We start from the raw sequence: 57079 nt of genomic DNA, 5'->3' as shown, positions 1-57079 counted from the left end.
CGCAAGGCTTCATCCCTTTGCAGTACCGCATTATTGCTATGGCTTTGTTCAGCCATGCCTACCCAGGTATTGAGCATCCTGTCATCGATAATCCCGGCATCCACTGCAGGGCGCAAGGCCGGCTCCAGTTGCGTGTGCGCATTCAGCGTGCCGCAGATAATGAAAGTCACCGCAGCATCGCTGACTTTTTGTTGATTAAACGCAGCCGCCTGCAAACGCTGCTTGGCTTCATCGCTGACAACCGCCAGGAATTTCCAGTTCTGGAAGTTATAGGCAGAAGGGGCCAGTGTCGCCAGGCGCACCAGTTCGCTGATCTCGGCATGGCTGAGCTTGCGGCTGGAATCATAATTATTGGCAGAGACGCGGGACTCGATAATTTCCTGTATGGATGCGTGCATTTTGTTTTCCTTGATAAAGGTGAAGGTGAAGGCGATAAAAATTTCAGGCCTGGCTACGCATGCTCTTTTGCACGACGATGACGCTGGCCAGAACGATCAATAAACCGGCCAGCGACATCCCCCGCATGCTTTGATCCAGCACGACCCAGCCCAGGATGACGGCGGTGATAGGGCTTAACAAACCCAGTGAAGACACAGCAACCGGTGACAAGCGCGCTATGCCGCGGAACCACAGGCTGTAAGCCAGCAAGGCTCCAACGATGGACAGATAGGCATAAGCCAGTATTTGCGTCAGGTTCAGTGCAGGCAGCGGTGCATCCACCAGCAGGCTCAAAGGCAGCAAGATCAAACCGCCCAGCAAGAGCTGCCAGCCAGTGAAAGCCAATACCGGCAAACTGCTTTGCCAGCGTCGTGACAGATAAGTGCCGCCCGCCATGCAAATTGCCCCTGCCGCTGCGGCAGCCAGACCCACAGCATCCATGACTGCAGTCGCTGACAACAGCAAAGCCGCCATGCCCAGCACCGCAAAAACACTGGACGTGATCGCCAGCGCGGCTGGTCTGCGCCTGTCCAGCAACCAGGCCATGGCCATGATCAGCAAAGGCTGTATAGAACCAATTACCGCTGCCATGCCACCAGGCAGGCGATAAGCCGCAATGAACAGCAGCGCCTGGAAGAAACCTATATTTAGCGCAGCCAGTACCAGCAAACGCCCCCATTCACGCGACAAGGGCAGGCGTTTGCAAAACAGCACCAGCAAAATCCCGCTGGGCAGGCAGCGCAGCAAGGCGGCAGTAAATGGCCGGTCTGGCGGCAAGAATTGCGTAGTGACAATATAAGTCGAGCCCCAGATAGCAGGTGCCAGGGCTGTCAGTAAAGTATCCAGCCAAAAGCCGAGACGGGAAGATGTGTTTGCAGTTTTCATGATAATGTCTTGAGTTCAAGATAAATCATGGTAGCACAAACTATCTTGATATCAAGATAAATTCCCTGTGCCTTGTGTGGTCTTTCAAGGCGTGGGCAAGCAGCCGCAGCGGCCAAATGCCTGAAGCGCCAGAGGCAGCGCATATAATGGCAAGCTCAACAAAGAATAAATAATGAGGGAGTAAGCAAGATGGGCGAAAAGACGATGGATGCAGTCGACAAGATCATGGAGCAATGGCGCAATGCCAGACCAGACCTTGATTGCAGCCCCATGGAAAACATAGGCCGCCTGCGCCGTTGCAGCGACCTGCTTGGCCGCGAGCTAGAGGCGACCTTCAGCAACTTCGGCATGAGCTCCTGGGAATTCGACATGCTGGCCACGCTGCGCCGCTCCAGCGCCACTTTTTGCATGAGCCCAACCGACCTGTTCTCCAAACTCATGGTCACCTCCGGCACCATGACCCATCGCCTGCAAAAACTCGAAGCCAGTGGCTGGATACTACGCCTGCAAAACCCCGACGACGCCCGCAGCATGCTGGTGCAATTGACAGATACAGGTAAAGATTTGGTAGACCGCGCAGTGGCAGCTCATGTGGAAAATGAGAGGCGCATCATGTCTGGTTTAAACGCTGCGGATTTGAAGCGTTTGAATGAGGGGTTGAGGGCGATGCTGGCGGTGTTGGAGAAAGCAGAATAACAAAGTGACGTTTTCCTGATTTCACAAACATTCCTGGAACTCATTTGGACAAGCTGTTACAGTCTTTTTAAATGGTATTTAATTCATTTGTCTAAATACCAAATTTTTATACTTACAACATGCATGATGATGAAATTAGAACAGACCTTTGCAGCGGTTAAACTGGCCCTTGTGCTACTTCACCCTGACTTGCCAGAGCGATTGAACAGGGCCGCAAGCGCAGAAAAACTTGATAAGTTTGAACAAGAAACACAAATACAATTGCCCGATTCCATACGCAAATTTTATGGACTGGCAGATGGATGCAGCCAAGAGGATGGAATTTTTGGCGGATGGGTGTGGCTTGAGCTGGATTTGATTGAAAATTATTTGCAAGAACTGCAAACATCTCTTGAATCTTCCTGCCTGGGAGAAGAGGCTAAATCACTTGTGCCATTATTTCAATACAACGGTACGGACTTTCTTTGTTTTTGCCAAAATGAAGAAGGCGGCAAACTCTATTATATTCCTGGTGATGAACCTGCCATAACCCCGGTTGCCGACAGTGTTAAGGATTTTCTGGAACAATTCCTCGCTCGCCTGATTGCCCATGCATTCATCCTGAATCAATATGAAACGCGCTTAGGCACTCGCTTTTCAGTGCGTCCACCAACAAGAGAATATTGGCCGCCGGACTTTGATTCAATGGAATAATTGTGTTGACGAATAAACTCATATTCACTTGCACCAATGCCGACTGAAGCAGCCAGTAGGTACGATTAGCGCAAGCGTAATCGTACGCATGTTGTGCATCAAAATAAGAATGTAAATTCAGATGAGTAGCTCATATCGCTACACGCAAGCTCCAAAAAATGCATTTGTCTTAGCTTGATGTGATGTTTTATTGAATTGTCAGTAGCGATTACATGCGTCCGATTACGCAGGGCTAATCGGACCTACGCGGGTTGGATTCTTGCAATAAAATTTTCTGCAGCTTATAGGCATTGAAAACAAGATACCAGCCTAGAAAAATGGACGATAAATTAACCGCACTACGTATCCAATAAATATTGTCGCCAAGCTTGATGTACATATATATCTGTACCAACAAATATAAGGCCACTAGCACGCAGCAAAAGTTGAATAGTCGAAGAAATGCAGTTTGTCTTGTTTTGATCGCGTACGCCAGGTAAGCAGCAATGATACCTGTAGCCACGACCGCTAGCATTGCTGCGCCGTAGGGAAAAAATGGCAGTGGTGGGCGCGAACCTATGAGTGAGTTTGCCAACAAGCTTATCAGCATGTAAGCAAAGAGAAGTGCGGTAATCAATTTCTGTTTTTTCATAGCGACTGTTTTATGCATGTGTGCTTGCATTAAGTATAGACCTATTGTGCCTCTAGTAGATAAGCCAGCCAGTAGGTTCGATTAGCGCAAGCGCAATCGTACGCATGTTGTGCATCAAAATAAGAATGTAAATTCAGATGAGTAGCTCACATCGCTACACGCAAGCTCCAAAAAATGCATTTGTCTTAGCTTGATGTGATGTTTTATTGAATTGTCAGTTGCGATTCCATGCGTCCGATTACGCAGGGCTAATCGGACCTACCTGGCATGCTTATGTTTATGTTCCGCAGACCACAAGTTCTTTACTGCAGCCTCGAACTATTGCCTCAATAAGCCTTGCTACCGATAGCTTTGGCGCGTTGTCCGCTAAATTGTCCTTTTCCAAAACCTGACAAATTCCAGTGGCCAGATACTGCGCCTGTCGCAAGGTTGATCTTGCCATCGAAGCTGGCTGAACCGGCCAGGCCTTTTCCTGTCATTTGTACGACACCCTCGGTTGATACTTTGCCTGTAATGGTAAAGCTGCTGCGGGCGGTGCGCGAGTCGGCAGAACCGAGGATATTGCCTTTATGATCAACGTGGATATAAAACGTACCGGTATCGGCGCCTTGATAATTGCCGTAATAATCGCCAAGAATGCCTTGATTGCCGGATTCACTGGCCCCACTTTGTGCCGATTCTCTGGCTAGCAATGTTGCCTCTGAGCGCAGTTGCGCAAGACTGATAGCACTTTTGGCAGATGCATCTGTTTCGACACTGGCAGTGATGTCAGTCCTTGATTGCTCTGTTGCCTGAGGCACAGGCAATTTATCGGCTGATGCAGGACTTGCGGCTGCTGGTTTCTTTACTGGATGCGGAGTTTCTTTTGCTGACGTAAGCGGCGGCTTTTGGTGTGCAGGCCTTTCCTGTTCAGCCTTTGGTATCAATGGATACTTTGGCGTCGGCACAGACGTCAGGAAAGTCACATCCGTTCCTGGCGTGGCATTGTCTGTCTGGCTGGCATGGTGCAGAGAGAGCAGCAGGAGTAGCAGGATGTGCATCGCCAGGATGCCAATCAGCGGCCATATACGGATAGCTGTGCCGCCATGTAATGATTGCTGTATTGATGCCATTCACATATTCCTGACTTAACATGTCCTGCATTGAGTACACCAGGGGCATGATATTACAAATCAGTTTAATACGTTTCTGTCATTTTTGAGGCATGTGATGCGTCCGATTAAGTAGCGGCTAATCTGGGGCTACCAGCTGACATGCGTACGATTACGCTGCGCTAATCGTACCTACAGCGCTTGCATGCGTGACACCGTAATACCCCAAAAACATCCCTGCCGTCAGTTCTATCAAGACCTTTTGCTGCGGCTCTTCCAGCAACACTTGCCCCATTGCCACCTGTGGCCAGAAGGCCAGGGACTTGAGCTGGCCTTGCAGCATGTCGCCCATGAGGTAGGGATCGCCAGCCTTTAACTTGCCATCAGCCTGAGCGGCCCTGATCCAGGCGACGATGCCTTCTTCGCGTTTGTTCATGCGCTCTACCATGTCGCGGGCACGGTCCGGGGTGTGGATGGTGGCGGCCACGGCGACGCGGACGAGGTCGATGAAATTGCTGTCGCTCATCAGGCGCATCTTGTTACCCAGGAAAGTTTCCAGCTGTTCGCGCAGGCTTTTATCGGCCTGGTAACGAAAATCATCCTGAGAAACAGCGCTTTGCCACAATTTTAACAATATTGCGGTGAATAAATCGTCTTTACTAGGGAAGTGGTTGTACACCGTGCGTTTTGAGACGACGGCCGTGGCAGCGATCTTGTCCATGCTGGTGGCTTCGAAACCATTGAGGCGAAATTCATGGATGGCGGCCTGCAGTATGGCTTCGCGCTTGCGGTCGGTCTGGCGTACGGGTTCTGACATTTGTTTTTTTATTAATGTTGATGGTTGTTGCAGCTGGCTTGGCTGCGGATAAAAGAATTTTACACTAAGTAGTTTACTTTTTCAGATTTAGAAACTACACTGTGTAGTGTAATAATTCAATGTGCCAGTGTATGTTCGCCTTGTGCTTCATTTTAGGCCCGACTTATACCCAATTTTGTGCTTTGTATGCTTATCTTCATGACAGGAGTGTTGATTACCATGGCTTATGTTTCCTACCCCAGCAATGCCCAGCAGTTGCCCGCTGTAGTCCCTCAGCCTGCCAGCGAAGGTTTCGTCAACCAGTCACCTGTGCGTGAACCCGGTCTTTTGGGAAACCTGAAAATCATGTGGAAATTTTTCTTCGACAAGCCCAAAGACACCGTGCCTGGTGGCAGCATCCCTGTGTTTGAACTGACCAGAGAACAGTTACTGGCCGCACCAGACTATAGCCTGTATCGCCTCGGTCATTCGACCATGCTGATGAAATTGCAGGGTGAATTCTGGCTGACTGACCCGGTGTTTTCTGAGCGTGCATCGCCTTTCCAGTGGATGGGCCCAAAACGTTTTCACCAGCCACCCATCAGCATTGCTGACCTGCCACCTATCAAAGGTGTGATTCTGTCGCATGACCATTATGACCATCTCGACTATGCAGCCATCATGCAACTGGCGCAAAAGACTGAGCATTTTTTGACACCACTGGGCGTGGGTGACAGGCTCATCAAATGGGGTATAGAAGCAAGCAAAGTGCAGCAGCTGGCCTGGTGGCAAAGCACCTGGGTGAATGGCACGCAGTTTGTTGCGACACCTGCCCAGCATTTTTCTGGTCGTGGCTTGCATGACCGTGACCAGACCCTGTGGGCATCCTGGAGCATACTCACGCCTGAGCTGAAAATATTCTTCAGCGGCGACACTGGTTACTTCAAAGGCTTTAAAGAGATAGGCGATAAATACGGTCCCTTCGATCTGACCATGGTAGAAACCGGTGCCTATAACAAGATGTGGCCGGATGTCCATATGCAGCCCGAACAATCACTGCAGGCGCATATAGACTTGCGTGGCAAGGTCATGCTGCCCATCCATAATGGGACGTTTGATTTATCCATGCATAGCTGGTATGAGCCTTTTGAGCGCATAGTCGCGCTGGCAAAACAACATGATGTCAGGATCAGCACGCCGCAAATGGGTGAGGAAGTCGATATCGCCGAGCCGCAAACCGGCAAGCGCTGGTGGCTGTTCCCGCTGGCGCAAACGAGCAAGCCTGTGTCTTTGCAGTCTGCCCTCGCGGAATGAGCTCAGACCAGCGTATGAGCTGCGATATTTCTTTGCTTGTTCGATAATCTGGACTTGGTAAACCAGTTCAAGCATTGATCACTGAGAAGCTCGTCGACAAGGCCCTGTCGACGAGCTTGCCAGCTGATTGCCAACTTTAGAAACTATGTTCCAGCGCCGGGAAAGATTTGTCTTTTACTGCCGCCACATAAGCCAGGACCGCAGCATCTATGCTGGTCTGGCCTTCCATGAAGTTTTTCACGAAGCGGGCTTTACGGCCCGGAAATACGCCCAGCAAATCATGCATGACGAGTACCTGGCCTGAGCAATCAACACCTGCGCCTATGCCTATGGTGGGGATGTGCAGAGAATCCGTGACTTCCTTGCCCAGGCTGGCAGGAATGGCTTCCAGTACCAGCAGGGTGGCACCGGCTTCCTGCACTGCCAGGGCTTCGGCTTTCAAGAGGTTGGCTGATGCATCAGTCTTGCCCTGTACCTTGTAGCCGCCCAGTTGATGCACGGATTGCGGTGTCAGGCCCAGGTGGGCGCAGACGGGTATCGCGCGTTCAGTCAAAAACTTGATGGTGGGCAGCAACCAGGTGCCACCTTCTAGCTTGACCATTTGCGCACCAGCCTGCACCAGTTGTACCGCGTTGTTGAATGCAGCTTCTGGCGTGGCATAGCTGCCAAAAGGCATGTCAGCAACGACCAGGGCTTTTTGATTGCCACGGGCGACGGCGGCGGTGTGATAGGCCACGTCTTGCAGTGTCACCGGCAGGGTGGAGTCATGACCCTGGCATACCATGCCCAGGGAATCACCGATGAGTAAAATCTCTACGCCGCAACGGTCCATGAGGGAAGCGAAACTGGCATCGTAGGCGGTGAGCATGGTGATTTTTTCACCTTTCTCACGCATTGCGATTAAGCCAGGAATGCTTACTGCTTTACGGTCTTGCAAATATTCAGCCATTCTTTTTCTCCAAAGGTGATGCTGTCATTGGTTTTTTGTTTGACAGCGATTTTGTCTCCACCTACAGCCTCAAATTTATTTTTTGTATTCTTTATTGTGCTTGCTTCTTGAATTCTATTGCTGTTGATCGACCAAGCCGGGTGTCGTCCCGGCGGCCGAAATACTTTCTTTGCTTCGCCAAAGAAAGTATTCAAAGAAAGGCGACCGCAGACTCGCCCTTCGGGTGCTTACGCTGCGCTTCAGCATAATTTGTGCGTCCCAAAAAATGGGAAAACTTCGAAACTCGCTACGCTCAAACAACGAAGTTTTCTGATCCATTTTCTGTGACGCACAAATTACGTCGTCCCAAGCGGTTGAAATTCAAAAACAACTGCAAATTCAAAAGCAACTTCAAAATCAACACACAACTTATTTGGTGTTTCTCAGGTGTTGGCGATTCTATTCTTTTAACTTCTGAAAATAAAATAAACTGCTCCAACCAGACACAGTCCCGCCCATACATAGTCGAGCTTAAAAGGTTGCCCCATGTAAAGCATCGCAAAGGGAACGAAGACGATCAGGGTCAGGGCTTCCTGTAATATCTTTAGCTGGGCCAGGCTGTAGGCAGTGTAGCCTATTCTGTTGGCGGGCACTTGCAGCAGGTATTCAAACAGGGCGATACCCCAACTGATAAAGGCGGCTACCCACCAGGCTTTGCTGGACAGGCTTTTCAGATGGCCGTACCAGGCTACCGTCATGAAGACATTGGACAGTATCAGCAAGCCTGTGGTTTGCAGAATAATAGGGATTTGCATGGGGCCTCGCTTATCGCCTTGTCAGGCGCTCAGGTAGTGGGTAATTCTTGTATGCGTTGCTCAGCCACCGCAGCGATATAGTCTTGCGCACTGCCTTTGCCGGGGATGCTGATGTCGGTTGCAAGTTGCAGCAGGGGTAGCAGCACGAAGGCGCGTTCTGTCATGCGTGGATGGGGGACTTGCAAGTCAGCAGTATTGATTTCTTCATCGCCATACATGAGCAAATCCAGGTCCAGGGTGCGCGGGGCATTGCGGTAGGGGCGTTCGCGGCCATGTGCGAGTTCTATGGCTTGCAGGTGTTGCAGCAAATCAGCAGCGCTGAGGCTGCTGGCCAGTTCTGCTACGGCATTGACATAGTCATGGCCAGTCGAATCGATGGGCGCACTGCCGAACAGGGCAGACTGCGCCACCAGGGTGGTATCCGGCAATTGCGCCAGCGCAGCAATTGCCTTGCTGACGGTGACCCTGGCATCACCCAGGTTGGCACCTATGCCTATGAAAACCCGCACGTTCATTCTTCGGCTGCGGCGGCTGCCTTGCGTGGGGCGCGGCGGCGGGGTTTGCGTTTTTTAGGGCCAGCTTCTACTGTCTTGGGTTTGGTGTTGATAAGGCGGTCACGTTCTACGCTGTCGCCTTCCATGAAGTCTGTCCACCATTCACCGATTTCTTCATCGATCTCACCAGAGGCGCAACGCAGCAGCAAGAAGTCGTAACCAGCGCGCAGGCGCGGGTGTTCCAGCACTTTGTAGGGGGTCTTGCCTGCGCGTTTTTCAAAGCGTGGTTGCATGGCCCAGATGTCGCGCATGTCGGAACCTATCTTGCGCTGTATCGCCAGGGCATCAGTCTGGGTATTCAAGACATCATCGGCCGCCAGGTGCAGGGCAGGGATGGGGAATTCGCCAGCGGCTTTATAGGCTTCCCATTTTTCCACGACCTGGTGCCACAGCAGGGATGCAAACAAAAAGCCTGGTGAAACTGTCTTGCCCTGTTGTACGCGTTCATCAGTATTGGCCAGCGCCAGGGTGACGAATTTTTCGCCCAGGGGTTGCTCCAGCACGACATCCAGCAAAGGCATCAGGCCATGGTGCAGGCCTTCTTTGCGTAGTTGCTGCAGGCAGGCCATGGCATGGCCGCTGGTCAGCAGCTTCAGGGTTTCATCAAAAACGCGGGCGGCGGGCACATTGTTGATCAGCGGTGCCATCACAGCGATGGGCGCGCGGGTGGATGCATCGATCGTGAAGTTCAGTTTTGCCGCAAAGCGCACCACGCGCAGCATGCGTACCGGGTCTTCGCGGTAGCGGGCTTCTGGCACGCCGATGATGCGCAGGGTTTTCTTTTTGATGTCTTTCATGCCGCCGTGATAATCGAGCACGACCTGGGATGCCGGGTCGTAGTACATGGCATTCACGGTGAAGTCGCGACGGGCGGCATCTTCATATTGTTCGCCAAAGGTATTGTCACGCAGCACGCGGCCATGTTCATCCTTGGGGGCACCATCGGTGGCAGCACCACGGAAGGTGGTCACCTCAAGCAGGTCCTGCCCAAACATCACATGCACGATCTGGAAACGGCGGCCTATGATAAAAGCGCGGCGGAACAGACGTTTGACCTGTTCAGGCGTGGCATTGGTGGCAATGTCAAAGTCCTTGGGTTTGACGCCTGTCAGCAAGTCACGCACGGCCCCACCAACGACAAAGGCCTTGAAGCCATTCTCTTGCAGGGTCTGGGTGATGCGTATGGCATTCGCGGACACCAGTTGCGGGTCTATGCCGTGGTCTTTATGACTCAGCACAGTGGGCTTTTGGTTGGCGCTGGCGTCATCGCTCTTGTTTTTTACGCCCAGTATTTTGCGAATAAATTTCTTGATCATTGCTTGTCAAACAGGTGAAGTTGAGGCCAACCTTTTGCCAGTGCATGGGCACTTAACTTGGCATTGGGATTGGTTGCGACAGGATGGCTGACGCGTTCCAGCAGCGGTATATCGTTTTGCGAATCGCTGTAAAAATAACTATGGGTGAAGTCGCTGAGCTGCAGCTTCTGTTTTACCAGCCAGTCTTGCAGATGCACGACCTTGCCCGCGCCTGAACTGGGCACGCCCAGCAGCTTGCCGGTGATATTGCCATTGGCATCGAGCTCAGGTTCTGCCGCCATCAAATGTTCTACGCCCAGCGCAATGGCGATGGGGGCAGTCACAAAACGATTGGTGGCGGTGATGATGGCGATCAGGTCACCCTGATCCTGATGCTTCTTGATCAAATCATGAGCAGCAGGCAGCAATGTCGGTGTAATGACTTCCTGCATGAACTGCTGATGCAATTCATCCAGTTTTGCACGCGGGAATTGCGCCAGGGTGCCTAGTGCAAATTCCAGGTATTCCACCGGGTCCAGCGTGCCAGCCTGGTATTGCGCAAAAAAATCGGCATTGCGGCGGGCAAATGCATCGGCATCAACCGCGCCGATGCGGCACAGGAACTGGCCCCATTCATAATCAGAATCAATGGGGATCAGGGTGTGGTCCAGATCAAATAGGGCGATATTGCGCATGCTAGTCTGTCGTAGTATCTAGGCCGGGCATTTGCTGCAACATTAGTTCACGCAGCAAAGGCAAGGTAATGGGACGCTTGGTGACCAGGGAATAATGGTCGAGCTGGTCGAGAATATTGCTCAGCGAACTCATGTCGCGGCGGTAGTGGGTAATCAGATAGGGTAACACGCCAGGCGACAGTTGTATGCCCCGTGCATGGGCGGCACGCTCCAGCGCATCGATCTTGTCTTCATCGGTCAGGCCATGGACCTGGTAAATCAGGCCCCAGCCAAAACGGGTGCGCAAATCGTCGCGCACGTTCAAAATCATGGGTGGGCGATTGCCTGCACCGATCAAAAAACCACCACGGGCGCGTGCCTCATTGAACAGATTAAAGGCGGCGATCTGGTTCAGCGGCGGCAACTGGTCGCAATCGTCAAGCAGGTAGAGGCTGACGCCTTCGGTAAAGTCAAAGGCGCTTTCCGGCGCATCCGCCGGGATATAACGGGCCGTGTCATCATCTGCCAGCGCGTGCAGCAAATGCGTTTTGCCAGCACCGGGTTCACCCCAGATATACACTGAGCGCTCACCATACTGGCTGGTGATGCGCTGGGCAAACATGCCCAGCAATTGCGCCAGTTCGGCATTTTGCCCCACCACGAAGGTAGCGAGGGACGGCAGTTTTTGCGCGTCCAGGTCGAGTATTAATTGCCTCATGTCTGACTATAAAAATGGCTTTTCAGATAAGACACACGCAAATGCTTGACGGCGACCGAGATCACGGCAGAGGCTGGCAAGGCAATCAGGATGCCAATAAAGCCAAACAATTGTCCGAATGCCATCAAGGCAAAAATCACGGTTAGCGGATGCAAGCCTATGCGCTCGCCCACCAGGCGTGGTGTCAGGTAAAACGATTCCAGCATTTGTCCTATGCCATAAATAATGGCGACCGACAACAGGCCGCTAAAGCCATCAAATTGCAGGATAGCACCAATCAGCGCCAGCACCAGCCCCAGGCCATAACCCAGGTAAGGAATGAACACCAAAAAACCAGTGATGATGCCGACTGGTAAAGCCAGGTCAAAGCGGGCGATGCTAAGTGCCACCGAGTAATACACGGCCAGGACGATCATCACCAGGATTTGCCCGCGCAGATATTGCGCCAGAATATCATCGACTTCTGCCACTGCATTGGCCGTCACATGGACAAAGCGACGCGGGATGAAATGGCTGAGGCGACGTATCAGGGCATGCCAATCCATTAACAAATAAAACAGCACGATAGGGATCAGCAATAAATTTGCCACCATGCCCAGCACTGCCGTGCCACCGACACGTATCGAATTCAAGACCGCCTTGCCTATCACTTCACCACTGCTGGCCATTTGTTCGGTCAGCAAGGTCTTGATGCCGGTACTATCAAGACGCACCTTGATGCCAAACTCATTGAGCATGGGGGCCAGCATTTCATCGAGCTTGTCAAAGAAACGCGGGATCTGATCTTGCAATTGTGGCACTTCTTTTTGCAAAATAGGTATCATGATCAAGACCATGGCCAGCACGGCAGCAATCAAAATCACGATGACCAGGGTCGCTGCCACCGAACGCGGCAAGCCAAACCTGCGTATGCGCAAGGCACACAGCTTGTCTACCCAGGGTGTCAATACATAAGACAGGATGCTGGCGACGACAAAGGGCATTAGCACAGGGCCGAGCAAACCCAGCAGACCCAGCAGGGCAAATGCCAGGGCCAGCCACAGCATGGATTGTTTTTGCTCCGACGTAAAAGTAAATGGCATTTTTAAGCTTGGTTAGTAGTCATTTGTCATCGAATTTACCGTCTGTCCCAAAAAAACAGGGTTTTCGCGGTCAATTTGTTAAAATAGCGCTTTTGCCGGACTTTTCTGGCAATTTCTCTATTTTACCGCCTCCTGCCCCTATTGCCGAATATCATGAGCACTTCTACCCCTGTTTCTCTCTCTTACGCCGACGCTGGTGTCGATATGGTTGCCGGCGACGCGCTGGTTGATGCCATCAAACCCTTTGCCAAACGCACCATGCGCGAAGGTGTCATGGCTGGCATAGGCGGTTTTGGCGCCATGTTTGAAGTCAGCAAAAAATACAAGGAACCTGTCCTGGTTTCCGGCACTGACGGCGTGGGCACCAAGCTGAAACTGGCTTTCCACCTCAACAAACATGACACCGTCGGCATCGACCTGGTGGCCATGAGTGTCAATGACATCCTGGTACAAGGCGCAGAGCCTTTGTTCTTCCTCGACTATTTTGCCTGCGGCAAGCTGGATGTTGCTACGGCAACTGATGTCATCAAGGGCGTAGCCTTTGGTTGCGAACAAGCTGGTTGTGCCCTGATCGGTGGCGAAACTGCCGAGATGCCATCCATGTATCCTGACGGTGAATACGACCTGGCCGGCTTTGCCGTTGGCGCCGTAGAAAAATCCAAGATCATCGATGGCAGCAAGATACAACCCGGCGACGTCATCCTCGGCCTGGCATCTTCCGGCATCCACTCCAATGGCTTCTCGCTGGTGCGCAAGATCATCGAAGTTGCCCAGCCAGACCTGAACGCCGATTTCCATGGCCGCAGCCTGGGTGATGCCCTGATGGCACCAACCCGCATCTACGTCAAACCTTTGCTGGCCCTGATGGAATCCCTGGAAGTCAAAGGCATGGCCCACATCACCGGTGGTGGCCTGGTAGAAAACGTCCCGCGCGTACTCGGCGACAAACTGACTGCCGTCCTGCATAAAGACGCATGGACACTGCCACCCTTGTTCACCTGGCTGCAACAGCACGGCGGCGTTGCCGACGCAGAAATGCACCGCGTCTTCAACTGTGGCATAGGCATGGTCGTCATCGTTGCGGCTGAACTGGCTGATGCAGCCCTGGCACAACTGACTGCGGCTGGTGAATCGGTCTACAAGATCGGTGAAATCCGTGCGCGTGAAGGTGATGAGCATCAGACTATTGTGGTGTGATGTTATATGCCTGATACCAGTTGAGTTGGTCCAACTGGTTTGAATATTCTAAAAACCCGGTCAGGTTTGACTGGGTTTTTTTATTTTATGCACTCAATATGAATATTGGGCTTTGTCCTTCATTACCTGCATGATTCGTGAGCAAGCAACGCCACTAGGCTCCAGCCTGCGCTGGAGCGACGTCAACCTGATTCGACTTGACTTGCTCGACATTCAGCCCGGTGGGAAAAATTGCCTGCCGTAATAGGCGATATATGTGTATCGATCGTTAAGTCATTCCTGGGCAAGTAGTCCACTGCTCCGGGTCTCTCTAGGCAAGGCTTTATCTGCACTACACTCGGCGTCTAAATAAGTTATATGTTTATTGCAGGCAGGGTGTTGGGTGAAAGCTTCCCTTGTGAGGTACACATCCAGCATGTGCATTTTCTTAATATGCAGTTGTCTCAGCGTTGTCATGCTATGGGGGCAATCATAGTCAAATCACGCATATCCTTGCTAATTAAAACAGCTTCACCCACGATTTTTTGACTGTTAGAATCTGCAGGCAGCCCAGGCATGCATTTAGCAATGCGTTAACGGCAAATTAATGGAGCTTTGCTGTCCGGGCTTGCACCGGTTTCTTTTTGCTTGACTGGTTTGAGCGCGCTTCAGGTAATAGCGCCCCAGGCAGCCACGTTTTATAAATGCGTTCAAAGCTGCCGCTGGCCTTCATGTCGTCAAGGTTTTTTTCCTGCGGAGTGCGACGCGAGTCATGTCTGCACTGCACCTCAAATCGTCTTGTTCGGACTCATCCTATTGATGAAATGAGTTCTAAAAAACGAGCCTCTAAAAATCGAGCCTATATAACGCCCGCGTGGCCGTATCAGTTTTCCTGTATCTGCCTGCTCAAGCGCATGCCCTATCCAGCCTGCGGATCTGGCCGGTGCGTAAAGTATCGTGCTGGCCATGCAAATATCATGAACAAGGCGGCCAGGGCAAATCCATATTGGGCGCTGCGCCAGTGAGCTTGCTGGCAACTTCGCCTATGCGCAAGATGGTAGTGAGCAGCGCCGGAGCGGGCAATAGCTCATGCGATAGTGTGGCTAGTTGCTTAAGCAAAAAGCCTGCGCCCGTCTCGCTTGTATAGATGGTAACTGGCTTGATGGCCATGAATTCGCACATGCCCTCACTGTACCCACGTTGCCAGTCCGCGAAGCGATTATATGATCACTCTGTACTGTTGAACTGTGGCCAGGTGTAATGTAGCTACTGTCCAGATTGTCCGGTTTCGAACAGATGCCCCAGGTCGGGTAAGAATAGTGGCAAATAATAATCATTTATCTTTATTGCAAAATCATAATCCTGTATATTTGTTTGCAAATTTCCCGTAAGACCTTCCTCCAGAAAGGATACTTGTATGCAGCATGCATTGCGTGGTTCTTTGGTTTTGCTGGCTCTGATCGGTGGCCAGGCGGCTGCTTCGACGAGTCATTCACTGGGTATAGAGCGCAAGCAATATGGCGAATCGATAGCCTATGACATGAATGCTGCAGGCCAGGTGGCGGCCGTTATCAAGGAGAAAGATGGTACGCCACATGCTGTTTTTTTTGAAAACGGCAAGCTGGTCAAGCTGGAGTTGCCGGGTGAAACCGAGAGTGAAGCCAAGCGTATCAATGACAAGGGCGAGATAGTCGGGTCTTCCAAAAAAGAACATTCCTGGAGAGCCTTCATCCGCAATCGCGAGCATGGCGTACAAGAGCTGGGCACCCTGGGGGGCTCGAATAGTTATGGCGCTGCCATCAACAACGCAGGGCTGGCAGCAGGGTTTTCGGACACCCTCAATCATGAATTGCATGCCTTCCTCTACACCCCTGGCGAAGAACTGAAAGACCTGGGGACTCTGGGTGGCAGAATCAGTTACGCCAGCGGTATTAATAATTCCAGCCAGGTGGTGGGCACTGCGATGATCACAGACGGTTCGCGCCATGCGTTTTTATATGACAAGGCCACTGGCATGCGAGACCTTGGCACCCTGACTGGCCGCTATAGTTCAGCAACAGCGATCAATGATCACGGTGTCGTCGTCGGTACTGCAGAAATGAAAGACCGTCGCTGGCATGCCTTTATCCATGATGGCAAACAGATGATAGACCTGGGCGCAAAAATTGGTTTTGGTGATAGCTTCGCCACTGGTATCAATAATGAAGGCCATGTCGTTGGCGTGGTAGATACCCAGGACATGCGCTTATCCTTTGTCTGGCGCGACAATAAAATGACCTTGCACCCGGCTGGCAAAAGTCTCTACCTGACCAATGCCATCAACAATACTGGTCAAGTCATCGGTGCCAGCTATGACCGCGGCTTGAATGCTGCGACCATGCCTTCCAATGCCATCCCCTTTGTTGATGTGGGTGGCGACAAAATCCTGTTCTTTAATGTGTTGACGGTATTGCTGGCTGCTGGCATCGCCATATTCCGCAAGCGTCTCAAGGGTTTGTTCTTTGATGGCAGGTTGATTTTCAGGACCTGAAAACCTGGAGGAAGCAGGCGAAAAATACCTGCTTCATTTAACCCAAGTAGCTGCGAACAGCATTGCCTGTTCGCATGTGTTGAAAATGCCTGACATATTCATCCTCTACGCAGAGGGCTTAGCAAAGATGCGCTATTTCAAGCAAATTGGACATGCCGCGTTGATTGCAGGATTTCAAAAGTAGCAAATGCCACTACTCCAAATTTCGTACACGCCACCATCCCACGGCTGGCTTGCGCTGACACTTACTCTTGATGGCAAAGTTCTTGAAATCGATGCCTCAGATATTCCAAATAATCCTGTCCAGGAATTGATTACTGCCCTTGAAGATATTGTACGCGGCCAGGATTCGTCGGTATGGTGGAATCTTGAGCCAGCCGGATATTTTATGTACTTTGAGCGTGCTGCGGAAAACCTCAAGCTCAGAATAGAATATGCTGATGACGGCATGCCTGGCCATGCAAAAGAAGTTGCCGTCATTCAGGGTAGGCCTGCCCAGATCTTGAAACCCTTTTGGAGATTCCTGCGCGAGTTTCAATCGCAGGCCTTTGCTGAACCCCACTGGCCTCTGGTAGATTATCAGCGTCTTCATCAAATCAAGTTATTGCTTGATGCTAAAACTACAGACTAGGCTGCAGTGTTGATGTGCCTGAGTTTCTATCAGGCAGATAGAGCCTATCTGCCTGATAGAGTCCGGAAAATCGGGGTGCAGTTTCTATTTTTCATTTGTTTTGCCGGTTTTATCCAAAAATATGACGCATGCATATACACATGCGCAGACTCATGCAGGATAATCAGCATGACATTTGAAGGAAAGCAAGATCATGAACATGCATGCACAGGATGACGAAAACTGGGAAGAAAGACTGGCTGCTTTGTGGGCAGAATTTGATGCAACCGAAGCGCAAACCTTCATCTCCCGTATCGACAGCCTGGTTGCAGAGCTGCCACCCTATACTGCGGTCGGCCTGTTCGAGCGGGGTGGTGCGCGTGATTCTTGCGGTTTTCCTGAACTCGCGATTCCTCTTTATAAAGCCGCACTGGAAAATGGTCTGACAGGCTTGCGCCGTCGCCGCGCGACTATACAAATGGCCAGCTCCATCCGTGCCCTGGGCGACCCGCAAACTGCGGCTGATTTATTATTCGTCGAGATGCAGCAAGGCAGCGACGAGCTGGACGCAGCCCTGCGCGGTTTCCTGGCCCTGGCGCTGGCTGACCTTGGGCGGGAGCGCGAGGCACTTGCCATTAGCCTGACGGCATTGTCTGGCTATTTGCCACGTTATAATCGTTCACTGGCCAGGTATGCGCAGGGGCTGGTAGAGAAAGTGGTTGATGAATAAATGTACCCTACAAATTTATCCAGTGTAGACCAGAGAGTAGGTGCGATTAGCATCGCGTAATCGCACGCATGTGATGCTTGCTAATTAAAATCAGGCGGCCAAACCAGGTGAAAAAATGCTGCTTATCTTTTAAGCGGGCAGCATTTTTTGTTATGCATCGTGTTTTGCGAGTCGATCGAGGTCATATTGCAGGCTTTAATCCTGACAAATATGCGCGTGGTGAACATGCGTGCGATTACGCGATGCTAATCGCACCTACGAAACATCAACTGGCTTGCCAGCCTTCACAAGGGAAACATCTGCTCAGCCACTTGCTCCCAGCTATCCCGCGGCCCACTAGCTGGTACTTGCTGCATGCAGAATGTGACATCAGAATCTGGCCTGATCAGCATATAGGCGGTCAACTGGCGTTGCAGTTCTGCTGTACTGATATCCTCAATACCACCGTAGGCTTGCAGCAAAGCTTTAAGCAGCAAAGGATGGCCTTGTGCCATGAAGATCATGGGTGTCAGGATTTCCAGGCGGTCGCTGTTGCCGACGATGGCATCACCAAAGTCGAGCAAGCCGCTTAACTTCCACAGACCCTGTTCCTGCTTTGCCATCAAGTTCCAAGGGTGTATATCCATATGGATGAAACGCAATTCATCTGCCCTGGCAAAATCGCCTGCTTGCTCCAGATATGGCATGACCTGGGCCAGCAGAACCTCGGGCATTTTCCTGCGCTGGTGCCTGGCCATGCAATCAGCAATCAGCTTCTGTATATAGTCAGGCCAGTTGACCTTGATGGCAATGTCAGAATCAAACTCCACGCTGCCCAGTTCGCGCATGAGCTGGCCAGTCTGCAGCATGATGGCGAGTTTTTCTTCCAGCGCCAGAGAGGGCCATATGTCAGCCAGCAAAGTGCCATGCAAACGGCTGCTGATGATGAATACCCAGCCGTCAATCTCGCCGCTACCCAGCAGCCTTGGTGTCTGCAATGATAGCTTGCCCTCAAGCAGTGGCGTCACCAGAATTTCTTTATCACCCTGACGCCGCCAGTTGGGTGGCACCAGTTTGACGATCACTTCATCACCGAGGCTGAACAAGGCATTTGCCCCCAGAGGGATTTTCTCCCAGTTGCCATCTGGCAGATCAAATGTCTGTTGCAGATAGTCCAGTACTGGCATCCAGGCTGGCAAGGGCGTCTGTGCGATATAGTCATTGCACGTCGGATTGTCCAGATTTTGTGGCAGGCAGTTGAGGCTAATGGTCATGAGGATGTATAGAGAAAATAAGCAAAAAATATGGGGACCATCAAGGTCCCGCATACGAGCACAGGAGTGCTATTAAACCATCAAGGCAAACGCGCATTATCCTGCTTGAGCTTGAACACTTCCACACCTATCGCATAACCGAAAAATCCTTTATCCGTAGGCAGCAGGCGTATCTTGTTGACGGCGCGGCCCATGGGCACGTGTTTCCAGGTCTGGCCGCCATCGGTGGTTTGGTAGCCGCCATCGATGGCGCCTACCCAGCCGGTCTTGGCATCGATGAAGCCTACGCCAAATTCCCTGACCTTGATGTCGTTGACCAGGGGGATTTCTTTCCAGCTCAGGCCGCCATCTTCAGTCTTGGCGACATAGCGCTGGCTGGTGGCAGGATCTGGGTTATAGCTCTGTATCGTCACATAGCCAGTGTCGCGGGTAGGGAAGCTGGCTTTCCAGGTAATTTCATTGGGGCGGCTGGATTCGTAGACAGTTTTCCAGGTGGCACCACCGTCCCTGGTCATGATGATGCGGGCGTGCGATTTCTCGGTTTCGCTGCTGGAAGCACCGATGACAAAACCGGTATTAGCATCAAAGAATTTGACGTCAAGTATCATGCCTGTGTACGGCGTCATGTCTATGCTTTTCCAGCTATTGCCACCATCCAAAGAGCGCAGCAAGGTAGCAGGGCCTCCAACGCGGCCACCTGCATGGATGACGGTTTTTTCTGCTCCGCCAGATTTGTCATGCAAGATGTCTATGCCACACAAGCCCTTGATGCTGATACCTTCCATGCCTCTGGCGACTTGCCAGGTGGCACCGCCATCGCGGGTTTCATACAGCGGCGTGGTATCGGTGACGCCTGGGTAGTAATCCGTCCCTATATTACCCGCATAGCCGTGCATGGCATCGACAAAGCCCACAGTGCGAAAGAAGGTGCCGGGTTTGGATAATTGTTCCTGCCAGTTCTGGCCACCATCGCTGGTCTTGTAAATCTTGCCGCCGCCATTGACATACCAGCCCAGGTCCGGCTGGACAAAGTAAATGTCATCCTGCTTGCCCTTGTAGGCAACGGTATTGAGTTTGCTCCATGCCGCATCGGTACTCAACTGGTAGCGCGGTGTGCTGGTCTGCGGGGCCGTACTGCATGCCGCCAGGCCCATGCATAGCAAGCCGCTGAGTATAGTTGCTGTTGTTGCCGTCCAGATTTTTTGTGGTTTGGTTTTCATTTTTATTCTTGATGGAAATGTTGAAAACGTTTGGACTGGGCTGGCTGGCGGAAGTTTCTTGAACTGTTTAGTGCCGCACGAGGATAATTGAATTATGTAATCCACGGTAACAGTCACTTCTCTACAAAGTGTCGTAGTTGATCAATAAATGCACGAATTTTATCGCAAGAATCCTCCTTTGCCAGAAGACTCATGAGCTTATAATCTTTCAGAATGTCGGGATTTTTGATACAAAAAATGGCTTCAATCGCCTGCAGACAATTTACTTCGTTAGGACTGGTTCCAATATGTTTTTCTAATAAATCGGCGATTTCATTTCTGGAAATTTGAGATTTTCGTAGCTTTTTCAAAATTGGATTTGTCATAGAAAATCCAATCTTTATGATGAATATTTAGGATTGCAGTCATCCAGATCATCTGTCCATTCCGATACGGCCACATCAGGTAAATCCGGAAAGACATCCCGTTCCCAGGTCCACGCCTTATTGTGTTCGAGACTGGTAACAATTTCAGAAAGTAATAGTAAACATCCAAAACCATTCTCGACGATGCAACGTGAACTTACTGTTTCAAGAGTTGTTGCAAGCGCAAGAAAGAATTTCCGTGCCTGGTTGGCGTCCCTATAATGCAGAAGGATTTTAGATTTGCATTGCAAAAGCAACTTTTTGTAATTTTCTGATGGGCGTTCCCATTGACTTAATTCTTCAATCTCGCCACGGTCATTTCCTTGATACTCGATGAGTACATAAGATGGACCTCTGCCACGTTGTGCAGAGAACTCACAAGGAAAATCATCGGGAAGGCAATCAATTTCCAGTGACAGGTTCTTGACCAAATTTGCAATAATCCGATCTTTATCTACACTCAGTGGGAAAAAGACGGTTATCTGTTTAGCTGCCAATTTAACTCCTTGTTTCAGCAATTATTGGAATTACCAGGCAGTACATTGTCAGACTGTTCTTAACTCAAACGCCTGTGCCTGACCAGTACCTGTTCCTGCGCCTTGAAGTGGGCAGCGAGTTTTTCCACCATGTAGACAGAGCGATGCTGGCCGCCGGTGCAGCCTATGGCGACGGTCAGGTAGCTGCGGTTGTCGCGTTTGAAGGCGGGTAGCCATTTGCTGATGAACTGGTGGATGTCGCTATACATCTCGTCCACTATGGCTTGTTCTTTGAGGAACTGGATGACGGGTTCGTCGCGGCCGGTCAGCGGGCGCAGCACGGGGTCGTAATGGGGGTTGGGCAGCATGCGTACGTCGAAGACATAGTCGGCATCCAGCGGCACGCCTATCTTGAAGGCGAAGGATTCAAACATCAGCGTCAGCGGGGTATAGCCTATCTGTATGACATCCTTGACCCAGGCGCGCAGTTTGTTGGCGGACAAGTCGCTGGTATCGATGACATGGGCCACGACTTGTATGCCTGAGAGGATTTCGCGTTCTTCCTGTATGCATTCGGTCAGGCTGAGTCTGTCGCCGGGTTCTTTATCGAGGCCCAGGCGGTGTGACAGTGGGTGGCTGCGGCGGGTTTCTGAAAAACGCGCGACCAGGGATTCTGTGCTGGCGGTCAGGAACAAGACTTTGACATTGTGGCCCTGGTCACGCAGGGTCTGGATGGAGTCGGGCAAGCCTGTCAATAAATTGGCGCTGCGGGTATCGATGGCGATGGCGGCCGAGGGTATGCCTTCGCGTGTCAGGGTATTGATGAGCTCGGCCAGCAGGCTGGGCGGCAAATTGTCGACGCAATAATAACCGGCATCTTCAACCACATTCAGAGCTACCGATTTGCCAGAGCCGGAGATACCGGAGATAAGCAGGATTTCCATAGCGGATACCGTTGTGGGTAATTACAGCAATTAGTCGTGGACAATCAAATCAGTTAGTCACCGTTTTCCATGGCGCGTCGTTGCCGCTCCATGAAATCTTCCAGCGTATTAATGCCACGTAATTGTAATATGGTATTGCGTACCGCTGCTTCCAGCAAGACCGCAATATTGCGGCCAGCAGCCACCGGGATGACGACTTTTCTGATCGGCAAACCCAGCACTTCTTCGGTTTGCGAATCGATGGGCAGGCGCTCGTAGTTTTCTTCCAGGGTGCTACGGCGCACCAGGTGCACGATGAGTTTCAGGCGCATCTTGCGGCGTACTGCAGTTTCACCAAAGATGGTCTTGATATCGAGCAAGCCCAGGCCGCGCACTTCCAGCAGGTTTTGCAGCAATTCGTGGCAACGGCCTTCTATCATATTGGGGGCGATGCGCGAAAATTCGACGGCATCATCGGCCACCAGGCCATGGCTGCGGGAAATCAATTCCAGTCCCAGCTCGCTTTTGCCCAGGCCAGATTCACCAGTGATTAGTACACCCACACCCAGCACGTCCATGAAGACGCCATGCATGGTGATTTTTTGCGCGAGTTTTTTCGACAGATACACGCGCAGATAATCAATGACTTGCGCTGATGGATAAGGCGTGGAAAACAGCGGGATATTATTATCGTCGCAAGTCGTCAAAAATGCCGGTGGCGATTCCAGGCCTTGCGCCACGATCAGGGCAGGCGGCGCACCAGCGACGAGTTCACGCATGAGGTTATTGCGTGAGGCATTCGACAGGCGGTTGTAATACGAGAGTTCCTGGTGGCCCAGCACTTGTATGCGGCCAGGGTGGATCAGGTTCAAATGCCCGACCTGATCGGCAGAGGAAGCTGCATCGCCCGTGATTTGCTTGTCCGCGCCAGCAAAACCGGCAAACCAGCCCAGTTGCATGGTGTCGCGGTTATCGTCGTAGATTTTTTGTACCGTGAGTTCTGTCAATGATGGCATGGCTATATGGGCTGAATCTGACGATATGCTACTGGGTGGCTGGGAGGGATAACTAGGCGAGTCTGGTGGCCATGCGCATGCATGGCTGCCTCAGACCTTCAATCAGGCATTGCCAGGCAAATTGGGGCGCCATGCCATGATTTTTTCATAAATTGCCGCCGCACTGGCTTCTGTGTTGAGGCTATCGCGGAAAGTTTCATTGGACAGCATCTCGGCCACTTCAGACAGGATTTCGAGATGCTGTTGCGTGACATTGTCAGGCATGAGCAAGAAAATCAGCAGGCTGACCGGCTGGCTGTCGGGTGATTCAAAAGGAATCGCCTCTTTGAGCCTGACAAGGGCAGCAATCGGGGCTTTCAAGCCCTTGATGCGGCCATGCGGAATGGCCACGCCGTGGCCCAGCCCGGTAGAGCCCAGGCGTTCACGGGCAAACAGGTTATCGGAGACAACTGAGCGCGCTATGCTGCAATTATTTTCGAATAACAGCCCGGCCTGTTCAAATGCTCTTTTTTTGCTGGAGACTTCCAGATCCAGCAGTACGTTGTTGAGAGGCAGGATTTTTGCAATATTCGTCATGGTGCAAGATCGTTTTACAGCGAAATGGTGCGATGCACAAAATTAGGTTTTGACAAATTATAGGCTTCTTTTGGGCGCTATGCGCAAAACTTGACAACACTTTTAACGAACGTTGTCTCTTAGTAATTTTTCAAATTTATCAACTGGCAGTGGCTGGCTGAAATAAAAGCCCTGCATTTCCTGGCAACCAGAGTCGGCCAGGAAGAACATCTGATCGGCTTTTTCCACGCCTTCTGCAGTGACACTCATGCCCAGCGCCTTGGCCATGGCGATGATGGCATGCGTCAATACCACGGAATCCTGGTTCTCTGGTATCTCGCGAATAAAGGAGCGATCTATCTTGAGATTGTCGATAGGGAAGCGTTGCAAATAAGATAAAGATGAGAAACCTGTCCCAAAATCGTCGAGCGAAATACTGATACCGAGTTTCTTGATGGCAGCAAATACCGGCAGCAGCAAGTCGACGTCACCCATCAGCAAGCCTTCGGTGATCTCCAGTTGCAGGGCAGAGGGGGGCAAGCCTACTTCCTGCAAGACTTGTTCTATGTATTTTGGCAAGCCAGGGTCCTGGAATTGCTTGGGCGAGATATTCACGCTGATCACCAGGTCGGGCGAATACTGTTCGCGCCATAACTGGGTTTGCAGGCAAGCCTGGCGCAAAATCCAGCGGCCCAGCGGCAGGATGAGGCCAATTTCTTCCGAGATGGGGATGAATTCATTCGGTGGTACCAGGCCGACGTCCGGCATTTGCCAGCGTATCAGCGCTTCGGCCCCCACCACGCATGAGGTGCTGAGGCAAATCTTGGGCTGGTAATACACCAGGAATTCATTATCCGTCAGGGCACGGCGCAGATTGGTTTCCAGCGCATAACGGTGCTGGGCACGGACATTCAGCTCAGTGGTGAAGAACTGGTAGTTATTGCGGCCAGATTCCTTGGCATGGTACATGGCGGAATCGGCACAACGCATGAGCGTAGGGCCGTCTTCACCATCATGCGGATAGACGCTGATACCGATAGAGGTGCCCAGATGGTATTCATTGCCATCGATGACAAAGGGATCGCGCATGCGCGCCAGCACGCGTTCTGCCAGGTCCTTGAGTTGCATGGCATCTTCAAAGGCTTCGGCAACGATGACGAATTCGTCACCACCCAGGCGGGCCAGCATATCGCTGGTACGTATGCAAGAACTCAGGCGTGAAGAAACATCGCGCAAGAGCGTATCACCAGCGGCATGACCAGCCGTGTCATTGACGTTTTTAAAACGGTCAAGATCAAGGAACAGCAGGGCCAGGCGGTGTTGGGTACGCTTGGCATTGGCCAGGGCCTTGTTGAGGCGTTGATTGAGTTGATGGCGATTCGGCAAGCCAGTCAGGGCATCATAAGAAGCCATGAAGTGCAATTGCCTTTGTGTCTCGCGCACCTCGGTTGTGTCGGTGAATGAAATCAATACGGCAGAAACACTGGTGCTGCTTTTTTTGCTGATAGGCAGGATATTCACCAGCAGCCAGACGATGGAGCCATCACGTAACTCCACCCCCGTCGATAAATTCAAAATCGGTGCCTTGTTGCGAAATACCAGCGAGACTGGATCATCGCCCATGCGTATCGATTGCCCCTCGTCGCCGAGTATGCTCTTGAAATAACGATGGCGCTTGCCTACGGTGTTGATGTCATCTATCTTCAGGATGCGCTGGGCACTGGGGTTGCAGGTCAGGATCTGGCCGCCTGGGCCTATCATCATGATGCCTTCACTGAGATTGGTGACCACGGAGCGATAGCGTTCTTCGCTTTCCTCCAGGCTTTGCTCCATGTTCTTTTTGTCTATCGCCAGACCGATGAGATCGCAGGCATCCATCATCATGGCTTGCTCATCTTCATTCGGGCTATGTACCTTCTGGTGATACACGTCGACCGTGCCCAGCAGGGTATTGAAGGCGGTCGTAATCGGTAAAGACCAGCAGGAGCGCAAGCCATAACGCAAGGCTGGTTCACGCAAATTCTTCCACAGCGGGCTGACGGCAATATCCTGGACGATGGTGGTGCGCTGGTAGAAAATCGCTGCCGAGGCCGAGCCCGAGCTGGTATCGACCGGCACATTACCCAGCAAGGCGCAAAAGCCGTCGGGTAGCGAAGGGCCAGCCCCAAAACTCAGTTGCTGGGTACTCGCATCAAACAGGGTGATCGCGCATAAGGCACCATTGTCGAGCAGGCGTTCCATGCGGTCACAGACGTCTTCCAGGATATCGGTCAGGGGTTTGTCCAGCGCGATCATCTCGAGGATTTCTTTCTCGTGATGCAGGGCTTCATGAACGCGGCTGGATTTGTAGCGGACTTGATCGATGATGGGAAGGGCGGTGACAGTCGTGTTGTCGCGAGGGTTGAGACGGGAGCTTACTTCGCGCGCCGTCAACAAGATGGCAGTTTGTTCATTAAAACTGAATTGCGTACCCCGGACTTCTATATCAAGCAATTGCCCATCCAGGCGTATGCATTGACAGGTATGCTTGCTTTGCGCTCCCTCTTGCCGCAGTTTTTGCAAGATGGCCCTGGCGCCTTCATGATGTCGCCCATGCAAGAAAGCTTCAGGTTTCAAGCCTATCAATTGCTGGGCGTCACCGGCATGCATGAGTTCTACACCGGCGGGATTGGCATACACCAGACTGTCGTCGATCAGCACATACATCGCGTCCGGGTTATGTTCCAGCAAGGCCATGTGCCAGTCTGAACTGGCGACAGGCTCGCGTGGGCGGGTGCTTGAAAACGGGACCGGAATTATCACGACAACAATCTATAAAACGAATAAGTCTGCTTACTTTACATCAAGCAAGTTCTAAGGACAATGATGGTAATTCGCTAGTATTAAAAACATATGACGCCAGAATAGACGAAAAATCACCAAGGCGCGTTACCACTTTTACCCGTACTACATGCCTTCAGACTTTACTTCAAATCAAAGCGAACAAACAAAAAAAGTACGTCGCCATTACCCTTGTTTTTGGAAAAACGCGGGACATAAGTTGCCATCAGTTTGGTGCTGCGTGTACCTATCGAGGCTATCGGCAAGACGGCGGGAAAGGGGATGCCGCCAAAGTAATCGGTACGGCTGATCATCACGCCCGTCAGGCCACCACCGACTTCAACCGTATCACCCAGGGTCTTTGTCCATTGATAGGCATAGCCAGCCATGGGCTGGGGTTTGAAATGCGAATCCGAAATCATCATTGCATACAGGGATTCTTCATTATCTTCCTTGGTGCGTATGGCTTTGGTAAAGCCCATACCCCAGGTATTTTCATTCAATTCAGCAATTCTTTCCTTGGTGTAAGTACCTCGGCCATGATGAGTATGGCCAGCCACCATCAGCGACAAATCACCTTCATCCAGGATTTTATTAGCCTTGGCTTTGGCACTATCCCACCAGCCCATTTCTTCAGGGGCAGGGGTGGTGGTCGTTTGCGCCTGGGATGCCGCGCAGAACATGAAACTGGAGACGCACAAGGCAGCGCCCAGCGAGAAATTTTTGAATTTCAACATAATATTGCTTACAAATGGATACAAAAAAGAGTGATGGGAAGGGGGCTACGCCGTTTATTGGCGCGCATTCCGGCGGTTATCCGGGCCCTGGCCCGAACTGAAATTGCTGCGCCATGGGTTGATGTCCAGCCCGCCACGACGGGTATACCGTGCATAGACTGACAATTTCTGCGGTTTGCAGTGGCGCATGATGTCGACAAAGATGCGTTCCACACATTGCTCGTGGAATTCATTGTGATCGCGGAAGCCTATCAAATACTGCAACAGGTTTTCCTGGTTGATTTGTGGGCCTACATAATGGATTTGCACGCTACCCCAGTCTGGCTGGCCAGTCACCAGGCAGTTGGACTTCAGCAAATGCGAGATCAGGGTTTCTTCCACTGCCGACTCGTCAAAATTCGCAGTCAGCAGTGCTGGATTAGGGGTGTAGCTATCGACTTCAATATCCAGCCTGTCCAGCAAATGGCCCTGCAGCTCATGCATGGCGAGTTTGTCGAACTGGTCTGGCGTGGTCAGTTTGACTTGTACTGCTGCTCCAAAACCGGCAGACAAATCAGCCTGCAACAGGCTGACCAGGGCATCCGTGCCAGCCAGGCGGGTCTGGTTGAAAGAGTTCAGGTAAAGCTTGAAGGACTTGGATTCTATAATGTTTGGTGAATCTGCCGGTACCGTGACAGCGGCTATCGCCACCTGCGGTTTGCCGCGCATGTTGAGCCAGGAGATTTCATAGGCATTCCAGATATCCACACCAAAGAAAGGCAGGCTGCTGCCCAGGCCCAGCTCTTCCCTTTTCCCTGCGCGGGAGATAGGGAATAGCAGGCTGGCATCGTATTCGGACTTGTAAGTCGCGGGCTTGCCCAGTAAAGAATGCTCAGGCGTATTTGGTGCGGAATCTGTCATGTTGTTTGTAGTAATTAAATTGCCGGGCGGTATCAGCCCAAAAACAATTGATAAACGGGATTCTTGCTTTCATCCCAGTAACGGTAACCCAGGGTTGCCAAAAATTCGCGGAAAGCTTTCATTTCCTTCTTTGGAACCTGTAAACCCACTAAAGTTCTACCGTAATCTGCGCCATGGTTACGATAGTGGAACAAACTGATGTTCCAGTTCGGTGCCATGCTGTTCAGGAAACGGCCCAGAGCACCCGGGCGCTCCGGGAATTCAAAGCGGTACAGCAATTCATCCCTGGCCAGGCTGCTCTTGCCGCCAACCAGATGGCGGATATGCAGTTTCGCCAGCTCATCATGTGTCAGGTCCAGCGTGGCAAAACCATGCTTTTCAAAATTCTTGGCAATTTTGCCAGATTCTTGCTTATCGTGTACTTGTATGCCCACAAAAATATGCGCGGCTTTTTCATCGCTGATGCGGTAATTAAACTCTGTGACATTGCGCGCGCCTATCAGTTCACAAAAACGGCGGAAACTGCCGCGCTCTTCTGGTATGGTCACGGCAAACACCGCTTCACGGGCTTCACCGACTTCGGCACGCTCAGCCACAAAGCGCAGGCGGTCAAAATTCATGTTGGCACCACAGGCGATGGTCACCAGGGCTTCATTCTTCAGCGGTTTCTTGCTGGCCTTGGCGCGTTCTATATAAGCCTTGCAACCGGCTACTGCCAGGGCACCGGCTGGTTCCAGTATGCTGCGGGTGTCCTGGAACACATCCTTGATGGCCGCGCAGACGGCGTCGGTGTCTACCGTAATCACTTCATCGACATACAGCTTTGCCAGGCGGAAAGTTTCTTCACCCACCAGCTTGACGGCTGTACCATCCGAGAACAGGCCCACATCATTCAGGGTCACGCGCTTGCCAGCTTTCAGGCTGCGTGCCATGGCGTCAGAATCCGTCGTCTGCACACCGATGATCTTGATATCCGGGCGCACCGCCTTGACGTAAGCCGCCACACCCGAGATCAGACCACCACCACCGATGGCGACGAAGATTGCATGGATGGGCTCAGCATGCTGGCGCAAAATCTCCATGCCCACCGTACCCTGGCCAGCGATAACGTCCGGATCATCGAAAGGATGGACGAAGGTCAGCTTGCGTTTTTTCTCCAGTTCCAGCGCATGGCCATAGGCGTCGGTATAGGAGTCGCCAAACAGGATGATTTCAACCAGGTCGCCACCATGGGTGCGCACGGCATCAATCTTGACGGGCGGCGTAGTCGTCGGCATGACGATGACGGCCTTGCAGCCTTTCTTGCGGGCACTCAGGGCCACGCCCTGGGCATGGTTACCAGCCGAGGCGCAGATGACGCCGCGTTTGAGTTGTGCAGGCGTCAGATGAGCAATCTTGTTATAAGCACCACGCAACTTGAAGCTGAACACGCTTTGCATGTCTTCGCGTTTAAAGTAAATTCGATTATCCATGCGTGCCGACAGGCTGGTAGCGTATTCCAGCGGGGTTTCAAAGGCGACGTCATAGACGCGCGCTGTCAGGATCTTCTTCAGATAATCGGTGCTCATGGATGTCTTATTTATAGTTAAAAATGGCTGATCTAATCGTGATTTGCTGGTGAACTACTGCTGAACTACCAGTGATCTAGGGCTAATTTGGCCCTAAGTTGCGGCATACTGATTTCAAATTACCGGCGCCATTATAATGTATGCCTTTTACCGACATATCAAACCACGATGATAGAAGCTGCAGTCCATTGGTTATTAAGCGTGCTGGCCCTGCCTGAAATTGGTCTCAGTTCTGTTTTTATCATCAGTTTTATCTCCGCCACCTTGCTGCCCCTGGGCTCGGAACCGGCGGTTTTTGCCGTCATCAAGAGCAACCCCGCGATTTTCTGGCAAGTCATCGTCGTCGCCACCATAGGCAACACCCTGGGCGGAGTGGTCGATTATGGCATGGGCTATGCTGCCAAGCAGGCATTTGACCGCGAGCGTGAAAGTTACTGGTATCGCTGGTTGCAGCATTTTGGTGCCAAGACCATGCTGCTGGCATGGCTGCCTGGCATAGGTGACCCCATTTGTACCCTGGCAGGCTGGTTGCGCATGCCTTTCTGGCCCAGCGTGTTTTATATGGCCGTGGGCAAGTGCCTGCGCTACATCATCATGAGCTGGTTACTATTGAAAGTGCCAGATAGTTTTTGGGCAAAACTGGCCGGCTTCCTGGCTTGATGAGATTGAATTAGCATGGGTAGAGGCAAATATTACGGCTGGTGGCGGCAAGCTGGCGAGGCTATGGAAGCAGCTTTCTATCAAGAAAACTGGGCTGCCCGTATCGCCTATGCCCTGGGGCTGCAAGGCCAGCTCCATCTGGACAGGCGCGACTTTTATCTGCCTTTAGCCAAGGGCTTTACATGCAAACTGGCCTTCATTTCTGACTTGCATGCTGGCCCGTTGACCGATTACCGCCTTATCGAACAAGCCTTTGCCGCGATAGCCGCTTTTGAGCCGGATGTCATCTTGTTTGGCGGCGACTATGTCTCCCTGCATGCCAGGCATATGCAGCATCTGGCTGGGCCACTGGGTTTGCTTGATCCTGCCACCCCCAAGTTTGCCGTCATGGGCAATCACGATCTGTGGCTCGATGATGAGCACATCGCCAATTGCCTGCAGGATGCTGGTGTGCAAGTTCTGGTCAATCAAAACCGGCGTTTGCCTGCGCCCTTCGAGGCGATTTCCATTTGCGGCACGGACGAGCCCGGAGTAGGCATGCCAGATGCAGAGCAGACTTTTGCCGGGGCAGGGGATGTGCGCCTGCTACTCATGCATTCTCCACTGGGCCTCAGGCATGTCGCCCGCCATGATTTTGCTATCGCCTTTTGCGGCCATACCCATGGCGGCCAAATTGCTACTCCAGGCGGCATGCCCCTGGTGCTGCCTCCCGGTTCGGGTGAGCGGCGCTATGCCCAGGGCTTGTTCCCCTTGCCTGGCCAGCGCTTATTGTTGACCAGCCGCGGCATAGGCATGAGCGATTTGCCCATACGCCTGTTTGCCCCATCAGAAGTGCATTTATGTCATTTGCATTCAGTTCATGATGGTATAGAACTGTAATACCCGATCCAATTTGGCAAGTCTTAGATTTTTTTGTCTAAAAATGTTTCTGTTTGCTGGCATGTCATAATGTTTGACTATAATACTTGCCTTGAAGCATAAATATACCTTTATATTTTTAGCATTACAAGTCATCAAAATACCCGCCCCAGCATGCGGCTCAGGCATGCGCATTACAAGGAAATCAAATGCAAGATAGCAAATCAACAAACAAACAACCACGTCGTGGATTTTTGCAAGGCCTGGTCGCTACTGCAGCAGGTGCCACTCTGGCCGCGCCAGCACTGGCCAAACCAGCAGCCGCTGCCGCCAATGTTTACCTGGATGCTGCAAAATGGTCACCGCGTAACCGTGAGTTGGTTACATCCCTGATCGCCAATCATGGCAGCGCCAGCAAAAACTATTCTGCCAAGCGCAAGCCTTATGCCGTGTTTGACTGGGACAATACCAGCATCATGAATGATTGCGAAGAAGCGCTGTTGATGTACCAGATCAACCATCTGGCATTCAAACTGAACCCGACAGAATTCTCTGCCACCATCCGTCAAAACGTACCGGCTGGCAACTTTACTGCCGACTACAAAAATGCCGCAGGCAAGCAGCTCGACCTGGAAAGCATCTGTACAGATCTGGATAGCGACTACGCTTACCTGCACGCCAACTACAAAGGCATGGCTGGTAGCCGCAGCCTGGAAGAAATCATGGAGACAGCACAGTTCCAGGACTTCCGCGCCAAGCTCTACTTCCTGTATGAAGCCGTCAATGACACGCATGGTGTGAATGTCGGTTACCCATGGGTCATCTACTTCTTCGCCAACATGACAGTCGCCGAAGTCAGCGCACTGGCAGAAGCATCCAATGACGCCAACCTGGGCATGAGCCTGACCAAGACCAAGTACACCAGCCCTTCATCCCTGCCTGGTGTGGCCGGTGTCATCACCACAGCCCATTTCCACGGCATACGCCTGTGTACAGAAGTGGCAACATTGATGAACACTTTCCGTCAAAATGGTTTCGACGTGTATGTCAGCACCGCTTCGCTGGAAGATGTGGTTGCCGTATTCGCGACCAATCCAAAATATGGCTACCACGTACAGCGTGAAAACGTTCTGGGCCTGCGCCTGGAACAAAACGGCGATGTCTACAAAAACGCCTACCGTAAAGACTGGCCTTTGAACTGGGGGCCAGGCAAGACCGTCGTCATCAAACGCGAACTGGTCGCCAAAAAAGGCTACGGCCCGGTATTTGTTGCTGGCGACAGCGATGGTGACTACGACATGCTGCGCGATTTCCCGGAAACAGAAATCGGCCTGGTCGTGAACCGCCTCAAAAAAGGCAAGATCGGCGAATTGTCCAAAGCCGCTGCCGACACAGTCAAAGAAGCACATCCTCGCTTTTTGCTGCAAGGCCGTCAGGAATCCACAGGTAACTGGTTGCCAGTAGAAACTACACTGAAATACGGTAAGACTGCGCCTGCTTTGCTGGGCTAATTTTGCTATACGCTGCGGAAAGCAGGATCTTGCTTTCCGCAGTTTATTCCCCTCAGCATACTTCTTGCATATGCTTAGTATGCTGACATGTGTGCCAGCTCCTTAGTAATTGATTTTTCAAATACGATATATATTGTGCGCGCTGTTGCGCAATAATACGCAAGACAAAATCAATGCATTTACACACCCATCCCTGCTGCAGATCGTCTTGAATTCTCCATTTACCTGAGGTGAGTATGAAATTGTCAGGATATTTTCTTTCCCTGCTCATGACTTATTCACTCGCTGCCTATGGCGCATGTAATGACCAATTCATCGATGAGGTAAGACATGGTCTTGGCTATCATGAAGAGCTTTATTACAGAGACAGACTGACTGCTTGTACGCCACACCCTGCAATGCTGGGCGTTAATATAGTTGCGATCGCCCGCCGTCAAAAAGGAACGGAAATCGGTGATAGTGATGTCATGGGAACTTATAGCCTGGATATTTCCCTGGTCAATGATAAAACAGGGAAAACGCTAAAACATCAGTTATTTCCGAAAAAATTGTATTGGGATGGTACAGAGTTTGACGGAATGCGAATTGACACGACTAACTACAATATAGCGACTGGTGTCAGGGCTTTTGGTATTCGGGTAGGGTATAGCACTGCCAGGTTTGCATACGAAGAGCCTTTATCAATATTCATGGTGCGCGGGAGTAAGATTGTGGAAGTACTATCCAATGCAGATATGCTCATTCATTTCGACAGAAGAATCAGGGAGTGCCGGAATGAGGCCAGGGATGCAACACGCACTATTGGCATAAGCTCTGGAAGAACACATGGTTTTTATGACTTGCTGGTCACAGAAGAATTGATTGATACCCATGAGGAACTTATGCAGGATGAAAATTCAGAAAGCAATAGCTGTCAAACCAAGGTGGACAAGAAAGAAATCAAAAAATACTTGTTACGTTTTGATGGGAAAAAATATGTCATTCCTCAAGAAATGACTTCATTTGAGTGTCGTATCTGCTGAAATTTCTCTATACACAATCAACTCACAACCATGCCAGTTTATTGCGTCTGAACTCATGCATGGGCCCTTCACTAAAACTGCTGAATCTGGTGGACCGCAAGGGGCTGGACGTACTGGCTTACACTTTGATAAGTCCTACTTTGAAGGACGTCTGCCCGCTACAAGCCTGGGTATCAAAGACATGATAACAATGATAGAACTGGCAGTATGTATTCCATCCATGTAGGTGCTGTGAGCATCAATTTTGCGTCAGCCGTGATGACGGTAGTACGTCAAATACAAGACCATGACTGGCATGACGAAGAGGGTGTTTATGTGCCTCAAGCCATTACAATCAAGCAAAATGACTCATTTGCTATCCTTAGCAGCGAGGTGGGTTTCATGGGAGAAAAAGGGCCGCATCATGTCAAGGTTTGTGAACCAGCGGTTTATACTGTGCTTGACTTGGCAAAGCAACTGGCAGGCGTGAAGCACAATGAGCATACCCTGGATGAAATATTGCAAATCATGATGCTGACTGACTATCCATGGGGTAAGTTGCTGGCATGTAATTGGAGCAAGCTTGACTATGTCCCTGGTGGAATCAGTTATTACTTACTACCCAATGAACATCCAGCGATCAGCATCGGCAAATTGCAGCTGGATTGGCCGACAGTGGAAGTCATGCCCAGAGATGTTGTTGCTGAGGCAAAAATGAAAAAGCGTAAAAAGGGATAACGCCGAGTTTTTCTGTCTGTCCCGCAGTCTTATTATCAAGTACAAGTCTTACTGAAAAAATAATGAATGAAAAACAAAAAAAGCTATTTTATTGGCAATTGATTTGGATTTTTTTTGGCTTCTTTATTGCTGCAATCGATATTTTTTTATTTCCATTACCCCAAAAATTAATGTCAGTGATTTTCTTTGGGATATGGTTGCGTTATGCCTTGGAAGGTCGGCGTATCAGAAAGCAGTCAAAAATTGAGTCAGGTTTGTTTGAGCCTGATCAGGAATTGACTAAGCCTTTAAGAGTTCACTTAAGTCCCGCCGATTTGCTTGCACTATTCAATGGGATGAAAGATGCAGATGCGGTCAGGAACTGGTTTAGTTCTGAACTTGAATATTTCTATCAAGAATGGCCGCGCAGGCAAGGGCCGTACTTTATTGCCATAAAGAATGCTGAAAAGTCAGTGCATGGGCTAGAACTGGAAAAATATTTAACGCATCTTCAAAGTGCATGGTATGCCCATGAAGACAAAGTATAGCTATTGTTCACGAGTTGATTGATCCTGACTCAGACAAAAAAACGGCGCGATATCCTATTTCATCAGCAAATGACTGCAGTCCTGATACAAGCACGTGTAAAATACGACAAACGATGTAAATCAAATCTCCCTGCCTGACTTTTGTGCAGCTGCATTGCGATGAATTTACAAGCTTAGCCACTTTTGCCTCATTTTTGGCTATTTTTGCCAAATTCCATTCGGAAAATTGCCACAATCACCATTCATTACCGTATAAACTTCAAGGCTGTTGGCGCGTGGTGCATCGCAATAAGTTAGAATGGACTTTTATATATCCGTCCAACCACGTCACTGATGAATGCTCCAGCCCAGATACAGGCCTTGCTCGCAGATGCACCCCAAGGCGCCACACCGACCCGCGTGCGGGAAATTCCTTATAACTATACGTCGTTTTCTGACCGCGAAATCGTCATCCGCCTGTTAGGCGAAGATGCCTGGCAATTGCTGGATCAATTGCGCGGCAAACGCCAGACCGGGCGATCTGCGCGCATGCTGTATGAAGTGCTGGGTGATATCTGGGTCGTGCAGCGCAATCCCTATCTGCAAGACGACATGCTGGATAACCCGCGCCGTCGCCAGGATTTGATTGATGCGCTGAACCACAGGCTGGCCGAAGTCGAGAAGCGCCGCCTGAGCACCGTCAACGATGATGCAGAGCGCAGCAATAGCGTAGAAATTCTGGTGCAGGCCGCCCGTAAGGCAGTGGCGGCATTTTCCAAGGATTTCCGTGACACTTATGATTTGCGCAAGAAAGCCAACAGGCTGCTGGCGCGTTTTACTGCAAAAGACAATATCAAGTTCGATGGCCTGAGCCGTGTATCGCATGTCACTGATGCAACCGACTGGCGTGTGGAATACCCGTTTGTCGTGCTGACGCCAGACACAGAAGATGAAATGGCTGGCCTCGTCAAAAGCTGTATAGAACTGGGCCTGACCATCATCCCGCGTGGCGGTGGCACGGGTTATACCGGCGGCGCTATCCCGCTGACGCCTTTGTCGGCAGTCATCAATACAGAAAAACTCGAACAACTGGGCGAAGTCGAAATGACACGCCTGCCCGGCGTAGACCGCGATTATGCCGTCATCTATTCAGGTGCCGGTGTGGTCACCAAGCGCGTCTCGGATGCTGCTGAAAAAGCCGGTTTTGTATTTGCCGTAGACCCAACTTCGGCCGAAGCCTCATGCATAGGCGGCAATGTCGCCATGAATGCAGGCGGCAAGAAGGCGGTATTGTGGGGCACGGCGCTCGACAACCTGGCTTCATGGCGCATGGTTGATCCTAATGGTGACTGGCTGGAAGTGACAAGGCTTGAGCATAACCTCGGCAAAATCCATGATGTGGAAATCGCCAGGTTCAAGCTCGAATGGACACACCCTGGTGAGAAGCAGCCCTTCAAAACTGAACAACTCGATATCAAGGGCCGCGTCTTCCGCAAAGAAGGTCTGGGCAAGGACGTGACCGACAAATTCCTCGCGGGTTTGCCAGGTGTGCAAAAAGAAGGTTGCGATGGTCTCATTACATCGGCACGCTGGATCTTGCACAAGATGCCCAAGTTTGCCCGCACCGTCTGCCTGGAGTTTTTTGGCCAGGCACGTGATGCGATACCAAGCATTGTTGAAATCAAGGACTACCTCGATAACGAAACCCGCAAGGGCGGCGCGATATTGGCAGGTCTGGAACATCTGGATGAACGCTATCTGCGCGCCGTTGGTTATACGACCAAATCCAAGCGCGGCGTCTTGCCCAAGATGGCCTTGTTCGGCGACATCGTCGGCGATGATGAAAACGCCGTGGCCCAGGCCGCGTCTGAAGTCATACGTATTGCCAATACTCGCGTCGGTGAAGGCTTTGTGGCCGTCAGCCCTGAGGCACGCAAAAAATTCTGGCTGGACCGCGCCAAGACAGCAGCGATTTCCAAACATACCAATGCCTTCAAGATCAATGAAGACGTGGTGATCCCGCTGAACCGCATGGGTGAGTACACCGATGGCATAGAGCGCATCAACATAGAATTATCGATACAAAACAAGCTGGCATTGCTGGATGCCTTGAAAGCTTTCTTCGCCAAGCGCAATCTGCCGCTGGGCAAAAGTGAAGATGCTGCGGGCGATGATATCCCCGCATCAGAATTGCTGGAAGACCGCGTCAATGAAGCCAATGCCTTGCTGCAGGCAGCAGAAGCACGCTGGACTTATCTGCTCAATAATCTCGACAAGCCACTGAGCGAAGCAAAAACGGAATTGCTGGAACTGGGCCTGGACAAGCTGAAATTTGTCTTCGATGAGAGATTAAAAGCACAGCCTGATGTGACCGTGTTTTCCATCGTCCAGGACAGGACAGTGCGTGTATCCTGGAAGACAGAAATCCGTGCGCAACTGCGCCAGATTTTCAGCGGGTCTGCCTTCAAGCTGATACTTGATGAATGTGTGGCCGTGCATAAAAAAGTCTTGCGCAGCCGTGTCTTCGTGGCCCTGCACATGCATGCCGGTGATGGCAATGTACATACCAACTTGCCTGTCAATTCTGACGATTATGAAATGCTGCAAGTGGCGCATCACGCCGTTGCCCGCATCATGGTGCTGGCCCGTTCGCTGAATGGTGTCATCTCCGGCGAGCATGGCATAGGCATCACCAAGCTGGAATTCTTGACTGAAGATGAGATCAAGGATTTCCGCTCGTATAAATTGCGCATCGATCCAGAAGGCCGCTTCAACAAAGGCAAACTGCTGAACCTGCCAGACTTTGCTGCCGACCTGCGCAATGCCTACACGCCTTCGTTTGGCCTGATGGGACATGAGTCGCTGATCATGCAGCAAAGCGATATTGGAGCAATCGCCAATAGCGTCAAGGATTGCCTGCGTTGCGGCAAGTGTAAACCTGTCTGCGCCACCCATGTGCCGCGCGCCAATTTACTGTATTCGCCACGCAATAAAATCCTGGCCACCTCGCTGCTGGTTGAAGCGTTCCTGTACGAAGAGCAGACGCGCCGCGGTATCTCCATCAAGCACTGGGAAGAGTTTGAAGATGTGGCCGACCACTGTACGGTCTGCCATAAATGCGTAACACCCTGTCCGGTCGATATCGACTTTGGTGATGTGTCGATGAACATGCGCAATCTCTTGCGCAAGATGGACAAGAAGTCATTCAACCCCGGTACGGCATCCGCCATGTTCTTCTTGAACGCCAAAGACCCGGCCACCATCAAGGCGGCGCGCCAGGTGATTTTTGGCTGGGGTGTGGCGGCACAGCGCCTCGGTAATACGGTATTGAAAAAGCTCGCCAAAAAGCAGACCAAGGCACCACCGGCCAGCCTGGGCAAGCCTGTCATACGCGAGCAGGTGATCCACTTCATCAACAAGAAAATGCCAGGCAACCTGCCCAAGAAAACGGCGCGTGCCTTGCTGGATATTGAAGATGACAAGATGGTCCCCATCATCCGCAATCCGCAAACCACGACAGCAGATACTGAAGCCGTGTTTTACTTCCCTGGCTGTGGCTCGGAAAGACTATTCTCACAGGTTGGTCTGGCAACCCAGGCTATGCTGTGGAATGTCGGTGTGCAAACCGTGCTGCCACCGGGTTACCTGTGCTGTGGTTACCCACAACGCAGTGCCGGCCAGTTCGACAAGGCCGAGAAGATGATCACAGATAACCGCGTGCTCTTCCATCGCATGGCGAATACCCTGAACTATCTGGATATCAAGACCGTCGTGGTTTCTTGCGGCACCTGTTATGACCAGATACAGGGCTATGAATTCGACAAGATCTTCCCTGGCTGCCGCATCATCGACATCCATGAATTCCTGCTGGAAAAAGATGTCAAGCTGGCCGCAGTGAATGGCACGCGTTATATGTACCACGACCCTTGCCATACACCGATGAAATTGCAAGACCCGCTGAAAACGGTGAATGCGCTGATCACCACGGTTGATGCAGTCAAGATAGAAAAGAATGAACGCTGCTGTGGCGAAGCAGGTACGCTGGCTGTATCGCGACCTGATATCTCTACCCAGATACGTTTCCGCAAGGAGCAGGAAATGAACAAGGGCGCAGACAAACTGCGCGCCGATGGCTTTACTGGTGACGTCAAGATACTGACATCCTGCCCAGCCTGTCTGCAAGGTTTGACGCGCTACGATGAAGATTCTGGCACGACTGCCGACTACATCGTCGTCGAAATGGCCAAACATATTCTGGGGCCAGACTGGATGCCGGAATATGTCGCCAAAGCCAATAACGGTGGTATAGAAAGGGTGCTGGTGTAATGACAGTCGTTTGTGAATTATGTGATGCCAGTGCTGGCGATATCCTCGTCAGCACGGACCAGTTACGCGTCATCCTCGTCGATGACGCCAACTACCCCGGCTTTTGCCGCGTCATCTGGAATACGCATGTGAAGGAAATGACGGACTTGTCCACAGAGGATAGAAACGTTTTCATGCAAGCCGTCTGGAAGCTCGAAGCGGCCATACGGTTAGTCATGCAGCCGCACAAGATGAACGTCGCCAGCCTGGGTAATATGGTGCCGCATCTGCACTGGCATCTGATACCGCGGTATACCGATGATGCGCATTTCCCTAACCCCATCTGGGCGGCTGCGCATGGCAATGCTGACCAAGCGGCATTGAACGCACGCCGCAACTTGTTGCCGCAATTAAGGCAAACCATTATTTCGAATTTCGCATCATGAGCATAGGCAATCCACAACCAACATCCCTGAATGCCCGCACCCAATCGCGTGTGCTTGAAGTCGCTTTTGATGATGGCAAGGAGTTTTCTCTGCCGTTTGAATTACTGCGCGTGTCTTCACCCTCTGCCGAAGTACGTGGTCATGGGCCGGGGCAAGAGACGCTGCAAACCGGCAAGCGCGATGTTGGCATTGTTGGCATAGAGCCAGTCGGCAATTATGCAATCAAGCCCATTTTTTCTGATCAGCATAGCTCGGGGATTTTTACCTGGGATTATCTGTATTGGCTGGGTGAAAACCAGGCGCAGGTCTGGCAGGAATATCTGGAGAAATTGCAGGCGGCGGGGTTTGCGGGGGAGACGGGGCGGGATGCACCCATGCCAGTGAAGGGTGGTGGGAGTTGTGGGACTAAGCATTGAGTGAGCGTCTATCTCAGATCTCAATTCTCAGATTTCACGTCTCTGGTGTAGACCAGCACCGCGATCTTTTGATAAGCCGTACACACATTAACGTCATTCCAGCGTGCTTTTAGCTGGAATCTAGCGGCGTTCGCAGTATGTCGTGTAGTTTATTAATATCAGAATCGTGAGATTTTGTGAGCTGATTTTATGATGATCGCATTCGTTAATTTACGATTGCACGCCGGGGAAAATTCGTAGGTTGGGCTACGCTTCACCAGCCCAACACTCAGCCTCCGATCAACGTATTCTAAAAAAACGAAACGATATTTCTGAGTTTGCTTTTTAACTACCTGCATACGTTATTTAAGATTGCAGGCCGGGGGTAGCCCGGCAGCTACTCCCTTTTCTTGCTTTCGCCAAGAAAAGGAAGCAAAAGAAGGCGACCCAGGCATCGTCGCCCCCTGAAGGGGGTTCCCGTTTGTGCAGTACAAAAAATGGGAAGATCCGAAACTCGCCTGCGGCTCAAACAGCGGCTCTTCTTTTTCCATTTTCTGTACCGCACAAACGGCGCCGACACATGGGAACTGCAAAATTCAAAAGCAGGCCCAAAGTCAAACCCAACTTCAAAACCGATGCTAATATGCGCGCCGCTTGCGAATGGACTACATGAGTGTTTTGCAGAAATTCTACTGGGATATCTAGAGATTTTTCGTTTATACAGTGAAAAGCCAGCCATTAGCTTGTGTTTTTAAATGAAGATTAACTCAACAATAATTTACAAAATTTCCGCGAATTTTATTAAATACGCCATTTTCTTCTGTTTATACGAAGTCGTGAGAACACAGTGTTCGCTGATAATTGTGGATGTGCTGGCAATCGTGCCAAGCATATTGAAAGGAAGAAAATGCGAATTTTGTCTGCAATCGTAGGGATATTGCTAGTGGCGGCATTGTTATTTAGTGTAGTGCGATATGAGGAGGGCGAGCAATGTAGAGCTGCTGGAGTAGGCGTAATTCCTTGCTTCGGAAATCCAGATCACCGCTGGCAATAGTCAGCATTGAAAAACCCGCTAAGGCGGGTTCTAGGAGTTTATTGCCGATAATATTTTTTGATAATAAATATTCATTTCGGATGGCTGCTCTAGCGAAAAAACCTCTGCATTATGATCTTTTAATAGATTGATTGAGTTGCCAGCGGCAAGGCGTTGGCTACCTGAGACAACAACGTAAGTTCGTGTATCCCCACCTAAGTGCTTCCTTGCCGCAGACAGAATAAGTGTTTTTGCTTGAGCCTCTATCTCTTTTTGTTTTTTACTACTTTCACTTACATCAAAATCGATTGTTTCAGTCACATGTATCGCACCATTCTTTATAGCAAATTCAGCGTATAAACCTTGATTTGCAGCGATAGGAAATTTCTCAATTATCTTATGATTATGAATGTCAGCCAATTTTTTACTCAGCCAATTCATTTCTTGAAATTTTCGCCTTAATTTTGTTTTTAGACGACTTTGTGGAATTTTGTTCTTTTCAGTAAAAGTTGGAGTACTCGGAGGCATGATCAAATCATCAATGAGCCAGGTCACTTCTGACGCATATTTTTTATCCGTTTCGGCAGAAAATTGACCAATATAATTATGTAAAAAACAGCCTCTACCAATTCTATTTAGAGCTTGCTGACACTGTTCAAAAGTATTTAAACCTTTAGTTATTTCCTTGATTGTTAATGCAACGCTGGCTAGTCCGTTAGCGGGATATCGAGGATTTAATGCATGCAATTTCCTCTCGTCTGGTAGCATTTGAATATCCCATGCATTGTGATTCCAGATAAGCAATCCCACATTAATAACTTCATGACGCTCAGGATTTGGCAAAAGCTGAATTACACAATATTTTGCTATATTAATCATGGTAAGTACTTTCCAACCTCAATGCCGCGGTCAATTCTATCTTGACTTTTCCACCAGTCTGCCAAGGTGTCCCTTTCTGCTTGGTCCATCCACTCTATTGGCATTGTTTGAAAAATAGAGTCCATCAATGTATTTGGTAACTGAGTCCAATTTTTAATGATAGATTCTGCGTCATTTTTTAAGAATGGATAATTCATCGACCATGTTGTAAACGATCTACAGGTATTTGTGTTTGAGTCCATTGGCAGTGGAGGGGGTGGCCACCCTTCGAAATTCAATGCTCGACTGAAATCAATAAGTCTTAGCAAAATTTCGCCCTCTACATCCTGGTATAAGTAATTATTTAAATGGCGATCCCCGTTTTGAGTGGCAAAATCAAAACTCAATGCTTTACTAAAAATATGAGGATTTGCCACTATTGTATACCCTACTGTTGGATCAACTGTGCCACCTTCCCAGCGCGAACCGAACAGTATGTCATCGCGTCCTTCAATAGTTACAGGCGCACAGTCTGCAACAGGCAAGCCACAAGCATTAGCAAGATGTGTACATATCCACTCGCGTGCTGGCAACTTTGGTTGAGATTTTGCGCTTTTGCAAAGATATGGAAATCCAGTATTTGCACAGTAAGCAATGCAATCTGCATCCGCTGTATTGGGTGCCGGCTTTGTTCGAACACAATGTATGGGGGCAAGGTTGAGTTGCATTTGAGTGAATAAATTGCACTAAAACGGTTTACTTTAAAAGCCGAAGATATATTAAATATAATACATCATTTACTAGGTTCTGCAGGGCCAACTTTCTAGCTATGTTTTTAACTGACTACCTTGACCTATGAGCTATTCGACTCTCTGGTTCGCACGTTTAATCAAGCATAGTTTTGCTTGTTGCACTGTAAAAATAGTGAAGCAATAGGAGGACGCTCGAATTTATCTGTGGCTCAACCATCGGCTCTCCTATTTTATTTTCTATACAGCAAAAATGGTGTTGTCATACGGGAACTGTGGAAAGGCAAAGCACCTGCAACTTCAAAAGCGATGTGAATACGAGTTCAGCTTTTTGCAGATGTACAGGTGCTATATCAGTAATAGATCACTAAAACAGGTAAATCACTCCAAATCCGCCCGATCAAGATAAATAGTCCCCTTCACACCAGCCCGTTTATCCACCTTGCCTTGCAACACCTGCAAAAACTCCGCATCTGTCGCAGCCTGCAATCCCGCTTTCTTCACTACGACATCCGCCATCGCCGCAGCCGCAGGCACATTGATCGCCAGCACATGATCAAAATCAGGCCTGCTATCAATTTCCTTCAACAGGAAACGTTGCGTACCAATACCTATCTGATGATAAACAGCCTGCCTGCTCTCGCGCATTTGCGGCGATAGCTGGCGGAAGATCAGGGTTTTTTCTACGACTACAGCGACATCCTTGTATTCGGTTTTGCCACCCTGTTCAAAATGCCCAAGCACGATATTGGCCTTGAACTGTTTCAGCGGCATCTTGCTGTCTGCAGCCAGCCTGGCGATCTCGAATTGTTCTGGTTCCATGGTCCACAAGACCAGTTTTTGTTCCAGCCTGGTTTTGATGGCAGCATCCAGCTTTTGATCGAGGCAGCGTATCTGCAGTACGACCTGGTAATCATGCGGCGTATGGAACATCGGCAGGTGCGAGACATACATGCCTTCGCTGTTGCCAAACAAAAGCATGCCGTGTACGCCCCAGGTGGGGCCGTGTTTGTTTTCTGCATGGGTGCTGAAGATGCAGCAAAAGCTGAGCACGAATAAAGAGAGCAGGCGTTTCATCAGCTTACACCTTCACCAGCAATTTGCCACGGTGTTCGCCGGTGAATAAGGAATTCAGAGCGCTTGGCAATTGTTCAAAGCCGTCGATGATGGTTTCTTCAAACACCAGTTCTCCCGCCTTGACCCAGGGTGAGACGATGGCCAGCATTTCATCCATGCGGTGCAGGTAATCGCGCGCCAGTATGCCTTGTATGGTGGCGCGCTGGTAGAGCATGTGTTGCAGCAGGCGCGGGCCCATTTCTGCTACGTCCAGGCCGCCGCTGTACTGGCTGATCTGGCCGCAGATGATGATGCGGGCGCGGCGTTTGATGATGGGGAGGATGGCGTCGGTGACCATGCCGCCGACATTGTCGAAATACACATCGACACCGCCTGTGAGTTTGAGTATCTCTTGGCTCAGTGTCTCGTCGTTGCTGAAGGTTTTGTAATCCAGTGCCCAGTCAGCACCCAGCTTGTCTTTCAGCCAGGCGCATTTTTCTGCGCCACCGGCGATGCCCAATACTTTTGCGCCGTGGCGCTTTGCGAATTGCACGACCAGTGAACCAACTGCCCCTGCTGCGCCAGATACCACGACCACTTCACCCGCATGCGGCTTGCCCGCCTCTGTCAGACCGAACCAGGCAGTGCGGCCCGGCATGCCGAGTACGCCCAATGCTGTGGACACAGGGGCAATCGTCGGGTCTATCCTGGTCAGCGCGCTGACATGCACGCGCGCATGGCTTTGCCAGCCTGTCATGCCAAATACCCAGTCACCGGCTTTCAGGCTGGCGGCATTTGATGCCAGCACCTGGCCAACCACGCCAGCGGCTTGCACGGTGTTGAGCGGGTGTGGTTCCGGGTTATAAGTCGGTTTGGACGACTGGTTGATGCGCATGTAAGGGTCTACGCTGATATAGCGGGCAGCGATCAAGACCTCGTCGCGATCCAGCGAGGTGTCCAAAGGCTGGCTGCGCAATTCATAGTGCTCATTGCTGACTATGCCGGTTGGATGGCGGCTGTATATCCATTGCTGGTGTACGACATTTTCAGTATTGGTCATGGTGATATCAGAGAGATAAGTAGATGAGGGAGGAGATGCTTACATCTTAGGTCTGATAAAATGTCTCGTAAAGCAATATATATTCACTTTTAATGTCCAAATTGGAAATTTAAGCTGGGAGCCTGAGCAAGATGAATCTCATAGACCTCAAAATCTTTGCCTGCGTGGCAAGACAGCCATCGCTGGGGGCAGCGGCACTGGAGTTGCACCTGACGCCTTCCGCCATTTCCAAGGCCTTGCGCAGGCTGGAGGGCGACATTGATACGGTTTTGTTTGACCGTTCTGCCAAGCAACTTAGCCTGAATGCCAGCGGCCAGCGCATGCTGGACTTTGCCCGCAATATGCTGTCCATGGCTGACCAGGCCAGGGCCGATGTACGTGGTGACGATGCCAGTATCAGTTGTCGCGTGGCTGGCCCGGCCATATTGCTTTGGCGGCATGCAGAACAACTGGCGCAAGCCATGGCAGCTTACCCGGCGGCAGACATGCATTTGCTGAGCATGTATGAAGAAGATGCCCTGGCAGCCCTGGCCAGGGGCGAAGCCAGTCATGCCCTGGTCACCAGTGAAGTCTTGCATGGCCGCACTGCGCATTGGTCGGCAGACTGGGCCAGTGCCTCGCTGGGTATGTTAAAGCTGCAATTACTGGCCGGGCAGCAACATCCCTTGCTGGTGGACGCTGCCAGCAAATCAGACTTGAATTTCACCAGTTTGAATTTCACCAGCGCCCAGGTGCTGGCCCATGATTTTGTCAGCCCGGCGCGCTCCTTGTTTTGCGGCAAGCAACGTGGCAAGCATTCTGATGGCTGGCGCGATGACCAGTTCCCGCGCCGCATCGCTTACTGGATAGATGATTTGCAATTGCTGCTGGCCATGGTCAGGTCGGGCAAGGCGCTGGCCTATCTGCCTGATTTTGCCCTCGACGATGCCGGTCTGGTGCGTCTGGAGGTGACAGACTGCGGTTTTCAGTGCATGGAAGAAGTCCACCTGGTCTGGAATACCAGAAATGCAGCGCAGTGGCAGCAAGCCGTGGTCAGGGCGCTGACAGGAGAAAACTGATTTTTTTACATAGTGTGCAGAAACTTGCAGCGGTTGAGATACAATCCGTTACATAAGAAGCTGAATGTCAGGCAGTGGAAATTTCTATAGCCGCCAGAAAACCGTGATAATTCAGCATTCTTGAAGAAAACAGGGCAGATACCATGAGCAATACCACCCATTTTGGTTATACCACCGTAGAAGAAGATCAAAAGGTCCATAAGGTCGCTGAGGTTTTTCATTCTGTCGCCGCCAAATACGATGTCATGAATGACATGATGTCGGCTGGCTTGCACAGGGTATGGAAGATCTTCACCGTCGCCCAGGCGGGTGTGCGCCCTGGCTTCAAGGTGCTCGATATTGCCGGTGGTACGGGTGATCTGACCAAGGAATTTGCACGTCAGGCGGGCAAGACCGGCGAAGTCTGGCATACGGATATTAATGAATCCATGCTCAGGGTAGGCCGTGACCGCCTCTTGAATAAGGGCTTGATCACCCCCACCTTGTTATGCGACGCAGAAAAATTACCTTTCCAGGATAATTACTTTGACAGAGTGAGTGTGGCATTTGGTTTGCGCAATATGACACACAAGGATCAGGCACTGGCAGAAATGCAGCGTGTACTGAAACCGGGTGGCAAATTGCTGGTGCTGGAATTTTCCAAAGTGCCGGAAATCCTGCAAAAACCTTATGACCTGTATTCTTTCAAGGTCTTGCCCTGGATGGGCCAAAAGATAGCTGGTGATGCTGACAGCTATAAGTACCTGGCTGAATCGATACGCATGCATCCTGATCAGGAAACCCTGAAAACGATGATGGAAACAGCTGGGCTGGACAGCGTGCAATATTTTAATTTAACGGCAGGTGTGGCCGCTTTACACACCGGTATCAAGTACTGAAGTAAGTAAGCTTAGTAAGTAAGCTTGGTAAGTAAGCTTGTAGCAAACCTTGAAACATACAGGAGTCGAATGATGAAAAAGTTTCTGATCGCCATGCTCGTCGTAGTAAGTACGATGACAATGACAGTGTTTGACGCAGAAGCCAAGCGTCTGGGTGGTGGCGGCTCTATAGGTCGTCAATCCAATAATGTGTCACGCCAGGCTACGCCGCCGTCACCAGCTAATGCTGCCAAGCCAGCAGCGGCGCCTGCGCCTGCAGTTGGGGCACCTGCAGTGGCGCCGCCTAAACCAGGCATCCCATGGAAGGGTATCGCCGGCGGTTTGATCGGTGGCGCCTTGCTGGGTGCAGCCTTGTCGCATTTTGGCCTGGGTGGCGCAGCTGCCAGCATGCTGGGTAGCTTGCTGACCTTTGCCCTGATCGGCTTTGCGATTTTCTTTGTGATCCGCCTGTTCCGTAACAAGAATGGTCAAAACACGGGCAGTAGCTTTAATCAACCAGCCTTTGCTGGCGTTCCACCTGTGACACCGCAACCCATGGCTTTCCAGAGCAATGCGCCGGTATCTTCTGGAAGCAGTGCGGACGTCAATCCTACCTGGACTATTCCGGCTGACTTTGATGTGCCAGGCTTCCTGCGCAATGCAAAAAGCTATTTCATCCGCCTGCAAGCGGCCTGGGACAAGGCAGACATCAATGACCTGCGTGAATTCACGTCGGCAGAAATGTACGCTGAACTGAAATTGCAAATCCAGGAACGTGGTGCATCAGCCAATGTCACTGATGTGGTGACCTTGAATGCAGATTTGCTGGGCGTGGAAACTGTAGGCGCTGACCATTTGGCCAGCATCAAGTTCACAGGCATGATCAAGGAAGCTGCCAATGCACCGGCAGAAGCCTTCAACGAAGTCTGGAACTTGTCCAAGCCTGTGAATGGCCAGGGTGGTTGGGTATTGGCCGGTATTCAACAAATGTAATCAGGGACTCACGCAAAACCGCCCAGCGGCGTTACAGTGCCTTGCTGGGACAATTTTGTGAGAGTCCTAAAGTTTTGATGCTACGCAGCGATGCTTGCCGCGATTAGCTGTTAAACTGGAACCGCCCTGCAATTGCCGGGCGGTTTTTATTTTGCAGGACTAATCTGGCATAAGCATAGAGATGACCAGGTATTTTGCAACAGCCCTGATTTGAATCATGATCCCCATTGCACCCTTTATCAATCACCTGCTGGCACAAGAAAGCTGGGCCAGAAGCCAGCTCTTGCCGCATGCCGGTAAAATTGCCTGTATAGACTTGCAAACCATGCAGTTGCGCCTGAAAGTTGCGCCAGATGGTTTGCTGGAAAGCGCTGTCGCTAGCGAATTGGCGCAAGTGACCATCTACGTCAAACTCGGTGACTTACCCTTGATTGCGCAAAACCGTGAACGTGCTTTTTCTTATGTCAAGATAGAAGGCGATGCCGATTTCGCCAATACTATTTCCCATCTCAGCCAGAACCTGCGCTGGGAAGCGGAAGAAGACTTGAGCAAGGTGTTTGGTGATGTGGCAGCAGTGCGCATGGTTGGCTTTGCCAAGGCCTTGCACCAGACTGCGCTGGAAACCCATCAAAAGCTGCAGGAAAACCTGGCAGAATATTTTTTAGAAGAAAACCCCATGCTGGTCAGACCCCAGGCTGTGCAGGGTTTTAGTACCGAAGTCAACAAGACGCGGGATGATGTCGAGCGTCTTATCAAGCGCATCGAAAAACTGGAAAGGATGCGCGGATGATATTGAAGTTTCTGAGGCTGGCAAAAATCATACGTATCGCCATCAAATATGGCATAGATGAAATCGCGATTTCCGGCCTGTCCGTGCCACGCACGGCGCGCCTGATCGATACCTTGATATTCTGGCGCGACATCTCGGCACCGCGTGGTGAACGCCTGCGCAAGGCACTCGAAGAACTCGGCCCCATCTTCGTCAAGTTTGGCCAGGTATTGTCAACCCGGCGTGACCTCATGCCCTTTGATATTGCCGAAGAACTGGCACACCTGCAAGATCGCGTACCCTCATTCGACCCTGATTTGGCGATCGCGCAAATCAAGAAATCCCTGGGCTCGCATCCTGACCAGTTGTTCGCCAGTTTTGAGCGTGTGCCCGTCGCGTCGGCCTCTATTGCCCAGGTGCATTTCGCAGTATTAAAAGATGGCCGCGAAGTGGCTGTCAAAGTCCTGCGTCCCGGCATGAAAGAAGTCATCGACGATGACGTCGCCCTCATGCAAATCGCTGCTGGCTGGCTGGAAGCCTTATGGGCCGATGGCAAACGCCTCAAAGCCAAGGAGGTGGTCGGCGAGTTCGATAAATACCTGCATGATGAGCTTGACCTCATGCGCGAAGCCGCCAATGGCAGCCAGTTGCGTCGCAATTTTGCCGACTCGGATTTGTTGATGGTGCCAGAGATGCATTGGGATTATTGCTCGTCTTCCGTCATCGTCATGGAACGCATGCAGGGCATACCAATTTCGCAACTGGATAGATTGCGTGAAGCTGGAGTCGACCTTGGCAAGCTCTCGCGTGATGGTGTCACCATTTTCTTTACCCAGGTGTTTCGCGATGGTTTCTTCCATGCTGATATGCATCCCGGTAATATCCTCGTGTCAACCGCACCGGAAACGCTGGGCCGTTATATTGCCCTGGACTTTGGCATCGTTGGCACCCTCAATGATTTCGACAAGGATTATCTGTCGCAAAACTTTTTGGCCTTCTTCCGCCGCGACTATAAACGCGTGGCCGAGGCACATATAGAGTCAGGCTGGGCACCCAAAGAAACCCGGGTCGATGAACTGGAAGCCGCAGTACGCGCCTGTTGCGAACCCATCTTTGACCGCCCCCTGAAAGATATTTCCTTTGGCCAGGTCTTGCTGCGCCTGTTCCAGACTTCACGCCGTTTCAATGTAGAAGTGCAACCACAACTGGTGCTGCTGCAAAAAACTCTGCTCAATATCGAAGGCCTGGGCCGCCAGCTCGACCCTGACCTGGATTTGTGGAAAACCGCCAAACCTTATCTGGAACGCTGGATGAGCGAGCAGGTGGGCTGGCGTGGCCTGATAGAAAAACTCAAGGCCGAGGCACCGCGCTACAGCCATATCTTCCCGCAACTGCCACGCCTGGCGCACCAGGCTTTGACACGCGCTGCCGAGCCTGGACATAGCGATGAAATGCTGATGGCCTTGCTAAGCGAGCAAAGACGCACCAACCGCCTGTTACGTACCATCGTGTATTTTGGTGCGGGCTTATTCTCCGGTGTGGTGGTGGCGCAATTGCTGCTGCATTTTTATTTCAAAGTCTGACAGACATTGCAACATGGCTGAGTTCCTGAACCGTGATCCGCGTCATCCGCAATTCTGGGATGAACGCTTTGAAAAAAATTTCACACCCTGGGACAAGGGCAATGTCCCGGCAGATTTGCAAGCCTTCATGCAGGCTGCATCTAAGCCCATGAACACGCTGATTCCCGGTTGTGGCAATGGCTATGAAGCTGCTTTCATGGCACAGGCGGGCTGGCCAGTTGTGGCCATCGATTTTTCGCCCGCTGCCGTACGTAGCGCGCAGGCGGCGATAGGTGAGTGGGGCAAGCATGTCATAGAGGCAGATTTTTTTGCCTATACACCAGCGCAGCCGCTGGACCTGATTTATGAACGCGCCTTCTTTTGCGCCCTGCCTGCTGCCATGCGGGCAGATATAGTCCAGCGCTGGGCAGCACTCTTGCCAGCAGGTGCTTTGCTGTCAGGTTATTTCTTTTTTGATGATGCGCCAGACGCATCGCTAAAAGGGCCACCGTTTACCATACACAGCGCGGCATTCCGTGAATTGATGTTGCCGTATTTTGTGTTGCTCGAAGAGCGGGCAGTCAGTGATTCCATCCCCGTGTTTGCGAACAAGGAGCGATGGCAGGTGTGGCAGCGCTTGTAAAAGCGTGTAGGTTGTAACACCGTAGATTGGGCTAGGGCGTAGGTTGGGCTACGGTTTACCAGCCCAACACTGGGCGCTTAAATAAGGTATACGTTTATTGCAGGCCCTTCACCAACGCAACACTCGGCGTTTGAATAAGGTATACGTTTGTTGAGGCCCAGTGTTGGGCTGGTAAACCGTAGCCTAGCGAGGCCCGGCCCAACCTACAGATATTACACAGGCACACCCCTTGCTTACTACTCCCCCATATTGACCTGGTCATAAGCCGGTCACCTCCATGCTTCACTCTCCCTCATGGCATCTGCCTCTGGAAAGGGAATAGAATGAACAAAACAGTCACACTGGCATTGCAGGGTGGTGGATCACATGGTGCACTGACCTGGGGCGTGCTGGACAGATTGCTCGAAGATGGGCGTGTCGGTATAGAGGCGATCAGCGGTTCCAGTGCCGGGGCCATGAATGCGGTGGCGCTGGCGCATGGCTATCTGCAAGGTGGGGCAGAGGGGGCCAGGCAGGCATTGAAAGATTTTTGGGATAGCGTCGCTGCCAGTTCTCCATTCAGCACCATCATGGATGAGCATGCGCTGACGGCTGATATTGCTGCGCAATCAGAATTACCCGCTGCCATGAAGCATTTGTTTTCCTGGACACGCTTTTTTTCACCCAACCAGCTCAATCCCTTTGATATCAACCCCTTGCGCGATATTCTGTCAGCGCAGATAGATTTTGAACGCTTGCGCAAACAGCCTGGCATTGAGCTCTTCATCGCCACCACGCAGGTCAGCACGGGGACCCTGAAACTGTTCCGCAATCGCCAGATGAGTCTGGATGTCTTGCTGGCTTCCGCCTGTTTGCCCATGATACACAGGGCAGTGGAGATAGAGGGCGAGGCATACTGGGATGGTGGGCTAACCGCCAACCCACCCCTGTTTCCGCTGGTGCATAAATGCGCGGCAAGCGACATCATCGCCATCCTCCTGCATGCCCAGCCCCGCGCGCAAGTGCCTTCTTCGGCCAGTGAAATCTGGCAACGCCTGACTGAGTTGGGTTTCAGTTCCACCTTCCATACTGAATTGCAGGGCTTATTGCTGGCCAAGCGCGAAGCAGAGCGAGGCTGGCTGGCCTGGGGCAGGCTGGAGCGCCGCCTGCGCAAGCTCAATTTGCATGTGATTGCTGCGCCTGAACTCATGAGCCAGTTGAGTAGCCTTAGCAAGATGAATGCACAGTCAGCATTTTTGCATAGCCTGCATGCTGAGGGCCGCGCCCGTGCACAAACCTGGCTGGAGCAGCATTTCCAGCAACTGGGCAATACATCCAGCTTCAGGATGGCACATCTGTTTCGCTAGCGCCTGAGGCCGCGCTGGTGTTACCATCGTCAGGTTTTCACTGGTATCCATAGACAGACATGCGCCTCTTCAAGTCCGCTTCCGACCTTACGCATTTAAACGGCATCCCGCTACAGGCAAATGCCGTACAGACGCTGCACACAGCAGCGGATTACCGCGACACGCTATTGGCAAAAATTGCCCAGGCAAAGCACAGGATTTATCTGTGCAGCCTGTATTTGCAAAATGATGAAGCCGGGGCAGAGATATTGGCTGCCCTGTATGCCGCCAAGGCTGCCCGCCCTGAGCTCGATATTGCCGTTCTGGTGGACTGGCATCGCGCGCAGCGAGGCTTGATCGGTGCTGCTAAAAGCGGCGGCAATGCGGCCTGGTATCAAGAAATCAGCAAGGCCCATGCCTACACCGTACCGCTGTATGGCATACCGGTGCAGACACGTGAATTGTTTGGTGTGCTGCACCTGAAGGGCTTTGTCATCGATGATGAAGTTATCTACAGCGGTGCCAGCCTGAACAATGTCTACCTGCACAAGCAGGATAAATACCGCCATGACCGCTATCTGCTGATCCACAATAAAGTGCTGGCCAATAGCATGGTGCAATTCATTCGTGAACACTTATTGTCTGCCGCTGCCGTGCACAGGCTGGACATGCCGGAGATACCGGCTACCCGCAGCATACGGCGCGAAATCAAGCATTTCAGGAGCAAGCTGAAAAGCGCCCGTTATGACTGCAATCTGGCCGAGCAAGAACATGACAGGCACAGCCTCAGTGTGACGCCATTGGTGGGCGTGGGCAAGAATAATCCGCTCAATAAAGTCATTTGCCAGTTACTGGCTGCCAGCAAGACCCAGATCACTATTTGTACGCCTTACTTTAATTTTCCGCTGGCGGTCACGCGTGAAATCAACCGCGCTTTGAAGCGTGGCGTGCGTATCTGCATCATCGTTGGCGACAAGACGGCCAATGATTTCTTCATCCCGCCCGCAGAACCATTCAAGGTCATTGCCGCTTTGCCTTATTTGTATGAAGTCAATCTGCGCCGCTTTGCCAAGTCCCATCAGGCAGATATCAGCAGCGGACAATTGCAATTGCGCCTGTGGAAAGATGATGACAATACCTATCATCTGAAAGGCATGTGGATAGACCAGGATTATGCCCTCATGACAGGCAATAACCTCAACCCGCGCGCCTTCCGCCTGGACCTGGAAAACGCTTTGCTGATCCATGACCCGCAGCATGAATTGCAGCTGCAAAGACAGGAAGAATTGAAGAGCATCATGGAAAAAACGGCGGTCATCACGCATTATCGTGAACTGGAAAAAAATACAGATTACCCTGATCCCGTGCGCAAGTTATTGGGCCGGCTTAGTGGTACGCGACTGGACAGGCTGGCGTACAGGGTATTGTAAAAAAATTGCAGCAAGGCCAGGCCGCATTACTTATTCTCTTTGCTTTCCTCTGTGCTACCTCTGTGTCTCCGTGTCTCTGTGTTGAGAGGTCTTAAGGGGTTTTGTTAAGAGAATATGTCCGGCCAGGCAACATAAAAAAACAAGCAGGAGGCAACGTGAACGCAGAACTACTATTGCCCTTGATCGGCATACCCCTGGTCGTCATCGGCTTTGCCCTGCGCGTCAACCCCTTGCTGGTGGTCACCGTCGCTGGCCTGGGCACAGGCTTTGCCGTCGGCATGGATTTCATGAGCCTGCTGGAAACCTTTGGTGAAAAATTCCTCAATAGCAGGCAACTCACCAGTTCATTATTGATCTTGCCCATCATAGGCTTGCTGGAACACTATGGCTTGCGTGAACGTGCCCAGCAATGGGTGGCGAGCATACGCAGCGCCACTACGGGGCGTATCCTGATGCTGTATTTCGTCGTACGTGAAGCCAGTGCCGCCATGGGTTTGCTGAGCCTGGGCGGGCAGGCGCAAACCGTGCGGCCCTTGCTGTCACCGATGGCAGAAGGGGCTGCCAGCAATTTGCATGGTGAATTGCCACCGGCCATACGCGACCGCATCGCTGCCCATGCCGCAGCTTGCGATAATGTGGCGCTATTCTTTGGCGAGGATATCTTTATCGCCTTTGGTGCCGTGCTACTGATGGCGGCTTTTCTCAAAGAAAATGGCATCACTGGAATAGAGCCCCTGGCTATCGGTATCTGGGGTATGCCGACGGCGCTATGTGCCCTGGTGATACATCTGTTTCGCCTGTCGCGGCTGGATGCCAGTATTGCCAAAGACATTGCAGCCTGGCAGAAGACGAATCAGGCGAATCAAGTCAATCAGGCCAAGCAGACAGAAGTCGTGGTGAGCGCATGAATAGCCTGGTCAGTATCAATCTGGTGCTTTACCTCATAGGCATTATCGTCATGCTGGTGGCTTTCATGACGCTGCGTGATACCAGCAACCCGCGCCGTATCACCACTGCCTTATTCTGGTTCCTGTTTGGCTTTAGTTTTTTGTTTGGCGACCTCATGCTGGCAACGCTGGGCAAGCCGCTGACCTATCGTATCGTCGGTATCTCAGTGCTGTTGATGGCCGCGCTGGCGGGTGCCAATTTACTGGGCATGGGCAAACATACAGATCATGACAGGCCAGCACGTCTGCAAATCGCTGGCAAGCTGGGCAACCGCATTTTCATCCCGGCACTGACCATACCCATAGTCACGGTGTTGCTGACGGTGGTAGTGAAAGACTTTCAATTTGCCGGATGGTTTTTGCTGGATCAAAAAAACCTGACCCTGACTGCGCTATGCATCGCCTGTCTCTGTGCGCTGGGCCTGGCCTGCCTGTACACCCGTGGCACACCCCTGCAAGCCGTGCGTGCATCGCGGCGTCTGATCGATGCCATAGGCTGGGCGCTGACCTTGCCGCAAATGCTGGCCATGCTGGGGGGCGTATTTGTTGCCGCCAAGACCGGGCAATCCATACAGGACATCGTCAAACTCTTCATTAACCCGGACAGCCGCCTGACCCTGATCATCATGTATTGCACAGGCATGGCCTTGTTTACCATGATCATGGGCAATGCTTTTGCGGCTTTTCCCGTCATGACGGCGGGTATTGCCCTGCCATTCCTGATCAACCAGCATCATGCCAACCCGGCGGCACTGGTGGCGATAGGCATGTTCTCTGGCTATTGCGGCACCCTGATGACACCCATGGCCGCCAATTTCAATATCGTGCCTGCCGCCTTATTGGAGCTGCAAGACAAGTATCAGGTAATAAAAGTGCAGATACCTACCGCATTACTGGTCCTGGGTTGTAATATCCTGTTGATACACTACTTTGTATTTCCCTGAATGGGCATGGAGGCAGGCATGAAGCGCATCTTACTGACGGGATTTGATCCCTTTGGCGGCGAGCAAAGTAATCCCTCCTGGGAGGTGGTCAAGCGGCTGGATGGTTTGTTGATAGGTGACAACCACCAGATAGTCAGCGCCCGCCTGCCTTGTGAGTTCGTGAATTCCCTGTTGATACTTGATGTTGCACTCAGGCAGCATCAACCGGCCATCGTGATAGGCCTGGGCCAGGCCGGTGGCAGGGCAGACATCAGCCTGGAACGCATTGCCATCAATATCGATGATGCGCGCATGCCGGATAATGTCGGTGCCCAGCCTGTCGATGTGCCCGTGGTGCCGGGCGGCCCGGCAGCTTATTTCAGCAGCCTGCCGATCAAGGCGATAGCACAAGAATTACACTTGAGCGGCATACCGGCATCGATTTCACAAACTGCTGGCACTTTTGTCTGCAACCATGTGTTCTATGGGCTGATGCACATGGCAACCAAACTGGACTGCATACAAAGAGCCGGTTTTATCCACATCCCTTATTTGCCGGAACAGGCAGTGGCCCACCCCGGCACCGCCAGCATGCCGCTGGAGATGCTAAAGACAGCGATCTTGAAAGTATTGGAAAGTGTCTTGAAAACCGACAAGGACTTGCGCATAGCCGGTGGGGCGACACACTAGGCGCCCAGGGCCATTGTAAGACGGGGCTGGATTTTGTAGGGTGCGCCATGCGCACCATCCCCCCAGACTTGCTTCTCTGAATGCTGCAACAGCCTTTAAGGCATTTTGAGCATGCCAGACTGCTTGCCCGGCAAGCCTTCTGCTTCCATGGCCTTGTCAGACTCGGTTTCGGTACAGATCTGGGTATCGTTGCCAGCCTTGTTTTTATCTGCAACTTTGGTGCTTGCCTCAGTTTTTTCTGCGGGCAAGTTTTTTTGTACTTTTTTGACCAGCACTTCAGCCGCCGGGGCATAAGGGCGGAAGTAGGAAATCAGTTGCGCATCCAGGTTGGACACGGCCAAAGGTGCAGCGCCAGCAGCCATTACATTTGCCAGCAAGGTGGTGGCGATTGCCAGTTTGGCCAGCAAGTTCAGTCTCGTTTTCATTTTTATATCCCTTTTTTCTACAGCGCGGATTTTGCAGAACGACAGTCTGGCAATGGTAACTGCAAAGAACGTGCCAGAGACAAAAGCAGGGCTTAGTACATACTTAAGTATAGCGTCTGCTGCAAATCCATCTGCGAACTGTCCGCTTGTCGACATATCAGCGGACACTGCGGACAGACCGGACACTTTGTAGTTGCTGGAATGGCGATGCTGCAAGGCACAGAAGGCTGAGTCGTCTTAATTTCGCAATAGCCTACAAATGCTATTTTGACACATAATTGAATTTCATGAGCAAACCTTTGGGGCCAACTGCCCAGCCAGTCTGGGCATTGGCGAAGGCCACGGTATTCATGGGCGTATGGGCCAGCACTTGCCAGGTCTTGCCCGCATCGCGCGAAATACCGGAACCGGCCAGGCCCGCCGCCACATAAGTCCGGGCAGCGCCCGGTACTGTGACGATGACAGACATAAAGCCCTGTGGCAATACCGGTGAGGGCAGCCAGGTCTTGCCACCATCTTCAGTTCGTGCGCCATTCAGGCTATCGAGTTGCGGGAGCTTGTAATCACCGCCAACTGCCATGCCATTTTTTTCATCCAGAAAAGCTACCGAGAAAGCGCCTTTGCTGGCCACTGCCGCAGGCAGCGGCAGGTTCGCAACGGACCAGCTCATACCCGCATCGCTACTGGCAAATACCCTTGCCTGTTCTGCGCTGCCGCTGACTATCCAGGCATGTTTGCTACCGTAGATGGCGA

At 51.4% G+C, this 57079-nt stretch carries 58 protein-coding genes (2 of these 58 cut by a window edge); 27 read left to right on the top strand and 31 right to left on the bottom strand.

Features of this window, described 5'->3' with window-relative positions; genetic code table 11:
• Together ACO0LF_RS17675 and ACO0LF_RS17670 are read right to left on the bottom strand one after the other, a co-directional pair.
• On the bottom strand, positions 1-398 hold the 5' portion of the coding sequence (locus ACO0LF_RS17675; RefSeq protein WP_423016282.1) for a nitroreductase family protein. 220 nt of this gene lie to the left of the window's left edge; 398 of the gene's 618 nt are visible here — the first part of the coding sequence; it begins with the start codon at positions 396-398; its stop codon lies off the left edge, out of view.
• A gap of 43 nt (positions 399-441) precedes the next feature.
• Positions 442-1323 carry an EamA family transporter gene (locus ACO0LF_RS17670; protein ID WP_423016280.1) on the bottom strand — a complete coding sequence of 294 codons (882 nt, stop codon included), beginning with the start codon at positions 1321-1323 and terminating at the stop codon, positions 442-444.
• A gap of 189 nt (positions 1324-1512) precedes the next feature.
• Between ACO0LF_RS17670 and ACO0LF_RS17665 the strand changes: the two genes are divergently transcribed.
• Both ACO0LF_RS17665 and ACO0LF_RS17660 read left to right on the top strand, forming a co-directional pair.
• A complete protein-coding gene (locus ACO0LF_RS17665) occupies positions 1513-2019 on the top strand; it encodes a MarR family winged helix-turn-helix transcriptional regulator (RefSeq protein ID WP_423016278.1) in 507 nt (168 codons plus the stop codon).
• 123 nt (positions 2020-2142) lie between these two features.
• Positions 2143-2712 (top strand): SMI1/KNR4 family protein, encoded by a 570-nt coding sequence (locus ACO0LF_RS17660; protein WP_423016276.1) that lies wholly within the window; start codon positions 2143-2145, stop codon positions 2710-2712.
• 232 nt (positions 2713-2944) lie between these two features.
• Here ACO0LF_RS17660 and ACO0LF_RS17655 read toward each other — a convergent pair whose 3' ends face one another.
• The 3 genes from ACO0LF_RS17655 to ACO0LF_RS17645 all read right to left on the bottom strand — a co-directional run bounded on the left by ACO0LF_RS17655 (position 2945) and on the right by ACO0LF_RS17645 (position 5251).
• Positions 2945-3361: a hypothetical protein gene (locus ACO0LF_RS17655; protein WP_423016274.1), complete on the bottom strand. Its 417-nt coding sequence runs from the start codon at positions 3359-3361 to the stop codon at positions 2945-2947.
• A gap of 308 nt (positions 3362-3669) precedes the next feature.
• Positions 3670-4455, bottom strand: a complete 786-nt coding sequence (locus tag ACO0LF_RS17650; RefSeq protein ID WP_423016272.1) for a hypothetical protein — start codon at positions 4453-4455, stop codon at positions 3670-3672.
• Between the two features lie 151 nt (positions 4456-4606).
• On the bottom strand, positions 4607-5251 hold the full coding sequence (locus tag ACO0LF_RS17645; protein ID WP_423016270.1) for a TetR/AcrR family transcriptional regulator: 645 nt from the start codon (positions 5249-5251) through the stop codon (positions 4607-4609).
• 219 nt (positions 5252-5470) lie between these two features.
• Here ACO0LF_RS17645 and ACO0LF_RS17640 point away from each other — a divergent pair, with 219 nt between their 5' ends.
• Entirely contained in the window at positions 5471-6544 is a 1074-nt protein-coding gene (locus ACO0LF_RS17640; RefSeq protein WP_423016268.1) for an MBL fold metallo-hydrolase, read from the top strand.
• A gap of 136 nt (positions 6545-6680) precedes the next feature.
• Here the strand turns inward: ACO0LF_RS17640 and panB are convergent, their stop codons facing one another.
• From panB to ACO0LF_RS17600, 8 genes are all read right to left on the bottom strand, one after another.
• Positions 6681-7493, bottom strand: a complete 813-nt coding sequence (panB, locus tag ACO0LF_RS17635) for a 3-methyl-2-oxobutanoate hydroxymethyltransferase (RefSeq protein WP_423016266.1) — start codon at positions 7491-7493, stop codon at positions 6681-6683.
• A complete protein-coding gene (locus ACO0LF_RS17630; RefSeq protein WP_423016264.1) occupies positions 7460-7687 on the bottom strand; it encodes a hypothetical protein in 228 nt (75 codons plus the stop codon). The genes panB and ACO0LF_RS17630 overlap by 34 nt, the downstream gene beginning before the upstream one ends.
• A 252-nt stretch (positions 7688-7939) precedes the next feature.
• Entirely contained in the window at positions 7940-8287 is a 348-nt protein-coding gene (locus ACO0LF_RS17625; RefSeq protein WP_423016262.1) for a DMT family protein, read from the bottom strand.
• Between the two features lie 29 nt (positions 8288-8316).
• The gene (gene folK, locus ACO0LF_RS17620) at positions 8317-8802 is read right to left on the bottom strand and encodes a 2-amino-4-hydroxy-6-hydroxymethyldihydropteridine diphosphokinase (protein WP_423016260.1); all 486 of its coding nucleotides are present in this window, start codon (positions 8800-8802) and stop codon (positions 8317-8319) included.
• Positions 8799-10157, bottom strand: a complete 1359-nt coding sequence (gene pcnB / locus ACO0LF_RS17615) for a polynucleotide adenylyltransferase PcnB (RefSeq protein WP_423016258.1) — start codon at positions 10155-10157, stop codon at positions 8799-8801. Before pcnB ends, folK begins: the two co-directional genes overlap by 4 nt.
• Positions 10154-10831 carry an HAD family hydrolase gene (locus ACO0LF_RS17610; RefSeq protein WP_423016256.1) on the bottom strand — a complete coding sequence of 226 codons (678 nt, stop codon included), beginning with the start codon at positions 10829-10831 and terminating at the stop codon, positions 10154-10156. Before ACO0LF_RS17610 ends, pcnB begins: the two co-directional genes overlap by 4 nt.
• A 1-nt stretch (position 10832) precedes the next feature.
• The gene (gene hda / locus ACO0LF_RS17605; protein WP_423016254.1) at positions 10833-11528 is read right to left on the bottom strand and encodes a DnaA regulatory inactivator Hda; all 696 of its coding nucleotides are present in this window, start codon (positions 11526-11528) and stop codon (positions 10833-10835) included.
• Positions 11525-12610 carry an AI-2E family transporter gene (locus ACO0LF_RS17600; protein WP_423016252.1) on the bottom strand — a complete coding sequence of 362 codons (1086 nt, stop codon included), beginning with the start codon at positions 12608-12610 and terminating at the stop codon, positions 11525-11527. Before ACO0LF_RS17600 ends, hda begins: the two co-directional genes overlap by 4 nt.
• A 153-nt stretch (positions 12611-12763) precedes the next feature.
• Here ACO0LF_RS17600 and purM point away from each other — a divergent pair, with 153 nt between their 5' ends.
• Complete coding sequence (gene purM, locus ACO0LF_RS17595) at positions 12764-13807, top strand: phosphoribosylformylglycinamidine cyclo-ligase (RefSeq protein WP_423016250.1); 1044 nt, start codon at positions 12764-12766, stop codon at positions 13805-13807.
• A 954-nt stretch (positions 13808-14761) separates the two neighbouring features.
• Here purM and ACO0LF_RS17590 read toward each other — a convergent pair.
• Positions 14762-14956: a hypothetical protein gene (locus ACO0LF_RS17590; protein WP_423016248.1), complete on the bottom strand. Its 195-nt coding sequence runs from the start codon at positions 14954-14956 to the stop codon at positions 14762-14764.
• Positions 14957-15203: 247 nt separating this feature from the next.
• Here ACO0LF_RS17590 and ACO0LF_RS17585 point away from each other — a divergent pair, with 247 nt between their 5' ends.
• The 3 genes from ACO0LF_RS17585 (at position 15204) to ACO0LF_RS17575 (ending at position 17656) form a co-directional block, all read left to right on the top strand.
• Complete coding sequence (locus ACO0LF_RS17585; RefSeq protein ID WP_423016246.1) at positions 15204-16316, top strand: HAF repeat-containing protein; 1113 nt, start codon at positions 15204-15206, stop codon at positions 16314-16316.
• 187 nt (positions 16317-16503) lie between these two features.
• A complete protein-coding gene (locus tag ACO0LF_RS17580) occupies positions 16504-16947 on the top strand; it encodes a hypothetical protein (protein ID WP_423016245.1) in 444 nt (147 codons plus the stop codon).
• A 193-nt stretch (positions 16948-17140) separates the two neighbouring features.
• A complete protein-coding gene (locus ACO0LF_RS17575; protein WP_423016243.1) occupies positions 17141-17656 on the top strand; it encodes a tetratricopeptide repeat protein in 516 nt (171 codons plus the stop codon).
• Between the two features lie 284 nt (positions 17657-17940).
• Here ACO0LF_RS17575 and ACO0LF_RS17570 read toward each other — a convergent pair whose 3' ends face one another.
• The 11 genes from ACO0LF_RS17570 to ilvA form a co-directional block, all read right to left on the bottom strand.
• The gene (locus ACO0LF_RS17570) at positions 17941-18909 is read right to left on the bottom strand and encodes an aminoglycoside phosphotransferase family protein (protein ID WP_423016241.1); all 969 of its coding nucleotides are present in this window, start codon (positions 18907-18909) and stop codon (positions 17941-17943) included.
• Positions 18910-18989: 80 nt separating this feature from the next.
• On the bottom strand, positions 18990-20129 hold the full coding sequence (locus ACO0LF_RS17565; RefSeq protein WP_423016239.1) for a WD40/YVTN/BNR-like repeat-containing protein: 1140 nt from the start codon (positions 20127-20129) through the stop codon (positions 18990-18992).
• Between the two features lie 113 nt (positions 20130-20242).
• Positions 20243-20494 (bottom strand): hypothetical protein, encoded by a 252-nt coding sequence (locus ACO0LF_RS17560; RefSeq protein ID WP_423016237.1) that lies wholly within the window; start codon positions 20492-20494, stop codon positions 20243-20245.
• 14 nt (positions 20495-20508) lie between these two features.
• Positions 20509-21030, bottom strand: coding sequence for a hypothetical protein (locus ACO0LF_RS17555; RefSeq protein WP_423016235.1), 522 nt, complete (start codon positions 21028-21030; stop codon positions 20509-20511).
• A gap of 59 nt (positions 21031-21089) precedes the next feature.
• Positions 21090-21953 carry an RNase adapter RapZ gene (rapZ, locus tag ACO0LF_RS17550; protein ID WP_423016233.1) on the bottom strand — a complete coding sequence of 288 codons (864 nt, stop codon included), beginning with the start codon at positions 21951-21953 and terminating at the stop codon, positions 21090-21092.
• A 53-nt stretch (positions 21954-22006) separates the two neighbouring features.
• Positions 22007-22948, bottom strand: coding sequence for an HPr(Ser) kinase/phosphatase (gene hprK, locus ACO0LF_RS17545; RefSeq protein WP_422954109.1), 942 nt, complete (start codon positions 22946-22948; stop codon positions 22007-22009).
• 102 nt (positions 22949-23050) lie between these two features.
• The gene (locus ACO0LF_RS17540) at positions 23051-23524 is read right to left on the bottom strand and encodes a PTS sugar transporter subunit IIA (protein WP_423006232.1); all 474 of its coding nucleotides are present in this window, start codon (positions 23522-23524) and stop codon (positions 23051-23053) included.
• Positions 23525-23626: 102 nt separating this feature from the next.
• Positions 23627-26305, bottom strand: a complete 2679-nt coding sequence (locus ACO0LF_RS17535) for a sensor domain-containing phosphodiesterase (RefSeq protein ID WP_423016231.1) — start codon at positions 26303-26305, stop codon at positions 23627-23629.
• Between the two features lie 161 nt (positions 26306-26466).
• On the bottom strand, positions 26467-27060 hold the full coding sequence (locus ACO0LF_RS17530; RefSeq protein WP_423016229.1) for a hypothetical protein: 594 nt from the start codon (positions 27058-27060) through the stop codon (positions 26467-26469).
• Positions 27061-27114: 54 nt separating this feature from the next.
• Positions 27115-27960: an NADPH-dependent 7-cyano-7-deazaguanine reductase QueF gene (queF, locus tag ACO0LF_RS17525; protein ID WP_423006238.1), complete on the bottom strand. Its 846-nt coding sequence runs from the start codon at positions 27958-27960 to the stop codon at positions 27115-27117.
• Between the two features lie 32 nt (positions 27961-27992).
• Positions 27993-29543, bottom strand: a complete 1551-nt coding sequence (ilvA, locus tag ACO0LF_RS17520; protein ID WP_423016401.1) for a threonine ammonia-lyase, biosynthetic — start codon at positions 29541-29543, stop codon at positions 27993-27995.
• Between the two features lie 153 nt (positions 29544-29696).
• Between ilvA and ACO0LF_RS17515 the strand changes: the two genes are divergently transcribed.
• From ACO0LF_RS17515 to ACO0LF_RS17475, 9 genes are all read left to right on the top strand, one after another.
• Positions 29697-30188 (top strand): YqaA family protein, encoded by a 492-nt coding sequence (locus ACO0LF_RS17515; protein WP_423006240.1) that lies wholly within the window; start codon positions 29697-29699, stop codon positions 30186-30188.
• Between the two features lie 15 nt (positions 30189-30203).
• On the top strand, positions 30204-31067 hold the full coding sequence (locus ACO0LF_RS17510; RefSeq protein ID WP_423016227.1) for a metallophosphoesterase: 864 nt from the start codon (positions 30204-30206) through the stop codon (positions 31065-31067).
• 188 nt (positions 31068-31255) lie between these two features.
• Positions 31256-32557, top strand: coding sequence for an HAD family hydrolase (locus ACO0LF_RS17505; protein WP_423016225.1), 1302 nt, complete (start codon positions 31256-31258; stop codon positions 32555-32557).
• A 236-nt stretch (positions 32558-32793) separates the two neighbouring features.
• On the top strand, positions 32794-33579 hold the full coding sequence (locus tag ACO0LF_RS17500; protein ID WP_423016223.1) for a hypothetical protein: 786 nt from the start codon (positions 32794-32796) through the stop codon (positions 33577-33579).
• A gap of 207 nt (positions 33580-33786) precedes the next feature.
• The gene (locus tag ACO0LF_RS17495) at positions 33787-34296 is read left to right on the top strand and encodes a hypothetical protein (protein WP_423016221.1); all 510 of its coding nucleotides are present in this window, start codon (positions 33787-33789) and stop codon (positions 34294-34296) included.
• Between the two features lie 62 nt (positions 34297-34358).
• Positions 34359-34823, top strand: a complete 465-nt coding sequence (locus tag ACO0LF_RS17490) for a hypothetical protein (protein WP_423016219.1) — start codon at positions 34359-34361, stop codon at positions 34821-34823.
• Positions 34824-35156: 333 nt separating this feature from the next.
• Positions 35157-39128 (top strand): DUF3683 domain-containing protein, encoded by a 3972-nt coding sequence (locus tag ACO0LF_RS17485; RefSeq protein WP_423016217.1) that lies wholly within the window; start codon positions 35157-35159, stop codon positions 39126-39128.
• Complete coding sequence (locus ACO0LF_RS17480) at positions 39128-39553, top strand: HIT family protein (RefSeq protein ID WP_423016215.1); 426 nt, start codon at positions 39128-39130, stop codon at positions 39551-39553. Before ACO0LF_RS17485 ends, ACO0LF_RS17480 begins: the two co-directional genes overlap by 1 nt.
• The gene (locus tag ACO0LF_RS17475) at positions 39550-39969 is read left to right on the top strand and encodes a gamma-butyrobetaine hydroxylase-like domain-containing protein (RefSeq protein WP_162039753.1); all 420 of its coding nucleotides are present in this window, start codon (positions 39550-39552) and stop codon (positions 39967-39969) included. Before ACO0LF_RS17480 ends, ACO0LF_RS17475 begins: the two co-directional genes overlap by 4 nt.
• A 1063-nt stretch (positions 39970-41032) precedes the next feature.
• Here ACO0LF_RS17475 and ACO0LF_RS17470 read toward each other — a convergent pair.
• The 4 genes from ACO0LF_RS17470 to ACO0LF_RS17455 form a co-directional block, all read right to left on the bottom strand.
• Complete coding sequence (locus ACO0LF_RS17470) at positions 41033-41860, bottom strand: DUF3037 domain-containing protein (RefSeq protein ID WP_423016213.1); 828 nt, start codon at positions 41858-41860, stop codon at positions 41033-41035.
• Complete coding sequence (locus ACO0LF_RS17465; protein ID WP_423016211.1) at positions 41857-42567, bottom strand: hypothetical protein; 711 nt, start codon at positions 42565-42567, stop codon at positions 41857-41859. Before ACO0LF_RS17465 ends, ACO0LF_RS17470 begins: the two co-directional genes overlap by 4 nt.
• A gap of 402 nt (positions 42568-42969) precedes the next feature.
• Positions 42970-43665, bottom strand: a complete 696-nt coding sequence (locus tag ACO0LF_RS17460; protein WP_423016209.1) for a hypothetical protein — start codon at positions 43663-43665, stop codon at positions 42970-42972.
• A 4-nt stretch (positions 43666-43669) separates the two neighbouring features.
• The gene (locus ACO0LF_RS17455) at positions 43670-44704 is read right to left on the bottom strand and encodes an NADP-dependent oxidoreductase (RefSeq protein WP_423016207.1); all 1035 of its coding nucleotides are present in this window, start codon (positions 44702-44704) and stop codon (positions 43670-43672) included.
• A 131-nt stretch (positions 44705-44835) separates the two neighbouring features.
• On the opposite strand from ACO0LF_RS17455, the gene ACO0LF_RS17450 reads away from it, so the two are divergent.
• From ACO0LF_RS17450 to pcp, 11 genes are all read left to right on the top strand, one after another.
• A complete protein-coding gene (locus ACO0LF_RS17450) occupies positions 44836-45762 on the top strand; it encodes a LysR family transcriptional regulator (RefSeq protein WP_423016205.1) in 927 nt (308 codons plus the stop codon).
• A 143-nt stretch (positions 45763-45905) separates the two neighbouring features.
• Positions 45906-46640, top strand: a complete 735-nt coding sequence (gene ubiE, locus ACO0LF_RS17445; protein ID WP_423016203.1) for a bifunctional demethylmenaquinone methyltransferase/2-methoxy-6-polyprenyl-1,4-benzoquinol methylase UbiE — start codon at positions 45906-45908, stop codon at positions 46638-46640.
• Positions 46641-46709: 69 nt separating this feature from the next.
• Complete coding sequence (locus ACO0LF_RS17440) at positions 46710-47612, top strand: Tim44 domain-containing protein (RefSeq protein WP_423016201.1); 903 nt, start codon at positions 46710-46712, stop codon at positions 47610-47612.
• 217 nt (positions 47613-47829) lie between these two features.
• Entirely contained in the window at positions 47830-48402 is a 573-nt protein-coding gene (locus tag ACO0LF_RS17435) for a ubiquinone biosynthesis accessory factor UbiJ (protein WP_423016199.1), read from the top strand.
• Positions 48399-49964 (top strand): ubiquinone biosynthesis regulatory protein kinase UbiB, encoded by a 1566-nt coding sequence (gene ubiB, locus ACO0LF_RS17430; RefSeq protein WP_423016197.1) that lies wholly within the window; start codon positions 48399-48401, stop codon positions 49962-49964. The genes ACO0LF_RS17435 and ubiB overlap by 4 nt, the downstream gene beginning before the upstream one ends.
• Positions 49965-49977: 13 nt before the next feature.
• Positions 49978-50586 carry a methyltransferase gene (locus ACO0LF_RS17425; RefSeq protein ID WP_423016195.1) on the top strand — a complete coding sequence of 203 codons (609 nt, stop codon included), beginning with the start codon at positions 49978-49980 and terminating at the stop codon, positions 50584-50586.
• A 323-nt stretch (positions 50587-50909) separates the two neighbouring features.
• Entirely contained in the window at positions 50910-51932 is a 1023-nt protein-coding gene (locus tag ACO0LF_RS17420) for a patatin-like phospholipase family protein (RefSeq protein WP_423016193.1), read from the top strand.
• Between the two features lie 59 nt (positions 51933-51991).
• Positions 51992-53341, top strand: coding sequence for a CDP-diacylglycerol--serine O-phosphatidyltransferase (pssA, locus tag ACO0LF_RS17415; protein WP_423016191.1), 1350 nt, complete (start codon positions 51992-51994; stop codon positions 53339-53341).
• A gap of 155 nt (positions 53342-53496) precedes the next feature.
• On the top strand, positions 53497-54249 hold the full coding sequence (locus ACO0LF_RS17410; RefSeq protein ID WP_423016189.1) for a DUF969 domain-containing protein: 753 nt from the start codon (positions 53497-53499) through the stop codon (positions 54247-54249).
• Positions 54246-55232: a DUF979 domain-containing protein gene (locus tag ACO0LF_RS17405; protein WP_423016187.1), complete on the top strand. Its 987-nt coding sequence runs from the start codon at positions 54246-54248 to the stop codon at positions 55230-55232. The genes ACO0LF_RS17410 and ACO0LF_RS17405 overlap by 4 nt, the downstream gene beginning before the upstream one ends.
• 18 nt (positions 55233-55250) lie before the next feature.
• On the top strand, positions 55251-55901 hold the full coding sequence (gene pcp, locus ACO0LF_RS17400; protein WP_423016185.1) for a pyroglutamyl-peptidase I: 651 nt from the start codon (positions 55251-55253) through the stop codon (positions 55899-55901).
• Positions 55902-55996: 95 nt separating this feature from the next.
• On the opposite strand, the gene ACO0LF_RS17395 is transcribed toward pcp, so the two are convergent.
• Together ACO0LF_RS17395 and ACO0LF_RS17390 are read right to left on the bottom strand one after the other, a co-directional pair.
• Entirely contained in the window at positions 55997-56326 is a 330-nt protein-coding gene (locus tag ACO0LF_RS17395) for a hypothetical protein (RefSeq protein ID WP_423016184.1), read from the bottom strand.
• A gap of 262 nt (positions 56327-56588) precedes the next feature.
• On the bottom strand, positions 56589-57079 hold the 3' portion of the coding sequence (locus ACO0LF_RS17390) for a WD40/YVTN/BNR-like repeat-containing protein (protein ID WP_423016183.1). The gene runs 544 nt beyond the window's last position; the window shows 491 of its 1035 coding nt (coding positions 545-1035); the start codon falls outside the window, past its right edge; its stop codon occupies positions 56589-56591.

Source organism: Undibacterium sp. Di27W, from assembly GCF_049340345.1.
Lineage (GTDB): Bacteria > Pseudomonadota > Gammaproteobacteria > Burkholderiales > Burkholderiaceae_D > Undibacterium.
The sequence above is the reverse complement of the archived record's forward strand: the minus strand, read 5'-3'. Positions and strand labels throughout refer to the sequence as shown.

Coding starts and splice junctions, on each gene's coding strand:
- ACO0LF_RS17670 (WP_423016280.1), bottom strand. CDS start 1,323: ATGAAAACTGCAAACACATCTTCCCGTCTCGGCTTTTGGCTGGATACT.
- ACO0LF_RS17665 (WP_423016278.1), top strand. CDS start 1,513: ATGGGCGAAAAGACGATGGATGCAGTCGACAAGATCATGGAGCAATGG.
- ACO0LF_RS17660 (WP_423016276.1), top strand. CDS start 2,143: ATGATGATGAAATTAGAACAGACCTTTGCAGCGGTTAAACTGGCCCTT.
- ACO0LF_RS17655 (WP_423016274.1), bottom strand. CDS start 3,361: ATGCATAAAACAGTCGCTATGAAAAAACAGAAATTGATTACCGCACTT.
- ACO0LF_RS17650 (WP_423016272.1), bottom strand. CDS start 4,455: ATGGCATCAATACAGCAATCATTACATGGCGGCACAGCTATCCGTATA.
- ACO0LF_RS17645 (WP_423016270.1), bottom strand. CDS start 5,251: ATGTCAGAACCCGTACGCCAGACCGACCGCAAGCGCGAAGCCATACTG.
- ACO0LF_RS17640 (WP_423016268.1), top strand. CDS start 5,471: ATGGCTTATGTTTCCTACCCCAGCAATGCCCAGCAGTTGCCCGCTGTA.
- panB (WP_423016266.1), bottom strand. CDS start 7,493: ATGGCTGAATATTTGCAAGACCGTAAAGCAGTAAGCATTCCTGGCTTA.
- ACO0LF_RS17625 (WP_423016262.1), bottom strand. CDS start 8,287: ATGCAAATCCCTATTATTCTGCAAACCACAGGCTTGCTGATACTGTCC.
- folK (WP_423016260.1), bottom strand. CDS start 8,802: ATGAACGTGCGGGTTTTCATAGGCATAGGTGCCAACCTGGGTGATGCC.
- pcnB (WP_423016258.1), bottom strand. CDS start 10,157: ATGATCAAGAAATTTATTCGCAAAATACTGGGCGTAAAAAACAAGAGC.
- ACO0LF_RS17610 (WP_423016256.1), bottom strand. CDS start 10,831: ATGCGCAATATCGCCCTATTTGATCTGGACCACACCCTGATCCCCATT.
- hda (WP_423016254.1), bottom strand. CDS start 11,528: ATGAGGCAATTAATACTCGACCTGGACGCGCAAAAACTGCCGTCCCTC.
- ACO0LF_RS17600 (WP_423016252.1), bottom strand. CDS start 12,610: ATGCCATTTACTTTTACGTCGGAGCAAAAACAATCCATGCTGTGGCTG.
- purM (WP_423016250.1), top strand. CDS start 12,764: ATGAGCACTTCTACCCCTGTTTCTCTCTCTTACGCCGACGCTGGTGTC.
- ACO0LF_RS17590 (WP_423016248.1), bottom strand. CDS start 14,956: ATGGCCATCAAGCCAGTTACCATCTATACAAGCGAGACGGGCGCAGGC.
- ACO0LF_RS17585 (WP_423016246.1), top strand. CDS start 15,204: ATGCAGCATGCATTGCGTGGTTCTTTGGTTTTGCTGGCTCTGATCGGT.
- ACO0LF_RS17580 (WP_423016245.1), top strand. CDS start 16,504: ATGCCACTACTCCAAATTTCGTACACGCCACCATCCCACGGCTGGCTT.
- ACO0LF_RS17575 (WP_423016243.1), top strand. CDS start 17,141: ATGAACATGCATGCACAGGATGACGAAAACTGGGAAGAAAGACTGGCT.
- ACO0LF_RS17570 (WP_423016241.1), bottom strand. CDS start 18,909: ATGACCATTAGCCTCAACTGCCTGCCACAAAATCTGGACAATCCGACG.
- ACO0LF_RS17565 (WP_423016239.1), bottom strand. CDS start 20,129: ATGAAAACCAAACCACAAAAAATCTGGACGGCAACAACAGCAACTATA.
- ACO0LF_RS17560 (WP_423016237.1), bottom strand. CDS start 20,494: ATGACAAATCCAATTTTGAAAAAGCTACGAAAATCTCAAATTTCCAGA.
- rapZ (WP_423016233.1), bottom strand. CDS start 21,953: ATGGAAATCCTGCTTATCTCCGGTATCTCCGGCTCTGGCAAATCGGTA.
- hprK (WP_422954109.1), bottom strand. CDS start 22,948: ATGCCATCATTGACAGAACTCACGGTACAAAAAATCTACGACGATAAC.
- ACO0LF_RS17540 (WP_423006232.1), bottom strand. CDS start 23,524: ATGACGAATATTGCAAAAATCCTGCCTCTCAACAACGTACTGCTGGAT.
- ACO0LF_RS17530 (WP_423016229.1), bottom strand. CDS start 27,060: ATGTTGAAATTCAAAAATTTCTCGCTGGGCGCTGCCTTGTGCGTCTCC.
- queF (WP_423006238.1), bottom strand. CDS start 27,960: ATGACAGATTCCGCACCAAATACGCCTGAGCATTCTTTACTGGGCAAG.
- ACO0LF_RS17515 (WP_423006240.1), top strand. CDS start 29,697: ATGATAGAAGCTGCAGTCCATTGGTTATTAAGCGTGCTGGCCCTGCCT.
- ACO0LF_RS17510 (WP_423016227.1), top strand. CDS start 30,204: ATGGGTAGAGGCAAATATTACGGCTGGTGGCGGCAAGCTGGCGAGGCT.
- ACO0LF_RS17505 (WP_423016225.1), top strand. CDS start 31,256: ATGCAAGATAGCAAATCAACAAACAAACAACCACGTCGTGGATTTTTG.
- ACO0LF_RS17500 (WP_423016223.1), top strand. CDS start 32,794: ATGAAATTGTCAGGATATTTTCTTTCCCTGCTCATGACTTATTCACTC.
- ACO0LF_RS17495 (WP_423016221.1), top strand. CDS start 33,787: ATGTATTCCATCCATGTAGGTGCTGTGAGCATCAATTTTGCGTCAGCC.
- ACO0LF_RS17490 (WP_423016219.1), top strand. CDS start 34,359: ATGAATGAAAAACAAAAAAAGCTATTTTATTGGCAATTGATTTGGATT.
- ACO0LF_RS17485 (WP_423016217.1), top strand. CDS start 35,157: ATGAATGCTCCAGCCCAGATACAGGCCTTGCTCGCAGATGCACCCCAA.
- ACO0LF_RS17480 (WP_423016215.1), top strand. CDS start 39,128: ATGACAGTCGTTTGTGAATTATGTGATGCCAGTGCTGGCGATATCCTC.
- ACO0LF_RS17475 (WP_162039753.1), top strand. CDS start 39,550: ATGAGCATAGGCAATCCACAACCAACATCCCTGAATGCCCGCACCCAA.
- ACO0LF_RS17470 (WP_423016213.1), bottom strand. CDS start 41,860: ATGATTAATATAGCAAAATATTGTGTAATTCAGCTTTTGCCAAATCCT.
- ACO0LF_RS17465 (WP_423016211.1), bottom strand. CDS start 42,567: ATGCAACTCAACCTTGCCCCCATACATTGTGTTCGAACAAAGCCGGCA.
- ACO0LF_RS17460 (WP_423016209.1), bottom strand. CDS start 43,665: ATGAAACGCCTGCTCTCTTTATTCGTGCTCAGCTTTTGCTGCATCTTC.
- ACO0LF_RS17455 (WP_423016207.1), bottom strand. CDS start 44,704: ATGACCAATACTGAAAATGTCGTACACCAGCAATGGATATACAGCCGC.
- ACO0LF_RS17450 (WP_423016205.1), top strand. CDS start 44,836: ATGAATCTCATAGACCTCAAAATCTTTGCCTGCGTGGCAAGACAGCCA.
- ubiE (WP_423016203.1), top strand. CDS start 45,906: ATGAGCAATACCACCCATTTTGGTTATACCACCGTAGAAGAAGATCAA.
- ACO0LF_RS17440 (WP_423016201.1), top strand. CDS start 46,710: ATGATGAAAAAGTTTCTGATCGCCATGCTCGTCGTAGTAAGTACGATG.
- ACO0LF_RS17435 (WP_423016199.1), top strand. CDS start 47,830: ATGATCCCCATTGCACCCTTTATCAATCACCTGCTGGCACAAGAAAGC.
- ubiB (WP_423016197.1), top strand. CDS start 48,399: ATGATATTGAAGTTTCTGAGGCTGGCAAAAATCATACGTATCGCCATC.
- ACO0LF_RS17425 (WP_423016195.1), top strand. CDS start 49,978: ATGGCTGAGTTCCTGAACCGTGATCCGCGTCATCCGCAATTCTGGGAT.
- ACO0LF_RS17420 (WP_423016193.1), top strand. CDS start 50,910: ATGAACAAAACAGTCACACTGGCATTGCAGGGTGGTGGATCACATGGT.
- pssA (WP_423016191.1), top strand. CDS start 51,992: ATGCGCCTCTTCAAGTCCGCTTCCGACCTTACGCATTTAAACGGCATC.
- ACO0LF_RS17405 (WP_423016187.1), top strand. CDS start 54,246: ATGAATAGCCTGGTCAGTATCAATCTGGTGCTTTACCTCATAGGCATT.
- pcp (WP_423016185.1), top strand. CDS start 55,251: ATGAAGCGCATCTTACTGACGGGATTTGATCCCTTTGGCGGCGAGCAA.
- ACO0LF_RS17395 (WP_423016184.1), bottom strand. CDS start 56,326: ATGAAAACGAGACTGAACTTGCTGGCCAAACTGGCAATCGCCACCACC.